General features: G+C 42.9%; 61 protein-coding genes and 9 pseudogenes (1 of these 70 running past the window's edge). 19 read left to right on the top strand and 51 right to left on the bottom strand.

Annotated elements, in window-relative coordinates; genetic code table 11:
• From DWY37_RS14880 to dinB, 17 genes and pseudogenes are all read right to left on the bottom strand, one after another.
• Positions 1-59, bottom strand: the beginning of a protein-coding gene (locus tag DWY37_RS14880) for a ClbS/DfsB family four-helix bundle protein (RefSeq protein WP_118542168.1). 460 nt of this gene lie to the left of the window's left edge; the window shows 59 of its 519 coding nt (coding positions 1-59); the start codon lies at positions 57-59; the stop codon falls past the left edge of the window.
• Between the two features lie 54 nt (positions 60-113).
• Positions 114-716: a Type 1 glutamine amidotransferase-like domain-containing protein gene (locus DWY37_RS14875; protein ID WP_117863840.1), complete on the bottom strand. Its 603-nt coding sequence runs from the start codon at positions 714-716 to the stop codon at positions 114-116.
• A 62-nt stretch (positions 717-778) separates the two neighbouring features.
• Positions 779-1,225 (bottom strand): hypothetical protein, encoded by a 447-nt coding sequence (locus tag DWY37_RS14870; RefSeq protein ID WP_118542166.1) that lies wholly within the window; start codon positions 1,223-1,225, stop codon positions 779-781.
• 212 nt (positions 1,226-1,437) lie between these two features.
• A pseudogene (locus DWY37_RS14865) lies at positions 1,438-1,917 on the bottom strand (lysine--tRNA ligase); the annotation flags it as partial.
• A gap of 267 nt (positions 1,918-2,184) precedes the next feature.
• The gene (locus DWY37_RS14860; protein WP_008395273.1) at positions 2,185-3,420 is read right to left on the bottom strand and encodes a tyrosine-type recombinase/integrase; all 1,236 of its coding nucleotides are present in this window, start codon (positions 3,418-3,420) and stop codon (positions 2,185-2,187) included.
• Positions 3,421-3,452: 32 nt separating this feature from the next.
• A complete protein-coding gene (locus DWY37_RS14855) occupies positions 3,453-3,629 on the bottom strand; it encodes a DUF6290 family protein (protein WP_004853384.1) in 177 nt (58 codons plus the stop codon).
• Positions 3,630-3,763: 134 nt separating this feature from the next.
• On the bottom strand, positions 3,764-3,976 hold the full coding sequence (locus DWY37_RS14850) for a DUF6462 family protein (protein ID WP_004611639.1): 213 nt from the start codon (positions 3,974-3,976) through the stop codon (positions 3,764-3,766).
• On the bottom strand, positions 3,960-4,397 hold the full coding sequence (locus DWY37_RS14845) for a type II toxin-antitoxin system PemK/MazF family toxin (RefSeq protein WP_008395276.1): 438 nt from the start codon (positions 4,395-4,397) through the stop codon (positions 3,960-3,962). The genes DWY37_RS14850 and DWY37_RS14845 overlap by 17 nt, the downstream gene beginning before the upstream one ends.
• 2 nt (positions 4,398-4,399) lie before the next feature.
• Positions 4,400-4,771 carry a recombinase family protein gene (locus DWY37_RS14840; protein WP_008395278.1) on the bottom strand — a complete coding sequence of 124 codons (372 nt, stop codon included), beginning with the start codon at positions 4,769-4,771 and terminating at the stop codon, positions 4,400-4,402.
• A 10-nt stretch (positions 4,772-4,781) separates the two neighbouring features.
• Positions 4,782-5,102, bottom strand: coding sequence for a helix-turn-helix domain-containing protein (locus DWY37_RS14835; protein ID WP_008395280.1), 321 nt, complete (start codon positions 5,100-5,102; stop codon positions 4,782-4,784).
• Positions 5,092-5,244: a hypothetical protein gene (locus DWY37_RS14830; RefSeq protein ID WP_199412695.1), complete on the bottom strand. Its 153-nt coding sequence runs from the start codon at positions 5,242-5,244 to the stop codon at positions 5,092-5,094. The genes DWY37_RS14835 and DWY37_RS14830 overlap by 11 nt, the downstream gene beginning before the upstream one ends.
• Before the next feature lie 62 nt (positions 5,245-5,306).
• Positions 5,307-5,714: a recombinase family protein gene (locus DWY37_RS14825; RefSeq protein ID WP_008395282.1), complete on the bottom strand. Its 408-nt coding sequence runs from the start codon at positions 5,712-5,714 to the stop codon at positions 5,307-5,309.
• A gap of 150 nt (positions 5,715-5,864) precedes the next feature.
• Entirely contained in the window at positions 5,865-6,212 is a 348-nt protein-coding gene (locus tag DWY37_RS14820) for a helix-turn-helix domain-containing protein (protein ID WP_008395283.1), read from the bottom strand.
• 168 nt (positions 6,213-6,380) lie between these two features.
• Positions 6,381-6,584 (bottom strand): hypothetical protein, encoded by a 204-nt coding sequence (locus tag DWY37_RS14815; RefSeq protein ID WP_226801081.1) that lies wholly within the window; start codon positions 6,582-6,584, stop codon positions 6,381-6,383.
• Between the two features lie 176 nt (positions 6,585-6,760).
• Positions 6,761-7,015 carry a hypothetical protein gene (locus DWY37_RS14810; protein WP_004611568.1) on the bottom strand — a complete coding sequence of 85 codons (255 nt, stop codon included), beginning with the start codon at positions 7,013-7,015 and terminating at the stop codon, positions 6,761-6,763.
• 5 nt (positions 7,016-7,020) lie between these two features.
• Positions 7,021-7,263: a LexA family protein gene (locus DWY37_RS14805; protein WP_008395286.1), complete on the bottom strand. Its 243-nt coding sequence runs from the start codon at positions 7,261-7,263 to the stop codon at positions 7,021-7,023.
• Positions 7,264-7,305: 42 nt separating this feature from the next.
• Positions 7,306-8,556: a DNA polymerase IV gene (gene dinB / locus DWY37_RS14800; protein ID WP_117477958.1), complete on the bottom strand. Its 1,251-nt coding sequence runs from the start codon at positions 8,554-8,556 to the stop codon at positions 7,306-7,308.
• Between the two features lie 235 nt (positions 8,557-8,791).
• On the opposite strand from dinB, the gene DWY37_RS14795 reads away from it, so the two are divergent.
• The 3 genes from DWY37_RS14795 (at position 8,792) to DWY37_RS14785 (ending at position 10,806) form a co-directional block, all read left to right on the top strand.
• On the top strand, positions 8,792-9,526 hold the full coding sequence (locus DWY37_RS14795) for a helix-turn-helix domain-containing protein (protein ID WP_118542164.1): 735 nt from the start codon (positions 8,792-8,794) through the stop codon (positions 9,524-9,526).
• Between the two features lie 84 nt (positions 9,527-9,610).
• Positions 9,611-9,811: a helix-turn-helix transcriptional regulator gene (locus DWY37_RS14790; protein ID WP_004611564.1), complete on the top strand. Its 201-nt coding sequence runs from the start codon at positions 9,611-9,613 to the stop codon at positions 9,809-9,811.
• Positions 9,812-9,960: 149 nt separating this feature from the next.
• Entirely contained in the window at positions 9,961-10,806 is an 846-nt protein-coding gene (locus DWY37_RS14785; RefSeq protein ID WP_015530080.1) for a MerR family transcriptional regulator, read from the top strand.
• Positions 10,807-11,057: 251 nt separating this feature from the next.
• Here the strand turns inward: DWY37_RS14785 and DWY37_RS14780 are convergent, their stop codons facing one another.
• From DWY37_RS14780 to DWY37_RS14770, 3 genes and pseudogenes are all read right to left on the bottom strand, one after another.
• Entirely contained in the window at positions 11,058-11,480 is a 423-nt protein-coding gene (locus DWY37_RS14780; RefSeq protein ID WP_055062793.1) for a methionyl-tRNA formyltransferase, read from the bottom strand.
• A gap of 245 nt (positions 11,481-11,725) precedes the next feature.
• A pseudogene (locus DWY37_RS14775) lies at positions 11,726-12,004 on the bottom strand (macro domain-containing protein); the annotation flags it as partial.
• Positions 11,996-13,686: pseudogene (locus tag DWY37_RS14770) on the bottom strand (recombinase family protein); the annotation flags it as partial. The pseudogenes DWY37_RS14770 and DWY37_RS14775, both read right to left, overlap by 9 nt.
• Before the next feature lie 164 nt (positions 13,687-13,850).
• Between DWY37_RS14770 and DWY37_RS14765 the strand changes: the two are divergent.
• The 10 genes and pseudogenes from DWY37_RS14765 to DWY37_RS14720 all read left to right on the top strand — a co-directional run.
• A complete protein-coding gene (locus DWY37_RS14765) occupies positions 13,851-14,069 on the top strand; it encodes a hypothetical protein (protein ID WP_002604486.1) in 219 nt (72 codons plus the stop codon).
• Positions 14,070-14,197: 128 nt separating this feature from the next.
• Complete coding sequence (locus DWY37_RS16205) at positions 14,198-15,142, top strand: DUF6017 domain-containing protein (protein WP_055143522.1); 945 nt, start codon at positions 14,198-14,200, stop codon at positions 15,140-15,142.
• A gap of 36 nt (positions 15,143-15,178) precedes the next feature.
• The gene (locus DWY37_RS14755; RefSeq protein ID WP_006775667.1) at positions 15,179-15,652 is read left to right on the top strand and encodes a PcfB family protein; all 474 of its coding nucleotides are present in this window, start codon (positions 15,179-15,181) and stop codon (positions 15,650-15,652) included.
• Between the two features lie 5 nt (positions 15,653-15,657).
• The gene (locus DWY37_RS14750) at positions 15,658-17,433 is read left to right on the top strand and encodes a VirD4-like conjugal transfer protein, CD1115 family (protein WP_425474083.1); all 1,776 of its coding nucleotides are present in this window, start codon (positions 15,658-15,660) and stop codon (positions 17,431-17,433) included.
• Positions 17,434-17,496: 63 nt separating this feature from the next.
• Positions 17,497-17,637 (top strand): Maff2 family mobile element protein, encoded by a 141-nt coding sequence (locus DWY37_RS14745; protein WP_079697803.1) that lies wholly within the window; start codon positions 17,497-17,499, stop codon positions 17,635-17,637.
• Positions 17,638-17,776: 139 nt separating this feature from the next.
• A complete protein-coding gene (locus tag DWY37_RS14740; RefSeq protein ID WP_002591345.1) occupies positions 17,777-18,151 on the top strand; it encodes a hypothetical protein in 375 nt (124 codons plus the stop codon).
• 686 nt (positions 18,152-18,837) lie between these two features.
• Positions 18,838-21,000: a HelD family protein gene (locus tag DWY37_RS14735; protein WP_118544572.1), complete on the top strand. Its 2,163-nt coding sequence runs from the start codon at positions 18,838-18,840 to the stop codon at positions 20,998-21,000.
• A gap of 206 nt (positions 21,001-21,206) precedes the next feature.
• Complete coding sequence (locus DWY37_RS14730; RefSeq protein ID WP_173821045.1) at positions 21,207-21,626, top strand: winged helix-turn-helix domain-containing protein; 420 nt, start codon at positions 21,207-21,209, stop codon at positions 21,624-21,626.
• Between the two features lie 340 nt (positions 21,627-21,966).
• Positions 21,967-22,362, top strand: coding sequence for a plasmid mobilization protein (locus DWY37_RS14725; RefSeq protein WP_117500819.1), 396 nt, complete (start codon positions 21,967-21,969; stop codon positions 22,360-22,362).
• A gap of 60 nt (positions 22,363-22,422) precedes the next feature.
• Positions 22,423-23,160: pseudogene (locus DWY37_RS14720) on the top strand (VirB4-like conjugal transfer ATPase, CD1110 family); the annotation flags it as partial.
• Here DWY37_RS14720 and DWY37_RS14715 read toward each other — a convergent pair.
• The 3 genes and pseudogenes from DWY37_RS14715 to DWY37_RS14705 form a co-directional block, all read right to left on the bottom strand.
• A pseudogene (locus tag DWY37_RS14715) lies at positions 23,159-24,351 on the bottom strand (relaxase/mobilization nuclease domain-containing protein); the annotation flags it as partial. The pseudogenes DWY37_RS14720 and DWY37_RS14715 overlap by 2 nt on opposite strands.
• The gene (locus DWY37_RS14710) at positions 24,312-24,641 is read right to left on the bottom strand and encodes a plasmid mobilization protein (RefSeq protein WP_002584958.1); all 330 of its coding nucleotides are present in this window, start codon (positions 24,639-24,641) and stop codon (positions 24,312-24,314) included. The gene DWY37_RS14710 and the pseudogene DWY37_RS14715, both read right to left, overlap by 40 nt.
• Positions 24,642-24,840: 199 nt before the next feature.
• Positions 24,841-25,197 carry a helix-turn-helix transcriptional regulator gene (locus DWY37_RS14705; RefSeq protein ID WP_044942672.1) on the bottom strand — a complete coding sequence of 119 codons (357 nt, stop codon included), beginning with the start codon at positions 25,195-25,197 and terminating at the stop codon, positions 24,841-24,843.
• A 398-nt stretch (positions 25,198-25,595) separates the two neighbouring features.
• Here DWY37_RS14705 and DWY37_RS14700 point away from each other — a divergent pair, with 398 nt between their 5' ends.
• The 6 genes from DWY37_RS14700 to DWY37_RS14670 all read left to right on the top strand — a co-directional run bounded on the left by DWY37_RS14700 (position 25,596) and on the right by DWY37_RS14670 (position 30,301).
• Positions 25,596-25,781, top strand: coding sequence for a cysteine-rich KTR domain-containing protein (locus tag DWY37_RS14700; RefSeq protein WP_003431289.1), 186 nt, complete (start codon positions 25,596-25,598; stop codon positions 25,779-25,781).
• 16 nt (positions 25,782-25,797) lie between these two features.
• Positions 25,798-26,784, top strand: coding sequence for a 23S rRNA (adenine(2503)-C(2))-methyltransferase RlmN (gene rlmN / locus DWY37_RS14695; RefSeq protein ID WP_006774449.1), 987 nt, complete (start codon positions 25,798-25,800; stop codon positions 26,782-26,784).
• Between the two features lie 469 nt (positions 26,785-27,253).
• Positions 27,254-27,691, top strand: a complete 438-nt coding sequence (locus tag DWY37_RS14690) for a sigma-70 family RNA polymerase sigma factor (RefSeq protein ID WP_002604474.1) — start codon at positions 27,254-27,256, stop codon at positions 27,689-27,691.
• Complete coding sequence (locus DWY37_RS14685) at positions 27,675-27,917, top strand: helix-turn-helix domain-containing protein (RefSeq protein WP_002604473.1); 243 nt, start codon at positions 27,675-27,677, stop codon at positions 27,915-27,917. Before DWY37_RS14690 ends, DWY37_RS14685 begins: the two co-directional genes overlap by 17 nt.
• Positions 27,918-28,376: 459 nt before the next feature.
• Complete coding sequence (locus tag DWY37_RS14675; RefSeq protein ID WP_002604472.1) at positions 28,377-28,550, top strand: transposon-encoded TnpW family protein; 174 nt, start codon at positions 28,377-28,379, stop codon at positions 28,548-28,550.
• A 77-nt stretch (positions 28,551-28,627) separates the two neighbouring features.
• Positions 28,628-30,301, top strand: a complete 1,674-nt coding sequence (locus DWY37_RS14670) for a recombinase family protein (RefSeq protein ID WP_002604471.1) — start codon at positions 28,628-28,630, stop codon at positions 30,299-30,301.
• Between the two features lie 7 nt (positions 30,302-30,308).
• Here DWY37_RS14670 and DWY37_RS14665 read toward each other — a convergent pair.
• From DWY37_RS14665 to DWY37_RS14520, 28 genes and pseudogenes are all read right to left on the bottom strand, one after another.
• A pseudogene (locus tag DWY37_RS14665) lies at positions 30,309-30,500 on the bottom strand (recombinase family protein); the annotation flags it as partial.
• Between the two features lie 54 nt (positions 30,501-30,554).
• A complete protein-coding gene (locus DWY37_RS14660) occupies positions 30,555-30,746 on the bottom strand; it encodes a hypothetical protein (RefSeq protein ID WP_001820669.1) in 192 nt (63 codons plus the stop codon).
• Between the two features lie 71 nt (positions 30,747-30,817).
• Complete coding sequence (locus DWY37_RS14655) at positions 30,818-31,048, bottom strand: YdbC family protein (RefSeq protein WP_001206986.1); 231 nt, start codon at positions 31,046-31,048, stop codon at positions 30,818-30,820.
• A gap of 45 nt (positions 31,049-31,093) precedes the next feature.
• Positions 31,094-31,948, bottom strand: coding sequence for a ParB/RepB/Spo0J family partition protein (locus DWY37_RS14650; RefSeq protein WP_000743700.1), 855 nt, complete (start codon positions 31,946-31,948; stop codon positions 31,094-31,096).
• An 8-nt stretch (positions 31,949-31,956) separates the two neighbouring features.
• Positions 31,957-32,922 (bottom strand): MobV family relaxase, encoded by a 966-nt coding sequence (gene mobV, locus DWY37_RS14645; RefSeq protein ID WP_001820668.1) that lies wholly within the window; start codon positions 32,920-32,922, stop codon positions 31,957-31,959.
• A 517-nt stretch (positions 32,923-33,439) separates the two neighbouring features.
• Positions 33,440-34,472 (bottom strand): annotated as a pseudogene (locus tag DWY37_RS14640) (AAA family ATPase).
• Positions 34,473-34,626: 154 nt separating this feature from the next.
• Positions 34,627-35,101 (bottom strand): annotated as a pseudogene (locus tag DWY37_RS14635) (RNA polymerase sigma factor).
• 83 nt (positions 35,102-35,184) lie between these two features.
• Positions 35,185-35,610 (bottom strand): sigma-70 family RNA polymerase sigma factor, encoded by a 426-nt coding sequence (locus DWY37_RS14630; RefSeq protein ID WP_000323895.1) that lies wholly within the window; start codon positions 35,608-35,610, stop codon positions 35,185-35,187.
• 94 nt (positions 35,611-35,704) lie between these two features.
• Positions 35,705-36,214, bottom strand: coding sequence for a sigma-70 family RNA polymerase sigma factor (locus DWY37_RS14625; RefSeq protein ID WP_105116765.1), 510 nt, complete (start codon positions 36,212-36,214; stop codon positions 35,705-35,707).
• A gap of 597 nt (positions 36,215-36,811) precedes the next feature.
• Positions 36,812-38,032: a tetracycline efflux MFS transporter Tet(40) gene (gene tet(40) / locus DWY37_RS14610; RefSeq protein ID WP_109215034.1), complete on the bottom strand. Its 1,221-nt coding sequence runs from the start codon at positions 38,030-38,032 to the stop codon at positions 36,812-36,814.
• A 50-nt stretch (positions 38,033-38,082) separates the two neighbouring features.
• Complete coding sequence (gene tet(O) / locus DWY37_RS14605; protein WP_117823345.1) at positions 38,083-40,002, bottom strand: tetracycline resistance ribosomal protection protein Tet(O); 1,920 nt, start codon at positions 40,000-40,002, stop codon at positions 38,083-38,085.
• Between the two features lie 366 nt (positions 40,003-40,368).
• Positions 40,369-40,743 (bottom strand): TnpV protein, encoded by a 375-nt coding sequence (locus DWY37_RS14600; protein WP_001129922.1) that lies wholly within the window; start codon positions 40,741-40,743, stop codon positions 40,369-40,371.
• A gap of 54 nt (positions 40,744-40,797) precedes the next feature.
• Positions 40,798-41,040, bottom strand: a pseudogene (locus DWY37_RS14595) (macro domain-containing protein); the annotation flags it as partial.
• The gene (locus DWY37_RS14590) at positions 41,041-41,382 is read right to left on the bottom strand and encodes an arsenate reductase family protein (RefSeq protein WP_117918755.1); all 342 of its coding nucleotides are present in this window, start codon (positions 41,380-41,382) and stop codon (positions 41,041-41,043) included.
• A 1-nt stretch (position 41,383) separates the two neighbouring features.
• A complete protein-coding gene (locus DWY37_RS14585) occupies positions 41,384-41,602 on the bottom strand; it encodes an aspartate dehydrogenase (RefSeq protein ID WP_117918756.1) in 219 nt (72 codons plus the stop codon).
• Entirely contained in the window at positions 41,589-42,062 is a 474-nt protein-coding gene (locus tag DWY37_RS14580) for a YaiI/YqxD family protein (RefSeq protein WP_117918759.1), read from the bottom strand. Before DWY37_RS14580 ends, DWY37_RS14585 begins: the two co-directional genes overlap by 14 nt.
• Positions 42,063-42,083: 21 nt before the next feature.
• The gene (locus DWY37_RS14575; protein ID WP_117918761.1) at positions 42,084-42,455 is read right to left on the bottom strand and encodes a VOC family protein; all 372 of its coding nucleotides are present in this window, start codon (positions 42,453-42,455) and stop codon (positions 42,084-42,086) included.
• Positions 42,452-42,832, bottom strand: coding sequence for a DUF4186 domain-containing protein (locus DWY37_RS14570; protein ID WP_117947812.1), 381 nt, complete (start codon positions 42,830-42,832; stop codon positions 42,452-42,454). Before DWY37_RS14570 ends, DWY37_RS14575 begins: the two co-directional genes overlap by 4 nt.
• A gap of 4 nt (positions 42,833-42,836) precedes the next feature.
• Positions 42,837-43,523, bottom strand: a complete 687-nt coding sequence (locus DWY37_RS14565; RefSeq protein WP_117918765.1) for a PAS domain-containing protein — start codon at positions 43,521-43,523, stop codon at positions 42,837-42,839.
• Positions 43,524-43,658: 135 nt separating this feature from the next.
• Entirely contained in the window at positions 43,659-44,585 is a 927-nt protein-coding gene (locus tag DWY37_RS14560; RefSeq protein ID WP_118392676.1) for a DUF6674 family protein, read from the bottom strand.
• 60 nt (positions 44,586-44,645) lie between these two features.
• Entirely contained in the window at positions 44,646-45,335 is a 690-nt protein-coding gene (locus tag DWY37_RS14555) for a SpoVG family protein (protein ID WP_118540713.1), read from the bottom strand.
• A gap of 3 nt (positions 45,336-45,338) precedes the next feature.
• Positions 45,339-45,737 carry a hypothetical protein gene (locus tag DWY37_RS14550; protein WP_118540715.1) on the bottom strand — a complete coding sequence of 133 codons (399 nt, stop codon included), beginning with the start codon at positions 45,735-45,737 and terminating at the stop codon, positions 45,339-45,341.
• Complete coding sequence (locus tag DWY37_RS14545) at positions 45,730-46,347, bottom strand: class D sortase (protein WP_118540717.1); 618 nt, start codon at positions 46,345-46,347, stop codon at positions 45,730-45,732. The genes DWY37_RS14550 and DWY37_RS14545 overlap by 8 nt, the downstream gene beginning before the upstream one ends.
• A 13-nt stretch (positions 46,348-46,360) precedes the next feature.
• The gene (locus DWY37_RS16505) at positions 46,361-54,013 is read right to left on the bottom strand and encodes a helicase-related protein (protein WP_118544571.1); all 7,653 of its coding nucleotides are present in this window, start codon (positions 54,011-54,013) and stop codon (positions 46,361-46,363) included.
• A gap of 14 nt (positions 54,014-54,027) precedes the next feature.
• Positions 54,028-54,396, bottom strand: coding sequence for a hypothetical protein (locus DWY37_RS14535; protein WP_118540719.1), 369 nt, complete (start codon positions 54,394-54,396; stop codon positions 54,028-54,030).
• Complete coding sequence (locus DWY37_RS14530; protein WP_004611546.1) at positions 54,393-54,611, bottom strand: DpnD/PcfM family protein; 219 nt, start codon at positions 54,609-54,611, stop codon at positions 54,393-54,395. Before DWY37_RS14530 ends, DWY37_RS14535 begins: the two co-directional genes overlap by 4 nt.
• A gap of 27 nt (positions 54,612-54,638) precedes the next feature.
• The gene (locus DWY37_RS14525) at positions 54,639-55,535 is read right to left on the bottom strand and encodes a hypothetical protein (protein ID WP_055062782.1); all 897 of its coding nucleotides are present in this window, start codon (positions 55,533-55,535) and stop codon (positions 54,639-54,641) included.
• A 50-nt stretch (positions 55,536-55,585) separates the two neighbouring features.
• The gene (locus DWY37_RS14520) at positions 55,586-57,481 is read right to left on the bottom strand and encodes a C40 family peptidase (protein WP_118332415.1); all 1,896 of its coding nucleotides are present in this window, start codon (positions 57,479-57,481) and stop codon (positions 55,586-55,588) included.
• Between the last annotated feature and the right edge of the window lie 190 nt (positions 57,482-57,671).

Here is a 57,671-nt window from a genome sequence, read left to right as displayed (position 1 = left end):
TTTGCAAAGCTTTTATTTATCTCGTTTTTAAGCTCGTCTTTATTCTCATATGTTCTCAATAGTCTATCTCCTCAGCTTCCGATTTTCCAGTTTCAAAAAAAGGATTTTTCAAATTAGTCTTTGCAAATAACCCTTGAACCTTCACCATCAATTACAATTCCCTGATGGTTGTTAATAGGGCATAGATTCAAATCCGAAAACTCAGTCATTATTTTCTCGGTAACTTTCTTAAATGGTGCTGTAAGATAATGCGGAAGAACATAGAAATCAATCAAATCAAGCCCTGCATCATCTTCTTGTGAGTAGTCCTCTGGCTTTTCATCCATTTGCTCGATATATTGGATGCTTGGAGCGCATATAATTGCGCCTGCCGACTCGCCGATCATCAATTTTCCATTTGCCAATTCCTTTTTCAGTAGCCCATCAGTTCCCGTTTTACGGAGCTGGTCCATAAGAAAGAAAGAATTTCCGCCGGTAAAATATATCACATCTGCTTCTTCAAAAACAGACTGTATCGTTGAATAAGCCTCCGTTGAAATATCAATTTCAGTTACGATTGCTCCCAACTTTTTGAATAATTTTCGAGCCGAGCCGACATAACCGGTGTAGCCTTCACGCAGCGAAGCTGTTGGAATAAATGCGACTTTTTTATTTTCAATTTCTTCCTTTATCAGACTTCCTACACTTGAAAAGTGCGAACATAAAAACAGTTTCATCAATATTCTCCTTTATATATAAATTCTAATTTTCCAATTTAACAAACTTGAATTTGTAAATATCATTTTACATTTTTATATGAAATCACAATATGACTTGGTGCAAATAATACTGATGCAATAATCAATAGCACTGACCTACTCATAATCCCACTAAATAAGAACAACATTGAAGGAATAGTAGAAAGTGCTAATGCTCTGAAAACGCTGTTTTTCTTAAAACATATAATCCAAATAGCACAATAAAGCATTACCAATATGGTATCTACAATCAGATATAGTGCAAATGCTTCGTCAGACCACCACCCGAACCAAGTTCCCGGAATATTGATTATCATGAATCCGAAACAACCCAATCTCCCTACTTGTTCTGTGACCTCAACATATTTATTGTTCCACTTATTATCAAATCCATCTTTACACTTAATCGCAAATACAACATTGGGTATCATAATGACTGCAATAAAAATCAGCCCAAAAACATTAAACCATTCCATATTATCTACCATCACAAACTCTGATTTGTATTTCTGTTTGTTTTAAAAATGGGCAACTCCGATTGGAATTGCCCACTCATTGCACTAATTATGCGATTTTTTCTTGCTTGCACTTAATTTTGCATCAATTGATGTAAGTTTGATGTAAATCGCTGTTTTTTTAGTTTTTTATCAAATGAAGTACGTCCCGTCTATTTGGTAAAACGGTACATCTTTACATCATCTTAATAGAGCTTTGCACCTGCCGGAATGTGGTCATCTACCATCAGAAGATGAAGCTTTTCTTCGCCTTCTTCTTCATGAATAGCACTGAGGAGCATACCGCAAGAGTCAATGCCCATCATCGCTCTCGGTGGAAGATTTGTGATAGCGATAAGAGTCTTTCCAACCAGTTCTTCAGGCTCATAATAAGCGTGAATACCGCTTAAAATGGTTCTGTCTGTGCCTGTTCCGTCATCAAGAGTAAACTGTAACAGTTTCTTTGACTTCGGTACTGCAACACACTCTTTAACCTTTACTGCACGGAAATCTGACTTACTGAATGTATCAAAATCAACAAATTCCTCAAATAAAGGCTCTACCTTTACCTTAGAAAAATCAATCTTTTCAGACTCAGTTTTTACATTTTTTTCAGGTGCTTCAGAAGCTGTATTATTTACATCATTTTTCTTATTTACACCATCTAAGGACTTCATTGTCGGGAATTTTTTTGATTGCTAAGCTAACTCTTGTATATCCTTGTAAACCCTTGGAAAATGGGCTTTCCCGGATTCTATATACTTGGATACTCTTGGACGTTTTTTTGACTTTTGTGCGTCCAAAAGATGTCATTCGCCTTAAAATACGTCTTTTTATTTTATGCATGTACTGCTGTGTCAAACACAACAATACTTAGCAAGTATAACATATTTGCCACAGTATGAATAGGTATATTTTTCAATCTTCAAAGAGTTCAATCGCAGGACTCTTTTCTAAAAAATATCCATATTTTTTGATAATTTCTCAATTACTGATTTGGTAACATCTGGGTTTGCTTCTGCATATATGTTCATGGTAGTTGATACATCAGCATGTCCCATTACCTCTTGAATTACTTTGATGTTGGTTTCATTCTCGCAAAATCTTGATGCAAACGTATGTCTAAAGATATGGCAGGAGAATCTTGGAATCATAACAGGTTCTCTCTTCTCCTTTTTAGCAGTTACCTCTTCTTCTGAATTATGTGTATCCACAATTCTCTTGATTGCCCGGTTTACTGCTGCTGGGTTATGTGGCATCCCAAATCGGTTTGTAAATACAAAATTGGTCATCCCATCCACATTCTCAACACAAAAGCCTTCCTGCTTCTGTCTCTCATATTCTTCCTGAAGCACATCATATACCTGCTGCATCATAGGTATTCTACGATTACCAGCTTCCGTCTTTGGCAAAGATACTCTAAACTCACATTTATATGAATCATCCGCTCTCTGGTAATAGGTTAAGCTATGATTGATATCAATGATTCGATTCTCCAAATCAATATCATCCCAGCGTACTCCGATTGCTTCTCCTATTCTGCATCCAGTTCCTAACAAAAATACAAAAAATGGATACCAGTGATAAAAGAACGGATTCTTTGCTACATACTCCATGAATTTTCTCTGCTGATCCACAGTCAACGCTCGCCTTGTTTTTCTGACACCACCATTACGCTTTTTTACTTCACAGTATGCTCCGTCTACCGGATTCTTCCTTATGATATCATCTCTGACAGCAAGCTGAAATGTAGGTCTTAATACTGTGTTAATTGTCTCAAGCGTATTAATCTGTAATCCCTGATTATTAATCAAGTCTGTATAAAAGAACAACACGTCTGAGTATTTCACATCTCTTACTTTCTTCTTGCCAAATGTATCACGAATAAAATGATTCCATGTATACAAATAATTACTGTAAGTAGTGCTGCGCAATTCTGTTTTAGTTGATATGTACCTGTCAAACAAAAAGTTTACATCAGCCTTTCCTGCGACATAGATATCAAGTCCATCCAACTGGTCTTTTTGTAACTGTTCTTCTCTTTCTCGAAGTTTTACCAAAGACTTTGCATAAATGGTTCTTTTCTTGCCTAATGGATCAATATATACATATGAGTATCTTCCGTCGCCTTTTCTGTAACCCTCACCCTTTCTTAATACTCTGCCTTTACCATCTTTTCTACAAGCCATTATTCTCTCCTTTCCGGAGAAAAGAGCCTGTTCTACTGATTAGCCTGCTGCTTCATTTGTAATTCAACACCCATTCTAATCAATTGCGAAATGGATAGATTATGAGTCTCAGCATACTCAACCATTATCTGGTATTCCTCTTCTTTGAATTTAACAGTCACCTTATGATCAAAAGGTTTCTCTGCTTTTGGTCTTCCAGTTCTAGCCATCTGTATGCCTCCTTCATATCTTAATCATATTATACTTTTGGTCTGACCGAAAGTCAATACATTTTTTCTCTTTTGGCTCATTTTTCTCCATACTTGTTTGTATTTCTTCTATACTAATGCGTCATTTCTCATAATTACTTATAAAACTCGTCATCTACAATGTGGAAAGTTTCAAGATATTCGTCAATAATATCCAGATTAACCAACACCAGCTGATTCACTTTATAACATGCCTTTGCATCCTTCGCTAACTGCATAAACTTTGACACACTCATTGAATACATCTCTGCTCCTTCTGAATATCTAACAAATCTTTTATTATTAGTCTTTTTAGTTCTGCTGTCCATTTGCTAACTCCTCCATTACCATTTTGCGAGCTACAGGTAACAGATCAAACTGTCGTATCAATGCTCTGTCTATTTCTTCTCTCACGCCTGAATCCTCAATGACAGTTCCACTTTTTGCTCTAATGCAGCCTTTTGAAATTGTCTGTGCATCTTCAGGCATAAAATCAGAGATCTTACTTAATCCAAATCCACTCACATCCTTCGGATTTAAAATCACATGTACCGGAATATCCTTTAACTTACTGCTCAAAGGGACTACTGACACCTGCGGTGCACCATCATGATTGCTTGCATCACATGAAATAATTATTCCTGGTCTGATTCCGCCCTGAATGCCATGTGGGTTTTTCCCAAAATCCGCATACACGACATCAAATTTATTATATTTACCATACTTTCTTTTTTCTGTTCGTCTGCTCATATCTATGCTCCCTTCTTGATGTGCATATCCAATCTGCCCTCATCTACAGTCACCACAATGCCGCCTGCTTCAATAACCAGTCCTACCTTAAAATAAGCATCTGCGACACTGCTGGATATAGCTGCCATATTCGCAACAACTACTCCACTGATTTGCTTTTTGCGGATCATATTCACAATCTGATTCCACTGGCGATCAACATCACTCTGCGAAAAGCCATTGCGTCTCATCTTTCCAACGATTGAATATTCTTTTCTCTTTACAAATTCATGTATATATTTGCTCTGCTTGTCTTCAAGCATATTTACTTTTTCTAGTGGAGCCTGCACTGAAAGATATTCTATGCAATCCATCTTTTTAATCTTTCTTCTCATTTTCTGCCTCCTATGCTGACTTCAAAGCCTGCTCTATCATAAAATCAAATGTCTTTTTCAAATAATCCTGCTTATCTGCAGGTAACTGCTTAAGTCTCGAATCTAATGAATCCGGTGTACATTCTATTGCAAGTAAGGTATTTGCATCTGTTTCATAAACTTCCATAAGCATATACAGGTTTTTCATGCTCAAGTTTCTTCCTCCTTGCTCCACCTGTCCAAGCGTCGAAACACTTATTCCGGTTTTAGCGGCAACCTCTTCAATGAGAAGTCCTTTGTCCTTACGGATATCACGAATCACCGGACCAATTTTATATCCTTCATATTTCATCGTCGTACCCTCCATTGTCCCGTGCCATTTCTCTAAGCATCTCTACCGCCGCATCTTCTGTTTCATACTGACCAAGCCACTTCCCACTTGAATCATGTACAACTGTTCCGAATGCAGTCTGTGTAAATCTGCAATCCTTCACAGCCGGGACTTGTTTGTCCCGACCGGAATGATTTTCTGTTGTCGATCTACCAAAGGACTCCGTTAGCATCCAAAGTCCTCTGCATGAGATACAGTAATTGGCACTGGACCGACTTCAAGAGAATAGAGCCATATGCCCATATCTGTGATGGTCTTCACAAATTCCTCCAGATCATAAATGTCATCGGTGATCTCATTCAGGCTTCTGACTACTACAACCTCAAAATCTTCCTCTTTAAGTGTTGCAAAGAAAGCATTCAGTGCTTCTCTGTCATAGTCCCTTGTCATTGAGCGATCACAATACGCATCATTTATTATTACTCCATTAGGTATTGCCTGATCACGCATACTTTCAACCATCTGGACTACATTGAGTTCCGCTCTGCGTGACTTTACAAATGCAATACCCTTTGCAAGCTCCTGATTATCTGTACCTTCGTTTCCTACTAAGTTAAAATCTCTTTTTTTCATTTTGTTATCTCCTTTACGATTTCGTATTGGAGAGTTTTGGCGCCTCCACTCTCGTGGTGTGCTGTATCTCAAGCACAAGTATATTGTAATCTGCCACACCTTAATTGCCGACCGTGTACAGGCGACAATTATGTCGTGTAAACACGACAATCACTTTTCAACTGACACGCTTTTCATTGCTTTCATCATTGCAAGACACTGTCTTATCTGCAATTCATCCATATCTGAAAGAACATCCATTGCCTCAGATAATAGTTCCGACTTTTCTTCATTCTTTCCATACATTATGAAATCAACAGATACACCAAGTACGATTGCTAGATTATCTAATGTCTGTGTCTTAAAATCTCCACCATTTTCAATCGCAGATAATGCTTGTCTGCCTATACCTACTCTATGAGCTAACTCATCCTGTGATAATCCTATCTCCTTTCTTCTATCAGCAATTCGTATTCCTCTCTCATAATCCTTTTCTCTTGTCTGTGCTTTACTGCTCATAAATCCTCCTTGCCGCCCTTGGAAACGAACAAGTCGGATTACCTTTACAGCACAAAAAGACGCACGAGGAAACCAGTATCATAAATACTGTTCGTTTCCCCTGCGTCTCTGGTGCTTCCATCTTTTGATGTGCCCTTATCAGGTGGGCTATAATTTAATTTTCAATCGTTATATTCTGAAAGTTCCATTCTCAGAATGTTCCTTCATCATTCCCTCGGAATACTTCTTGAGTATCATCACTCGCTTGCATCTGTCACACTTAATTCCAATATTCTGAAGTGCTACAGCGGAATCATCACCGCATACAAAATATTCCATCATTAACTTGTTGCATTTTTTACATCTAATTTCTATAACATTTTCTTTGTTCAATTCAGTTCGCTCCTTATTCATACAAAATCATCAATTTACAATTCTGTACTCGTAAAGGAAAGGGAAATCACCTTTGCAAGCCTTTTGCCGGGAGTTCCGATGAATGTCTGCACATTCCCCGGCTTTGCTGATCTAAAGCCAACTGACATATTGTGTGCTGTCAGCACACAATCACATCAGGCTCCGGCTCTTTCCATAAACCACATATTGTTATCTTCATAGAAAAGGAATATTTCCTTTCCATCTACCACACAGGTATAACGCTCTCCAACTCCACCAGCCCTTGTACTGGCTGCTCTGCGCTTGTCTTTTACTCGTGTAATCTCATACTTTCTGCCATCTTCCCATGTTATCTCTTTGGGAATGAGCAGTCCGTCCTTTGAAAACTCTGCAAGTACATCAACATATACCTTATTGCTCAATGTAATCACCTTCCTTACAAGATTGCTATTGCTCTGGAAGCATCCATCTTCCTTGCTATATAGCCTTTTTCTTCTAATATTTTCAGATGTGCATAAACACTTGAAGTCGATGCCACCCCTACCATCTTGCATATCTCCCTGATAGTAGGAGCATAGCCATTCACACGCTGATATTGCATAATGCTTTCATACACATTCTGCTGCTTCTCTGTCAATGGTGCCCTGTCTACCAGATCAATTCTTGCTGTTTCGCCCATGTTCCGCCTCCCTCTTTTTTACTCTATTGGCACTTCTCGTTGCTAACTTGAAAAGTACCCATGTGGATGTACTGTGTGTTCTTCTTTTGCATTGACTGCCGCCAGAATCCTGTCCCGGTACATGAGTCCCCTCTGGATACTGTAAAATCCAAATCTTCTGCGTATCTCATCCACCGCTGAATCCATCTTCATCTGCTTTTCACGCTTCTCCACACTTGAGAACAAATCTATCTGCTCCCAATAATTATCTGTTACCAGATCTGCACCTCTGACACCAACACTACGGATTGGTTTGCTCCAGTTATAGTTTTCCTTAAATATCTGATATGCGTATGCAGCTATTTCTCCGGTAATGTTTGTCGCATGGTCAATCTTTTTCTGACGGGTAAAAGAGAATAATTCATTATCCCTGACACTTATCTCAACCACTCTGCACCGGAATCCATTCTCACGAAGTCTTGCTGCAACACTCTCAGCCAGAATATAAAGAACAATCTTTACATCCTCATCGCATACTAAATCCTTTGGTGTCGTTGTGCTGTTTCCCACCGATTTGATTGGAGCGTGGGCGTTCTCCAGCTTGACAGGTGAATCATCATAGCCATTAGCAAACGACCATAAGATACTGCCAATCTTTCCAAGGTGACTGTTAAGCACATCTTCATCTGTTCTTGCAAGATCACCTATGGTTTTAATACCAAATAATGCAAGCTTTCTGTTCGTACTTTTGCCAACGTATAGAAGATCTGCCACCGGAAGCGACCAAGCCTTCTGCTTAAACTCACTCTTATACATAGTAGTGATAGCATCCGGCTTCTTGTAGTCAGAACCCAGCTTTGCAAATATCTTATTGAAAGAAACACCAACACTCACTGTGATGCCAAGCTCTGACTTCATTCTCCTGCTGATTTCCTGTGCGATAAGCAATCCATCCCCTTTAAGGGAACTGCTTCCTGTCACATCAAGCCAGCACTCATCAATCCCATATGGCTCCTGTCTGTCCGTATATTCTGCATATATCTCATGAGCCATCCTTGAGAACCGAAGATATAAGTCCATTCTTGGTGATACAAATGTTATGTCCGGACAGACCTGCTTTGCCTGCCAGAGTGCCATTCCTGTTTTCACACCGTACTTCTTGGCAATATAGTCAGCTGTTAAGACAATCCCATGTCTTGCCTCCGGGTCTCCGCCTACTGCCAATGGCTTTCCTGCAAGCTCCGGATGATGCAGATGTTCAATCGAAGCATAGCAACAGTTAATATCTGAATGAAGTATTACCCTGTCTCCCATCTGTTCCACCTCCAGTGTTCTGTTCTGACATCCATATCTGTCTGTCCAAGAATATGAGTAATGTTTCTTACAGGGCATAGTATAACCCCAAGAATAATCGACTGTCAACGGACACATGTGTCCTTTTTTCTCATTATATTGGATTTTTAGCTTGAATAATTGGTACTGTTGCTATATACTATGGAGTGAAAAGAGACATTAGAAATCAACAAAATGAAAGAAAAGAGGCGTATGTATGTACTCAATCGGAGAAATCATTTCATCATATAGAAAAAAGAAAGGCTTGCTCCAGCAGGATCTCGCTGATGAACTGGCAAAGGAAGGCATTACCATTTCCTATAAAGCCATATCCAACTGGGAGAGAAATCTTGCTGAACCAAGCGTTACCATATTTTACAAAGTGTGTAGAATCCTTGGTATTACTAACATGTATGAAGCATATTTTGGAGTAAATCCTGCTGATCCTTTCTCATCATTGACTGATGAAGGCAGAGAAAAAGCTATGGACTACATCAATCTGCTCCATGCATCCGGAATGTATGAGAAGAAAATGGCTAAGATTATCCCATTCCGCAGCATTGATATATTTGAAAATGCTGTATCAGCCGGAACCGGTAACTTCCTTGTAGACGGACCGAAAGAGACTGTATGTATAGATGAATCTATCTTACCGGAAGATACTACTTTCGGTGTCCGTATTAGTGGTGACAGTATGGAACCTGAATTCCACGATGGTCAGATTGCATGGGTATTACAGCAGGAATCTGTTGCTAATGGAGAAATCGGCATCTTCGCTCTAAACGGAGAAGCCTATATTAAAAAATTGCAAAACGATACAGACGGAATCTTCCTTATCTCGCTTAATGAAAAGTATTCACCTATCAAGGTTAGTGAAAATGACCGCTTAGACATATTTGGAAAAGTTCTTGGAAAATCTGATGCTTCTGCTATTACAGGACATTACCGATAAAATTGCAAGTCCTTTTTATCGGACACATTATTTTGCATAATTGATAATAAGAAAATATCTATAGAACTGAAAGAAGGGATTCTTATGGCGGTTACCAATAATATCAGAGAAATCCGGGAGCAGCGTGGCATTTACCAGGATGACCTTGCCGCTGCTATCGGATACAGCACAAAAACTGTCGGCAGGATAGAACGTGGGGACAGTACCCCATCTGCCGAATTTATGCTACGGATATCAAAGTACTTTAATATGCTGGTGGAAGATGTATTCCATGTGGAAGATTGAGTCGGAGCAGCAATCCGGCTCACCTTCTATTTTGGACAGCTTTTCATGTCCTTATCAACAACTATAGTTTTTTGATAAATGCTTGACTGTAAACCTTGTTTATAGCTTATTATTAAGTAAAATAGAGTTGCTCGAAAGGAGGGCATAATATGACTATAAAAGACGTAGAAGAGCGAACAGGTTTATCCCGTTCTAATATCCGTTTTTATGAAAAGGAAAAACTTATTGAGCCTTCGAGAAATGAAAGTAATGGTTATAGAGATTATTCTGAAAATGATGTGGAAAATATAAAGAAGATTGCATATCTACGTACATTGGGAATTTCTATTGAAGATATACGAAGTATTATATCCGAAAAAGTAACATTGCAGGAAATGCTTGAGAAGCAAAAGGAAGTATTAAAAAATCAGATTACTGATTTGAATAAGGCGAAACTCATGTGCGAAAAAATGCTGGATGAAGAAAGTATTAGTTATGAAAAATTACAGGTAGAACAGTATGTAACAGATTTGCATGACTATTGGAAAGATAATCGAACTGTTTTCAAACTGGATTCCGTCAGCTTTTTGTATATATGGGGAAGTATGCTTACCTGGACTATGATTACCGCACTATGCTTGATTATTGGGGCTTTGTCTTATTCTAAGTTGCCGACAGAAATTCCAGTACAATGGAGTAAAGGAGTGGCAACATCCCTAGTTAATAAAAACTGGATTTTTATTTGTCCTGTTATATGTATCATAATCCGTTATTTATTAAAACCTTTTATCTATGCGAAATTACAGATGAACAATTATTATGGAGAAATTATAACAGAGTATTTGACAAATTATATGTGTTTTATTGTGTTGTCAGTGGAAATCTTCTCCATACTTTTTACTTTCGGAGTGGTAAAAAGTGTTGTTGTACTGCTATTTGTGGACACGGCAATTTTTATTGGATTGTTAGTAGTTGGTTTGGTAAAAATGGATTTGAGAGGGAAAGAAGTTTTATGATTCAAATTTTATATTTCAGAAATAACAATAAGATACTATTTTTCCCACGCCTACTATGAGAACGGCGGCTATGAGATAGAAATTGCATATACTGGCGAATAAAAGAACCGCTGTTGCATGGTTTATTGGCTTCCATGTAGCAGCGATTGAGCTGGGCACATGATACCCAGCTCTTTTACTATCTACTTTCAACATAAATTTAAAAATCACATATAATTATCCACTAAGTTATATGTAAAACTGTGCAAATCCTAATACAATTTTGCACCTGCTGGGATTGCGTCATCTAACATTACCAGATTCAGTTTTTCTTCTCCATTTACATTGTGAATTGCAGAAAGAAGCATACCACATGAATCTATTCCCATCATAGAACGTGGTGGAAGATTTACGATTGCAAGTAAAGTTTTACCTACAAGTTCCTCCGGCTCGTAAAATGCATGTACTCCTGAAAGAATAGTTCTTTCATTCTCTGTACCATCATCAAGTGTAAATCTAAGAAGTTTCTTACTCTTAGGTACTGCCTCACAATTTTTTACCTTTACAACACGGAAGTCTGACTTTGAAAATGTGTCAAAATCAACATATTCCTCAAATAATGGCTCAATCTCAATCCCTGTATTATTTTCAACAACTGCTGCCACTTCTTCTGTTACTACTTCATTGTTATCCATTTGATTGTAACTCCTTTGCATTAATTTCTCATAATAATATGTAATGTCGGTTGAAACCGCATTACTATTAGCTAGTATACCATATACATACTATTTATGGACGAAATAGGACATTTTTTTCAAATTGGTTGAATTTGACCCTATTTAACCAATCATAACCCCTATTATATAGCAGTTTGGAGTACTAATTGGTTTAATAATCAGTTTAAACAAAGAGATCTAACCAATCTTAAACCGATTAATCTTTAATATATTTTATCAACCTCAGATTCATACACCGATTCAGTATGAGTATCAAATAGCACCCACTCCACCAGATCAAACCAATCCGGTTTATCCTGCAAAAACCTATTTACTGTATGTACTGCAATCTTTGCTGCCAACTCAACCGGAAAACTATATACTCCCGTTGATATAGAAGGAAATGCAATAGACCTGATTCCATTATCCATTGCCAGCTTCATGGAATTAAAATAGCAGTTAGCAAGAAGTTCCTCTTCTCTATTCCTTCCACCATTCCATATTAGTCGGTCATTTTTTGCGGACAGTTCATACATGCTATCCTTTTCTGTTCTCTGCTCCTGCGTTTGCTCTCGTTTGATTTCTCCCTCCGTATCTTCTTGGCACAAGCAGGACAATACCTTGATGCACCAGAGCCCGGGACATATTCAACGCCGCACACCGTACAATTTTTAGCGGGCATTGCTGCCCACCGTTTTGTAGGTATGATATGTAATTCATCGACAAAGCCGATGAATTTATAGTAAATCTTGATTTCCTGCTTCACTGTTCCGTCTGCCATCTTCTCACGCTCCGAAACAAGTATCTTGTCTATGAGTGCGTTTATAACTGTTGCATCCAGTTCTTTTAAGCCTTGATAATTTCGGATAAGGGCGAGGAAGTCACGGATTCCCCGTGATTTCTCGTAGCTTTCATTAAGAGTTTCCGTCACCTCTTTCAGCCTTGCTTCAATTTCAAGCTGCTCTTTCTGGTATTTCCCCGACATCATCTCAAAATTCCGCTCGGTAATACGCTCCATGACCTTATCCTCGTAGAGAGAGGAAAACAGCCTGTCCAGTTCCGCAAGGCGTTTGTTCAGCTTCTTACGTTCTTTCTCTAATGCTTTCGCCCTGCTCTGGTCTGTTTCCGTGAGCCGCTTTTCTATGGCCCTGACCGCCTTTTCATCATTCACTGCCATATCCGCAAAACAGTTGATGTCGGCAAGAACGGCATTGAATAAATCCCTTGCTTCTATATTGTGGGCACTACACTCGCTTCTTCCGTTTCTTGCATAATTATTACATGAATACTGTACACAGTCGATAATCTCTGGGCGTTTCCTCCTGTGTACGTTCATTGCCCGCAGAGCACATCCGCAGTCCACACACTTGATAACGCCTGCAAAAATATTTACAAATCCTCCCTTGTTCTGTGGAAGCCTACGACTTGTAATAAGCTGTTGGACAATATCAAATTCCTCCTGCGTGACTATTCCCTCATGGGTATTGGGTATCACTTCCCATTCTTCGGGCAGCTTAGAGGGGCGTTTCTTGCTTTTCATATTGGCGGCAATCCGTTTGTAGCCTACAAGATTTCCCGCATATATCGGGCTTCTTAAAATGCTCCTCACGCTGTTCCCACTCCAAATATAGCGTTTGTCCTCGTTCCCCTCAAAATGACGTTCAAAGCCTGTTTCGCCACGCTCCGCCGCATAAGCGGCAGGGCGTAGGATATGCTGTTTATTAAGATGTCTGCAAATTTTGGCAACTCCATTCCCTTTTAATGCAAGGTCGAATATCTCTTTTACAACATGTGCCACTTTATCATCTATCAGCAGATGGTTGTGGTCGGCAGGGTCTTTGATATAGCCATAAGGGGCGGTAGTTCCCATGAATTTCCCCTGTTGAAACCTCGCCCGATATGCCGATTTTATCTTAACAGATATGTCAGCGGCATACATTTCGTTTAAAATGTTGCGGAAAGGCGTGATGTCCATAGCAGATTTATTCAAGGTATCTACGCCGTCATTGACCGCTATATACCTCACGTTATGCTCTGGGAAGAAAACTTCCAGATATAACCCACAATCAAGATAGTTTCTCCCCAGACGGGATAAATCTTTCGTAATCACGCAGTTTATCAGACCGCTTTCAATGTCTTTTATCATATTCTGGAAACTTGGTCTTTGGAATAATGAGGTGTGATAGCGATAGCGGCAAAAAGCTAATAAAATCAATGGTTTTGCGGACAGCGGATAGACAGGGAATGTGTTAAAAACTGAATACGCACACAAACGGCGTTACCTTAACCCCTTTGGGGGAGAAAGTAACGCCGTTTTTTTATGCCCGCAGGAAAGGAGGTGCAGCCGGAATGTATTTCACAAAGGGCAAGCAGCGGGCGTTTGAATTGCTCATGCAGCAGAAGCCGGGATTTGACCGCTATCAATCCGGTTGTGCCGGAGATGATGAAGATTGCGGCACTTGCCGTTTCTACCGCCCCGGGTGGAAATATGAGTTTTGCGTTTTCAAAGAGTGTCCCTATTGCCCCGGCAAAAGGACGCGGAAAACGCACGCCAGCATGGACAAATAGACGGGCAAAAGCCCTTGTGCCATGCGGCTTTGCAGACGCGAAAACGGCAAAGGGCATATTGCAATACCAAAACAGCCGAAAACGGCTTTCTAATTGTCCACGCATACCAAGAGAGGAAGTGAGGAAATATGGCAGTTTTCAGAGTGGAGCGAAATACGGGATATACCGTTATGAGCAACCACCACTTGCGAAACAAGGAATTGTCCTTAAAGGCAAAGGGCTTGTTGTCGCAAATGCTTTCGCTGCCCGAAGATTGGGATTATACCCTTGCGGGCTTATCCCATATCAACCGGGAGAAGATCGACGCAATCCGCGAAGCGGTCAAAGAACTTGAAAAAGCCGGATATATCGTCCGCAGCCGGGAACGCGACGAGAAAGGACGTTTGCGCGGTGCGGATTATGTCATATACGAGCAGCCGCAGCCCAAAGAGCCGGAAGCAGCTACCAGCAGCGAACAGCCGCCTACATCGGATTTACCTACATTGGAAAATCCAACATTGGATAATCCAACGTTGGAAAAACCTACGTTGGAAAAACCTACGTTGGAAAATCCAACGCAATTAAATAAAGATATATCAAGTAAAGAACAATCAATTACTGATTTATCAAGTACCCATTCCATTCCTTTCCATTCCCTAAATCCCTTGCCTTATGAGCAGGACGAAGCGGCTACGCCGCCGGAAAGGAAAAGAACGGAAGCGAAAACAAACAGCGCAATAGAGATTTATCGGGAAATCATCAAAGACAACATCGACTATGACATTCTCATTCAAGACCCCAAAATGGATAAAGACCGTTTGGACGAGATTGTAGAAATCATGCTGGAAACCGTCTGCACAGCCCGAAAGACAATCCGTATCGCCGGGGACGACTACCCCGCCGAACTTGTCAAATCAAAGTTTATGAAGCTGAATAGCAGCCACGTTGAGTTTGTTTTGGACTGCATGAGGGAGAACACAACCAAAATCCGCAACATCAAGCAGTATCTAAAAGCGGTGCTGTTCAACGCACCGAGTACCATTGACAGCTACTATACCGCCCTTGTCAATCACGACTTTTACGGCAGCAAATGAGCATAGCCGCAGTTTACCGGGAAAGGAGTTGATACCTTGCAGGAGGAAGTAACCCAAAAAACGATTGCCCTATCCGTCAATGTGGGAAAAGGCGCGGCAAGGCTTACCGAACAGGCGTTGCAGAAAGCAATCAAGAAGTTTTTGGAGCAGAAAAGCAAAGCCCCGCATGGGAAACAGACCATGCGGCAGCTTATGAAGCAAAATGCGGGTGTTTCCAACATCGAGATCACCGACAGCAATATCAAAGCCTTTGAGAGTACCGCGAAGAAGTACAACATAGATTTTTCGCTGAAAAAGGTTAAGGGCGAACAGACCCGTTACCTTGTGTTTTTCAAAGGCAGGGACGCGGACGTTATGACCGCAGCGTTTCAAGAGTTTTCCGCAAAGAAGCTGAACAGGGATAAAAAGCCCTCTATCCGCAAAGCCCTTGCCGCAGCAAAGGACAAGGCGAAGCAGCTTAACGCCGCCCGCGACAAGGTAAAGAAAATAGACAGGGGGCGCGAGATATGAAGCAGATGAACTACAAAAAGTTGATAATCCCGAATATCCCCTATGTGTTCTTTGTCTATCTCTTTGATAAGGTGGGACAGGCGGTGCGGCTTGCCCCCGGCGCGGATATTTCCGAAAAGATACTCAATATCACACAGGGATTTTCCGAAGCGTTTTCAAATGCCTTGCCGAGCGTTCACCCGTTGGATTTGCTTATCGGCATTGTCGGCGCGGTGGTTATCCGTCTGATTGTCTATGTCAAAGGGAAAAACGCAAAGAAATACCGCAAGGGCGCAGAATACGGCAGCGCACGTTGGGGCAACGCCGAAGATATAAAGCCCTACATCGACCCGGATTTTCAGAACAACATCATTTTGACGCAGACCGAACGCCTTACCATGAACAGCCGCCCGAAGCAGCCGAAATATGCGAGAAATAAAAACGTCGTGGTGATCGGCGGCAGCGGCAGCGGCAAGACAAGGTTTTTCGTAAAGCCTAATTTAATGCAGCTTCATTCTTCCTACGTCTTGACCGACCCAAAAGGCACCGTCTTAATCGAGTGCGGAAAGCTCTTGCAGCGCGGCGGCTACAAGATAAAAGTGCTGAATACGATAAACTTCAAGAAATCCATGCGATATAACCCCTTTGTGTATATCCGCAGCGAAAAGGACGTGTTAAAGGTTGTCAATACCCTTATTGTCAATACCAAAGGCGAGGGAGAAAAAAGCGCGGAAGATTTTTGGGTGAAAGCCGAGAGATTATTATATTGCGCGTTGATCGGCTACATTTGGTATGAAGCCCCCGCCGAGGAAATGAACTTTACAACGCTGCTTGAACTTATCAATGCAAGCGAAGCACGCGAGGACGACGAGGAATACCAAAGCCCCGTTGATCTGCTCTTTGCCGATTTAGAAGAACGCAGCCCCGACCATTTCGCGGTGAAGCAATATAAAAAATACAAATTGGCGGCGGGCAAAACGGCAAAGTCAATCCTTATTTCTTGCGGTGCGCGTCTTGCCCCTTTTGATATAGAGGAACTCCGGGAACTCATGTCCTATGATGAATTGGAACTTGATACATTGGGCGACAGGAAAACCGCGCTTTTCCTCATAATGAGCGATACCGACGACACCTTTAATTTTGTTATCGCTATTCTGCAATCGCAGCTTTTCAATTTGCTTTGTGATAAAGCGGACGACGAATACAACGGCAAATTGCCTATTCATGTCCGGTTTTTGCTTGATGAATTTGCCAACATCGGGCAGATACCCCGCTTTGATAAGTTAATTGCGACCATTCGCAGCAGGGAAATGTCCGCTTCTATCATTCTGCAATCGCAGAGCCAACTAAAAGCCATTTACAAGGACGCGGCAGAAATCATACTTGATAATGCCGACAGCACCTTGTTTTTGGGAGGACGTGGGAAAAATGCAAAGGATATTTCGGATAACTTGGGACGGGAAACAATCGACAGTTTCAATACTTCCGAAAATCGCGGCACGCAGGTTTCTCATGGACTTACTTATCAAAAATTAGGAAAGGAGCTGATGACACAGGACGAAATAGCAGTTATGGACGGTGGGAAATGTATTTTGCAGCTACGCGGTGTGCGTCCCTTTTTAAGCGACAAATACGACATCACGAAACACCCGAACTACAAATACCTTTCCGACTTCGACAAAAGAAACGCTTTTGACGTGGAACGGTATATGTCTACCCGTCCGGCAATCGTAAAGCCCGATGAAGCCTTTGACATATACGAAATAGATTTGTCCGACGAGGACGCAGCCGCCGAGGAATAACGGCGGCATTTTCATTTTCAACAACTTTTTTTGAGCCGCACAGCGGCAGAAAGCGAGGTTTATATGGAGTTTTTCAACAGCGCAGTTGGTGTATTGCAGACTTTGGTTATCGCGCTTGGCGCAGGTCTTGGCATTTGGGGGGCTATCAACCTCATGGAGGGTTACGGCAACGACAATCCGGGCGCAAATGCTCATGTGCCATAAAGTAACACACTGATAAATGCAGACAGCCAACCTCTATTCCGTATAAAATGGCATATATGGCATTTCAAATATGTGGTTCAGAAGTAGAAGAAAACTGAAAACAGTATTCCACAATTTGAAAGGATAGAGGTAATTGAGCATGGAAAAAACAGTATATATCACAGAGGAAGAACGGGAAAAGTGTCGCAAAGTGATTGATGTGTTTGAGGAACTGTACGAAATAGAGGACGAAGATATTTTGTTGGTTGATGTTGGTAGGTATGGCTTTGTTAAACTGCAATGCTATACAGCGTCACATGGCTTTGAGGAGCTTGACACCTATACAGACAGTAACAGCTTATTTGAGGGGCTTTGGGAGGAATGGCTTAGTCTAAATGTATTTTTGCTTGCGAGAGAAATGCAGTTAGCTGATGTTCTTTATGATGATTTATTCAACAATCTTCCAAAGGAAAAACAGTCAGAGCTTACCGGGAGAAAAGACTACTTTGCAAAAAAGGCGGGTATCACTCTGTAAAATGAATTTTGCAGAAAGGAAACGCTCTATGTAGTGGATAAAAAAAGATTAGAATGGCTCTGTATATAATAACATACAGGGCTTTTCTTTTCCGAACCAACGACCAAAAGACAAACATTGTGGAAATGTGCATAACAGGCTATGGAATCATGGATAACTCTATTCACAGCACATGGAAAAGCTAAAGTGCAGCTTTCCCACGTCCTGCAAACAGAGTTACCCACAATTCCATGATACAGTCAGTTATACACATTACGCACAATGCCGACTACTACGGAATCCAACTCATTTTTTCACAGAACAAGATTTGCTTTTACAGAAAGAGATTATAGGTTGGAATGGAGATACGGGAGCCTGCATAGAGCACAGTGGAAAAGTTGAAGAAACTGATTGAGGAAGAATTTGTCGGGCTTGTGTTTCTGTCTGCTGAAGATATGGAGTAATAGCAAATTGGGACATAGCGGTATAACTGCTTTGTCCCAATTTGTTTATTGCTTAAATTACACGTCCGTATTAGAATTGATATGCTTGCAGAAATCAAATATCTAACATACTTCTTCCCACTATAATAATACCATACAAATTTTATAAATACAAGACTGTTTATATAAGCTGACACATGCTAAACTAGCCTAGCAATGTTTCAGTAAAACTTTCTTTCATTTTTCAAGGAGGTCATAATCATTATGGGGAATAATCAGACAGAAAAAGCGTTTGAAGAAAAAAGATTAGCACAAACAATCTCTTTAGCCGAGGAACAATTAAAGCAGGCAAAAGAAGCGGCAGACAAAAAGAAATCAGAAATTATCGAAGCCAAAAAAGATGTGCGTGAAAATACAGAACACGGCATTACATCACTGTACACATCAGACGGTTTCGAGGCACTTGTTGAATTAAGCCAATATATCAATCCTGTTACAGACAAAATTATAGATTATGAAGAAGAAGAACATAAAATACTTCTGTTAGAAAAGATGATAAAATCGCCCTATTTTGCCCGAATTGATTTTAAATTTGATGATGAGGACGAATTTGAAAAAATATACATTGGACGTTCTTCTCTACGAAAAAACAGCTATCAAGAGATGTATGTTTATGATTGGAGATCGCCGATTGCCAGTGTTTTCTATCGTTTTATGACAGGCGAAGCGTTTTATGACGCTCCATGTGGACGAGTAACAGGTGAACTCAATTTGAAACGCCAATATGAAATAAAAAACGGAATACTGGAATATTTTTTTGATTCAGATGTTCAGATTGTTGATGAATTTTTAAGGCAATTACTGTCACAAAACACTACTGCTAAAATGAAAGCTATTGTTGAAACAATTCAGCATGAACAGGACGTGGTTATTAGAGATATGGAAAATGACCTGCTAATGGTACAGGGTGTAGCGGGAAGTGGAAAAACCTCTATTGCTCTCCACCGGGCTGCTTATCTTATGTATCAAGGTTTACAAACAAAGCTGTCCGCAAATAACATTATGATTATTTCCCCAAATTCTATATTTGAGCAATATATTTCAAATGTATTGCCCGAATTGGGAGAAGATAATGTTATTTCTTCCGTGTTTGAAGATATACTTAGTGAGTTATTAAATGGCAGGAAAATTCAGTCAAGAAATGATTTTTTAGAAAACTTGATTGTCAATTCAAAATACAAGGAAATTTCAAGAAATAGTATAGAATTTAAAACGTCAAGTTTTTTTAGGGAAATTTTAGACCAATTTCCCATTGATATACCCCGCCAGTGGATAGAATTTGAAGATGTTTATTATGAGGGAAAATGCGTTGTAAGCGGGCAAATTCTAAAAGACAAGATATTAGGAAGACCAGAAACACCATTAGGCATAAAATTAGAACAATTAGAAGATTATATTTTAGAACAAATATTTGGAACAGGAAAAGGGCGGGGGCATAAAGAAGAAAAAAATCTAATCAAGCAGGAAATACAGAAATTTATAAAAATTGACATTGTTGAATTATATAAAATATTATTTAGCAATGAAGCCTATTTTTATAGCCTGCTGCAAAATAGCAATCCGTCACAAAACATAAAAAATATTTGGAAATATACTAAGGAAAATTTGGAAGCAGACAGCTTGTATTATGATGACGCAATAGCAATCGCTTATTTGTATTTAAAAATATACGGAACAAATAAATATAAAAATATTAAGCAGGTAGTCATTGATGAAGCACAGGACTACTACCCTCTCCAATATGAAATATTTAATTTGCTTTTTTCTAATGCCAAATTTACTATTTTAGGAGATATGAAACAGACTCTTGCCAAAAAAGAAGATATTTCTTTCTACGAACAAATTCAAAAAATATTGAACAAGAAAAAATCTTCTCTTATTATGTTGGATAAAAGTTTCCGTTGTACGAATGAAATTTTAAATTTTAGTTTAAAGTTCATTGAACAAAGTTCACAGATAAAAAGTTTTAATCGGAATGGCGATAGCCCAAAAGTATATATTGCTGATAATTCCGAAATCTTCATTGATGAAATTGTTAAGGAAATAAAATTATGCCAAGAGAAAGGGTTTCAGTCGATATGCTTAATTTGTAAAACCGAAAAAAATTCAACCTATCTATTTAATAAAATTAAACACAAACTTGATATTCAATTAATTAAAAATGGGAGCGTATCAGATTTACAAGGCGTGTTTATCTTACCAGTATATATGTCAAAGGGATTAGAATTTGATACTGTCTTAATTTGTGATGCAGATAGCCAAAACTACCATGATGAAGATGATAAAAACCTCTTATATGTTGCCTGCACAAGAGCGCTTCACAAACTTAGCTTATTTTGTGAAAATGAGGTTAGCCCGCTGATATAGATAAATTTACAATATATTGAATTGCCTAAATGCCAAACGCAGCGTAAGTGCATATGAACAAAATGATAATAATTAGACAGACCATCTTTCTCTTTTAATGGCATTAAATTGACATTACGCTCTCTATCATATATATTTGTTGCTTACTGTCAAAAACACGACAGAAAAATATAGTTTAAATTCAACGGATAAAAGAGGTAATGAACATGGGGAAATTACTACTGCTGACACTTAACGAACAAGAGGAAACAGCGATTGACAAAATCATATCGGCAATATCTGATTATATACAGATTGAACCCATGCAGATCACAACCGCTTCCGTGTTATCTTTTCCGGGACTGGAAATAAAGCAGAACCAACGCCGGGTATTTCAAGACGGGGAGGAAGTAAGCCTTACCCGCCTTGAATACAGTACCCTTGTATATCTTGCTTCCAACCCCGGCATTGTCCTCACACGGACACAAATATTTGAAGCCGTTTGGAACATGGAAAGTGAAAGCTGCCAGTCAAGCGTTGCAAATGTGATTTACAACCTGCGGAAAAAAATAGAGCCGGACAGCCGCAAGCCCATTTACATAAAAACCGTTTTAGGTATGGGCTACAAGTTTGCTTCCGGGGAATGACAACAGAATAACCGCCGCCCGTTACAGCGGCATACCATGACAGGAAATCAGAAAAGGTTTCCTGTTTTTTTGCGCCAAAAACCGCGCTGATTTTCCAGCTTTGTCGAAAAGTTTTATCAAAAAGTTTTTCAAAACTTTGCCATATTTGCATTTCTCTGCGTAGTAAGGAGTAAAGGGGGAGTTTCGCCGTTTTCTTAGAGCAAGATTCTACCACAGTACCAAATTTCGCCTACCGGCTCATTTTGTCCTATGGGAATCTTGTTGGGGTTGCCACCCCAAGCCCGCCTTTTGCGGCTTGCGCCGCTTGAAAAAATCCACCCACGAAAGGAGGTTCACAGCCATGAAAAGATACAACACGCCCCACCGAAGCCGGGTAATCAAGACACGCTTGACCGAGGAAGAATACGCCGAGTTTTCCGAGCGTGTCACCCTCTGCAAAATGAGCCAAGCCGAATTTATCCGACAAGCCCTCATTAAGTCAAGCATACGCCCGGTCATTACTGTTTCCCCGGTCAATGATGAGTTACTCTCTGCCGTTGGGAAACTCACAGCCGAATACGGGAAAATCGGCGGCAACTTAAACCAGATTGCCCGCTGTCTGAACGAGTACGGCGCACCCTATAACGCCCTCTCCCAAGAGGTACGAGCCGCCACAGCGGAGCTTGCCGCCTTGAAGTTTGAAGTCTTGCAGAAAGTAGGTGAAGCCGTTGGCAACATTCAAACATATCAGCTCTAAAAATGCCGACTATGGAGCTGCCGAGCAGTACCTAACCTTTGAACATGACGAGTTTACCATGAAGCCCACACCCTCAACCATTTTAAGGTGATCGGCGCGGCGGCGCGGGTATTGGACGGGAAACAGCGTCTTGAAGTGCTGCATGGGATTTTCCACCCGGACGGGGAACGCTTTAACTTTGCGTGGGAATGGCTACCCGCAAGCGGTCTTTCTGTCAAAGACTTTATCGCGCCGTCCTCTTTCCGATTTGGCGACGGGCGAATGTTTCAAATGGGCGGCAAGTTTGGCGCAGTTTCCTTTTTGCAGATCGTCGCGCCGGAACTCTCCGACCGTATGCTTGCCGACTTCATGGACGCGGAAAACGGGATTATCGTCAATCTGCACATTCAGAGTATCGACCACAACGAAGCAATCAAGACGATTAAGCGCAAGATTACCGACCTTGACCGTATGAAAATCGAGGAACAGAAAAAAGCAATCCGCAGCGGCTACGACATGGATATTATTCCGTCCGACCTTGCCACCTACGGCGGGGAAGCAAAAAACCTACTCCGCGATTTGCAGAGCCGCAACGAAAGAATGTTTCTGCTTACGCTGCTTGTCTTAAACCTTGCAGATACCAAGCAGAAATTGGATAACGAAGTATTTGGAGCGGCGGCAATCGCGCAGAAATACAACTGCATTTTGACCCGCCTTGACTACCGGCAGGAACAGGGGCTTATGTCCTCTATCCCGTTGGGGGAAAACCTTATCCATATCCAGCGCGGCTTGACGACCAGCAGCACCGCCGTTTTCGTTCTTGCATTTGCTTTTTCGCTTGGCGGTAATCCTCATACAATTTGCTTTTTCTGTCGTTTAAGCTGCTATACTCCTTGCGCAGCGCGGCGAGATCGGGCAGCTTCTTTATCTGCATTTCCTTTAATGCCCTTGCCGCAGCTTCAAACAGGATAATTTCGCTTTCATGCCCCCGCAGATACTTTTCCTTGTCCCGCGACTTCTTGTATTCCTCGTAAATCGGTTTTAATTGTCGGTATGTGGTCGTGTGCTTGATAAGCAGCGACAAATCAGACATACGCTGCTCTACGTCCTTAACCGCCCTTGCCGCCGCGTCATGGGCGGTCATAATATCGGCTATCTTGCTTTCAAGTTCGCTATAATACTCAATCTTGTTTTCGGTTAGGAAGTTCATGCTTTTAGCAGCCTGTTTCAGATTATGGATTTTTGCCCACCGTTCATAGCCCGCCGACTGTTGGGCTTTGATACTGTTTTCAAGATCGACGACAAGCCGGATTTTCTTATCTTCCCGCAGCGTTTTTGTTTTGGCAACATACACGCCCTTGATACGCTCCTTTATCGCTTCTTCCGTATAGGCCGCGCCGAGCGTCTTTGTGCGGGTAAACCGTTCCTGTCCGGCAGCGCGAAAGGAAATGTATTTGCCCTGTTTGATTTCATACCCCATTTCCTGCAAGCGGCGCAGCAGTTCGTCAAAATCTTTCACTTGGGGAATGAGAGTATCTATCGCCGTTTTCAGCTTTGCTTTGTAGCTTGTCCCTTGCTTTTCGGCGGTGTATTCTGCATAGCTTTTTCCCTTGTCCTGTCCCGGTACGACGACGGATAGCCCATGCTCTTTACATATCCTGTCGCTGGTGCGCCGGATAAAGTGATAGCTTTGCTTGTTGGAATGGTACTTTTTGTAGTCAACGAAGCTAACCGCGTTGAAAATCAAGTGATTATGCAGATGGTCTTTATCGACGTGAGTTGTCAAAACAAACTCATACTTGCCGCCTAATACCGCCCCGGCAAGTTCCATGCCGATTTTGTGCGCTTCTTCCGGTGTGGTTTCTCCCACCGCAAAGGATTGTATCAAGTGCCGCCCTAAATGTGTGCCGCGATCTCCGGCAGCTTCCCGTCTGTCTTTTCGGGATTTAAGATATAGTCTATCGCAGCCTTTAAGGTTGATTTAATAGGGTGCGTCTTTGTAACCGCCATATCTCGTCCACCGCCTTTTTAATGTCCTCTATATCCTGCCTGTAAACCGTCCCCGTCGCATTGGCGCGTTTTGCAATCTGGTTGATGTTCCGGCTCACCGCTTGCAGTTCCCGGATATATGCTTTTGTGTCGCTTCGGTCAACGACAAGAATATACCCGTCTATCGCCATTTTACGGAAGTATGCCCCATACTGCTTTATGGGAAGCTGCTTCATCTTCTCGTCGATCAGCCGCTTTTCTTCTTCCGTAACGTAAAACTTCATCTGTATATTTCTCTTTCGGTTTTCCATTTCCGCACCGCCTTTCGGTATAAGGGTTTGGGATTATCCCAACAAGCACTTTTCGCAAACGGGTACTCGTTTGCTGTGCTTGCTATCTACTCCTTATCCCGTTTCAAAGGCAGCGTTTGTTGCACTCTCTTTCTAATTTGGCGCAAAAAAAGATTGCAGCCCCTATGCGCTGCAATCTCCTGCTTCCCATATTGTGAGGTTAGTCCTCTGCTTGTTCGACTTCTGTTATCTCCCTTGCCGTTGCGGTTACAATCCGTATGCCTTTATCGCTCATACCGTCCAGCAGCGCGTCAAGCTGCCGCCGCCCGGTGGATTTCTCCGCATTGCTGTTCGGGAAGAAAAATTGATCTACCGAAATATGATACCGGGTTACAAGGTCATAGAATACCTGTAAACTCGGCTGTTGTCCCTTGTTCTCGATATTCGCAAGGTAGCGCGGGGAAATATATAACTCGTCGCTTACCTTTTTGCGGCTCTCGCCGTATTCATTTCTCGCGGCTTTTATAGCTGCCCCGAAAGCCTTAAAGTCGTACAATGGTACGGGTCTTTTTGCCATTTTCATTCACCCTGTTACATTTTACAGTTCACCTTTCTTTTTGGATATGTCCACACAATTCATATCATTAGGTTAAATACTTCCTGTTGTGTATTGACAGTAGACTGATTTTCTGATAAAATAAAATTTATGTAAAAGGAGGCGGCGTTTATGTTGCATAGCATGCGTATTAGATAAGCATTGAAAAAAAGGATTTTCCCATTTTCAACATGGGCTTTTTTGTCATGCTTATTTTGCGGATGCTATACAAAAAACTAACGACGTATAGATATAGTATTGACATAGTGCAAGCTATGCCTTAGTTTTGTTGTACTGCTCTGTGCATTATAAATGCAGGTCAATGCTCATGTTGAGGATTGACCTGCATTTTTTTGTGTAAAAAGGACGAGTGAAATATAATGCTTAAAAAATATTGGATAAAATGTCCGATTTGTAACGGAAAGACGAGAGTTCAAGTATTTCATAATACTGTATTAAAAGATTTTCCTCTTTTCTGCCCTAAATGCAAATTGACGCATATCATTGATGTAGAAAAATTAGAGATTGTAATCAAAAATACAGAAAAACAAACTTTTATTATTTAGAAGAAAGGATATAAAAATGAAACGTTTACCTAAATATACGCCTGCGGAAGTACGGAATGATCCATACGGATTTACTTACAAAGAAATGTCGGAAGTTATTGGCGAGAATGAAGCAAAAGCCTTATATGAAGAATTATATAAGCAATTACCACGCAAAAAAAATCTATCAATGTTGGTAAAAAATATTTGCAAAAGCAGTGATACTGAAAAGTATGTTTACGAACTGAAAGACAACAAATACATTGAAACGGTTTTTATCAAGCGGCGAGATGGTGGAACTGTTTGCGTGAGCACACAAGTCGGTTGTCCTGTTGGTTGTATTTTTTGTGAGTCCGGGCGAAATGGCTTTGTTCGTAATCTAACATCGTCAGAAATCGTACAACAGATTATATTGTTGCGTCGAAAAGTAAACCGTATCGTTTTTATGGGTATGGGAGAGCCTTTATTCAATTATGACAACTTGATAAAAGCAATCCATATTCTCCGAGATAGATATGGGCTCAACTTTCCAACCGACGGCATTACCATATCAACAGTTGGTCCGGTCGATCAATTAAAAAAATTGCGCGAGGAACATCTTAAAATTCAGTTGACAATATCTTTACACGCAGCAACACAATCTGCAAGAAATCGTATTATTCCTCACATGCGCATATATGCTATTGAAGATGTTGTTAAGCAAGCCTTATCCTATTCTGAAAGGCATAATCGCAAAATTGTCTTTGCGTATTTGCTTTTACCGGGTATAAATGACCGGCCCTCAGATGTAAGACAACTTGCAAAATGGTTTCGGGGCAAAAAAGTTATGATTAACGTGTTACAATACAACCCAACAAGCAATTCAAGAATTAAAGCACCACAGAAACGGGAAATAGTTGCATTCAAACATCAATTAGAGCAAGCAGGACTTGAAGTTACTATGAGAGTTTCTCATGGCAGAGAGATTAACGCGGCTTGTGGACAGTTAGCTAACACATATAATAAATTCAAAAAAAATGATTAAAAGTGCCAGACGCATAGACGCAGAGCCGATAACGCATTAGGTCAAAAAACCTATGTGTTATCGGCTTTTTTATTTAATATTGCGCAAAAGCCGCTGTTCCCTATTATAGAATGGATTGCGGGTAGTGTATTAAAGTCGCCCTTTTTTAAGGATACGGCGGTATCGGGGAGGTATCGCCGTGTCCATTTTTATTTACTGTAACCCGCCTAATGCTTTGCGGTCAAAAAAAGCTATGCTCCGCAAGCGGGATATTCCGGCTATGAATGTGAACTGTCAATACATTTAGCTACTGCTTACATTTCCTTTGCGCCCGTCCGCGTCTTGCGGACGGGCGCATTTTGCTTTTTTCAACTTTTTTCTGAAAAGCGCACTCAAGAGCCATCTCCCGAACGGGTACGGAGCGAAAGGGGCAGAGAGGACAAGCCCTTAACTCCCGTCCTCTACTCCACGCGGGAAGGAGGTGAACTCTATGGAGCTATCTTCTTCCGACAAGGAAAGAATACAACATCAGTACGACGCATTAGCAAAGAAAACTTTGGTCGGCGAAGCGAAAAGCCACCGCCGCACTCTTGCGAAACGCGCAGCACGCGAAGTTACTTTTTCGGATTTGAGCGAAAGCGAACTCGCGCAGCTTTTCACAACGGACGAATACGAAAGCGATTATTTCCGTTTTCAAGTGTCCGGCTTTGATGTACTCGTCAAAAATGAACTGCTTGCCGAAGCCCTTAACGCTTTGCCCGAAAGGAAACGCGACATTATCCTTTTGTCCTACTTCTTGGATATGAGCGACGCGGAAATTGGCGAACTGCTGAATGTTGTACGCACGACGGTTTTCCGGCACAGGAAATCCGCGCTTGCGAAAATCAAACAGTATTTGGAGGGAAAAGCAGATGATGAATACCGTTAGGAAGTCTGAAAATCTGTTGCCGTTCCCTGTCATTTCCGCAGCGGCAAACGGCGACACAACCGCCATGTGCGCGATCTTGAAGCACTACGAGGGTTACATAGCGAAACTTTGTACCCGCACGCTGAAAGACGACGCGGGCAATACCTATTCCTATGTGGACGAGGAAATGCGTAACAGGCTGCAAGTGCGCCTTATTACCCGCACCCTTGCTTTTCATGTAGGATAATCTTTTAGCCCATGCGGGGAGCGTGTCCCCTTTCCACGCTTCCCGTTATGGGCTATTTGTCGTTCCGCAAAAGCATATCCGCTGTTGATGTGCTTTTGCAGGCCGACAAAGCCTTATTGTTCTTTGACAAAGAAAGCGGCCTTTGGTGCGCAGCATAACAGGCAAACGGGTACATTCCGTCTGTACCGAGCCAGTCGGCGGGTACGCCATGACAGCTTTTCCCCATAGGGGAAAAGCCGAGCGAGAACTACCGCGCCGTAAAACAGGTTTAGCAGCTTGTGGGCGACGACATACAAGGCGGCACAATGATACTCCCGCGTTGAACACCCTCAAAGTATTGCGCGGCGCACCCATAAGCATGGGCCGGGGTGAAACTCCCGTGAGGTTGCAGCTAACAACCGCCCGTTTTTGCCTTTTGACGAATATAGTTTATCCATACAGGAAAAGGAGGTTTTTCTAATGGATAAAAAACAGACAATTACAACCGAACGCAAAATAGGGAAAATCACCTATCTTGTTCAAGCGTTGCCGAGTGAAAAGGCAACCGATACAATCCATAAAAAGATTGAGAAACTCATTGTAAAGGATTTGCAGAAAAAGCCCGGAAATCCGGGATTTTTAGCGTCCGAGTAGTGCATTAGGCGGCGGGATATGGTATAATGATAGCAACACATTATACCTGTTTATTCGGCTGTCGGAAAGGAGGACTAATGTTACAGTCGAATAAAATCACCGCCCTTTACTGCCGTTTAAGTCAAGAGGATATGCAAGCCGGAGAAAGCGGAAGCATACAGCACCAAAAAATGATACTTCAACGCTATGCGGACGAACACCATTTTTTGAACACAAAGTTTTTTGTGGACGACGGATTTTCCGGCGTGAGTTTTGAGCGCGAGGGGCTGCAAGCGATGTTGCAGGAAGTGGAAGCCGGACGAGTGGCGACGGTCATTACCAAAGACCTTTCCCGTCTTGGCAGAAACTATCTGAAAACGGGCGAACTCATAGAGATTGTATTTCCCGAAAACGGAGTACGCTATATCGCGATCAACGACGGAGTTGACACAGCGCGGGAGGATAACGAGTTTACCCCCTTGCGGAACTGGTTTAACGAGTTTTACGCCCGCGACACAAGCAAGAAAATCCGCGCAGTTAAACAGGCACAGGCGCAAAAAGGCGAGCGCGTCAACGGGGAATATCCATACGGCTATATCCCAGACCCGAACAACCGCCACCACCTTATACCCGACCCGGAAACCGCGCCGATTGTCAAACAGGTTTTCGCTATGTTTGTTAGCGGCGTGCGTATGTGCGAAATCCAAAAATGGCTTGCGGAAAACAAAGTCTTGACGATTGGAGCGTTGCGCTATCAGCGTACAGGACAGGCGCGGTATCAGCGGGCAATGATCGCCCCCTATACTTGGCCGGACAAAACGCTCTATGACATATTAGCAAGGCAGGAATATTTAGGGCATACCATAACCGCGAAAACTCACAAGGTATCCTACAAGTCGAAAAAGACCCGGAAGAACGAAGAAGAACAACGCTATTTCTTCCCAAACACCCATGAGCCGCTTGTTGACGAGGAAACCTTTGAACTTGCGCAAAAGCGGATTGCTACCCGCCACCGCCCGACAAAAGCAGCGGAGATTGATATTTTTTCCGGCTTGCTGTTTTGCGCTGGTTGCAGACATAAGATGTATTACCAACAGGGCGTAAATATCGAGCCGCGCAAGTTTTCCTATTCTTGCGGCGCATGGCGCAACAGGGCAAGGACAGGCAGCGAGTGTACCTCTCATTATATCCGCAAAAACGTACTTCTTGATTTAGTGCTGGAAGATATGCGGCGGGTTTTGCGGTATGTTAAGGAACACGAACAGGACTTTATCTGTAAAGCTACCGAGTACGGCGACATGGAAGCGAGAAAGGCATTAGCGCAGCAGCAAAAGGAACTTTTCAAAGCACAGGCGCGTATGACCGAACTTGACACGCTTTTCCGCAAGCTGTATGAGGACAACGCATTAGGCAGACTGACAGATGAACGGTTTGTGTTTCTAACTTCCGGCTATGAGGACGAAAAGAAATCCCTTGCCGCAAGGATAGACGAGTTACAACAGCAGATCGCAACCGTTACCGAGCGAAAAAGGGATATATCAAGGTTTATTCAGATTGTCGGGAAATACAGCGACATACAGGAATTGACCTATGAAAACGTCCATGAGTTTATCGACCGTATTTTGATACATGAATTAGACCGGGAAACCAACACCCGGAAAATCGAAATCCATTATAGCTTTGTCGGACAGGTTGATACCGAGCAGGAGCCGACGCAAGTTGTCAACCATGACCGCCGCAACATGGTAGATGTAAAAAGTATCGCTATCTAACCCCAGCAAAATTTGTACCAGAATAACCATCGTCCACATACGTTTTTGCTATGTGCCATCCCTGCTTTTTCACATAATCCGTGAGGATGGATTTCTGTGTCGCAATGCTCGCACTCTCGTTATCCGTACCATCGTCTTTAGATAAGCGGCAATAAATGCCGACTAAATAGATTTTCTTTTCTTCTTTGATTCCTGCCATACTGTAAAACCTCCGTATCTGTCCTATCTGTTTTCATGTCCCATTGCGTACATTCTAAGCGGACAGCCCCTCATTGTCGAAGGTGTCGCCCTCGGCAATCTTCTTCCGAATATCCTCGGAGATAATCGGGACAAACGCTTCTGTAACGGTCTGTGTGCCGACATATTCACGGCTGATTATCATCTGCACTGGTGCTTTTGGCACGATACGCTTTCTCTTTTTATCTGCTTTCTTATCCTCGCCCATACTTAAATCTTCCTTTCCAGACAGGGCAGGGAAGAGTTTGGAAATGTCCCCGCCCTGCCAATCAGATACCATTAATCCTCGCTGTTTAATTCTTTCTGTAATGCTTTAAGGAGTGCCGCCGCTTCATCAGCGTTCAGCGTGATTCCCTTGCCGCACTTTTCACGGTTCGGGGAAAAGCTGCGGATGTCATACTTCGGCTCTTTCCCATTCCATGAAATGAGATTGATTTCCTTTGTGTAGCCACTGTCGCCCGTAGACAATACTGCGATTTCCTTTACGATTTCATACTGGATTTCTCTCATTCTCCATACCTCAACTCTCTGTATTTACTTCCCGAAAAAAGAAGATTAGCGGCTGTCACGGTTGCGTTTCCTCTGCAACTCACGCTCCAAAAGTTTGATGATGGTTTCCTCCATCTGCTTCGGCGTTGTGTTCTTCGGAAAGTATTTTTTCAGCTTGCTTGTGTTGATTTTCAAGGTTTCTTTCTGGTTGCCCTTTTCCTCCGTCATAATCGCAAATATCGTATCCATGTCAAGCCGCCCGCTCTGGCTTAACTGTTTCATCCGCTGTGCCTGTGAGAGTGAGGGCGTTGCTTCTTCGCTCTCCATCGTGGCAAAGAGGTTTTCCTGCTCGTCTTTCTTCAAGAAGGACAGTTCCACCGCAGGCGTGAGGGCGATTTTCCCCTCGTCCACCATCTGCAAAATCGGCGGTATCAGTTCCGTCAGGCGGATAAAACGCTGCACGGTCATCCTGCCCACGCCGAAGCCCTGTGCCACCTTGTCGTCCGTCCGCAACTTCGTCACAACTTGTGACGAGGTTAAGTCTGTGCGGAAACCCTGCCGCTTCATGGCTTCGGATTTCATCTTGTAAGCAAACGCCCGCTCCGATGGCAGGATATTCTCACGCTGCAAATTGCTGTCTACAAGGGTGATGATGGCTCGGTCACGGTCTAAGGGCAGGACAAACGCAGGCACGGTATTTATCCCTGCAAGTTCAGAAGCACGGACACGCCGCTGTCCTGCAATCACTTCATAACCGTCCCCGTCCTCTTTCGGGCGTGTGATTATCGGCGTGACAATGCCAAATTCCTTGATGCTTTCCGCTAACTCTGACAGTGTTTCATCTTCTGCCACATGAAACGGATTGTCGGGGAACGGGTACAAGTCTTTGGTCTTTAACACCTTAAAATCCTGTTTCTTCATTCACATATCTACCTTTCTTTCGCTCTGCTTCTATGATTTTTCTGCAATTCTTCCAACACTTCGGGCGGTATTTTTGACAGCAGCCGCCCCATCTGCTCGTTGGTTCTCTGCAATTCAAATATCTTCTGATTCGCTTTCTGCACCTTTAGTTCCTGCTCGTACTTTTCATCACGCATACGCCCCGCATAGTCTGATTCCTGCCCAATTCTCTCTTTCAAACTGTCGATATACGCCTGCTGTTTCCCGATTTCCTTAGAGAATTTCTCCACGTCTGGCAGCCATGCAGAGAGTAAATCTAACGCTTTATCCCTTTTCTTCCCTGCGTTAAAGGCGTTGATGTCGGATAGGGCAGACACGATTTCTTCATACTGTTTATCAAGCCTGCCGCCTAATTTATAGAGCCATGTGGGGACGTGTTTCCGCTTGGTTTCCATTGAGGACTGCCCCCGTTCAAGCTGATTCCACCGTGAGGACATCCGCTCATGGTAGGCGGTCTGCCACTCGGATAATGATTTCTGGTTGCCTAAGATAGCTTTCGCTGACAGCTTATTGTCTGGCGTAATCGGCACAAAGCAGAGGTGCATATGGGGCGTTCTCTCGTCCATATGGACGACAGCGGAGAGGATATTCTGCTTTCCAACACGCTCCGAAATGAAGTCAAGAGCCGTCTGGAAATACGCTTTTTGTTCTTCGGGCGGTAACTGGTTCATAAATTCTGGTGAAGCTGTGATGAGCGTTTCCACCATCATCACGCTGTCTTTCCTTGTCCTGCACCCCGCTTCGGCTACCATGCGGTTAATCTCTTTCTTGTAGGTGTACTTTGGTGGTGCTATGAGATGGTAATTGTTTTTAGAGCGTTCCATATCTATATCTGGGTTGCTTTTGTAGGCTTCTTTCTTCCGCTCGTTGTGGCGTTCACAAGCCGCAACGCCGCCCGCTTTTCGTTTCTGGAAACGCAGGATTGCATAAGGCATAGGCGGATTCCTCCTTTCTTTCGGCGGGTGACCGTCCTTTGGGGTGACAGCGGTGACGGTGGTGACAGCAGTTTTGGGATACCCCCTGCCGACTGCCGCAACTGTCACCCTCACCCCCTGCATGACGGTCATGTCGATGATGACGGTGTTTTTGGGATACCCCCCTCGCAAGAGCCGTCACCGTCATGCCGCCATTCTTTTATCCGAAGCCGTAAGGCGTAGGATAGCAGGGCACAGCCCTGCCTTAAGGGAGTCCAGAGGGAACGTCTGGCACACGACTTTGCAGGGCAAAGTGTAGTGTGTTACACCCTGTAAACGCAGTCGGAAAAATCGGAATGATTTTTCTGACCGCAGGGGTGGTTTTACACGACCGAAAAGGGCGAGTAAATCTCACGCCTGCATTTTGCGTTTACGGGGTGTTCTCCCGTAGGGATGACAGCGGCAGGGTATCCTAAAATCACTGTCACCACCGTCACTGCTGTCACCCGCAGGGCAGAGCCGCCAGCTTTACATGGCTTTAAGCGTCAATGACAGTAACAGGGGGGTATCCTAATATCGCTGTCACCACCATCACCGCTGTCACCCGCCCTCCTTGCAAGGGCAATCCGCCTGCCGTCTTTCCTGCGGCTGTACTGGTAGCAGATACGGTTCTCGCTTAAAAATGTGGTGCGGTATTCATTCAGCCATTTCGTAATCACCGTGGGTATGGTTTCCGTTTCCCCCATAGCGGCTAACAGTTCCGTTGCCGTGCCTATCCATTCTTCCTTATCCCTCATAAAATCCACCAACCGAAAAAGGACATCTGGTATCGTTTCTTTCGCAAGCTGCTCCTGCGTTTTCCGCTCCACAAGCTCCCAACGGCAATCACGGAAACGCAGCGTGTATTCCTGATAAGGCGTGTCCCTGCCCGTCACATACAGCTTGGCGGTGTCAGACGCACGTTTCTCCTTTTCCAGAACAAAGGTAGCGTCCGCACTCCCCGTTAATCCTGTCGTCCCAGACACCTTGTTGAACACGTCGCTGTCATTCTGCTTTCGGATGTGGTGTACGACAATGACCGCCAGAGAGTGCCTGTCGGCAAAGTCTTTGATGAGGGAGATGTCCCCATAGTCGCTTGCATAGGCATTGTCTTTTGAAGCTGTACGGACTTTCTGCAAGGTATCAATGACAATGAGCCTGCTGTCTGGGTAATCTTTCAGATAATCTTCAAGCTGCACGATAAGACCGTCTGACAGCTTGCAGCTTGCCACGGCAAAGTGGAGCCGCCCGCTTGCTTCGTCCGTCAAACGAAATAACCTGTCCTGTATGCGGCAGAACGTGTCCTCAAGGCAGAGGTAAAGCACATCGCCCTCCATTGTCGGCATATCCCATAAAGGGATTCCCTGCGACACGCATAAGCATAGCTTCAGCATGAGCCAGCTTTTGCCTATCTTCTGTGAGCCGCAGAACAGCGATAAGCCTGTCGGGATAAGGCTGTCCACCACAAAGGATGGTTTCTCAAGCGGTTCATAAAGGAGCGTTTCGGCGTTGACTGTCTGTAACTTCTGCATGGCTTTCCTCCTTTCGGGCGGTGTCTTTGTTTTCGTTGCACATAGGCGTTGACCTCCTTAAAAATAGATTTACTCCCACGGAAAAAAGTGAGAGTATGTAATGCCGCCAATCCCACACAAATAAAAAACAGATTTCTTTTTCGGGCGGTGTCGGTCACGGTTGGAGATATTTCTTCAATTTCCGCCTTTACTTTCTCCTTTGCAATCGCAACAGATTTCTGTATTGCCGAAGCGGTGCAATGCTCCATAGCGGCGATTTGGTAAAAATTGAACTCATACTCGTAGTAGAGCAGGAAACGCCGCCTTTGTATCTCTGGAAGGCTCCCAACCGCCTTATAGAGCGTTTCATTCCGTTCTTCCTCAACCATGCGTTCATCAAGGCTCTTAGGCACACGCAACGCCCGTCTGTAAAGGGTTTCGTCCCATACCTCGTTAAACTCCCTGTGCCGCTCGTCCCATTAGAAAAGATTCCTGTTCCTGCGCTCCATCTGCCGAAACTCCATAAAGAACTGTTCCGACACTTCCAACTCGTGGGATTTGCCCTGCCCGTCCTTAAAGCTGATAAAATACCTTGTGCCGCTTTCCGTGGATTCCTCCCGAAGCGTGTATGCCTTAACCCTGTATGCCATCCTGTTGTCCTCCTGCAAAAAATGAGTGAGGGGATTTCCATCCCTCACCCAGTAGCCCGCAGGATGGCAGGCTGTTTTAGAAGCTATAAAATTTTCCGCAGCTTCTTCCGCAGATGGTCTAACCTCGCATAGATGGCACCAGTCGTCAAATGCACAAGCGGGGCAATCTCCTTTGTGGAATACCCCTGCATTTTCAGCAGGACGATTTTCAAGGTACGCCCGTCCACCGTGACTAATACTTGATAGAGATTTTCGCTCTCAATCTCTTCCAGTAACTCCGCAACCGTACCCACTTCCGCCTGCCGCTCCCTGCCTGCCATGTCCTCAAGATATTCCGCAACGTCATTCGTCCATCGGTAAAACCGCCTGTTGGAATTGAAGTCTGCCCTGTCCGCCATGCGTATCTGCTCAATGGTCGCTTCATCAACGCCGCACTCACGCAGCAGCTTTTCCTCCGCTTCTTTCCAGATACGCCATTTCCTGTCCTCCCGTCCGTGGTTGTATGCCATTCTTACTTCCTCCAATCAGAATTGATTGAGAGGGCAGAGAAAAGCCCCCTCATCTTCCCAAAGGAAAAAACAAGGGGGCTGAACGCCTTAAATTTTAATTTTCTATTATCTTTCTTAGTTTTATTAGGATTCTGGCTTTGCGTTTGTTTACAACGCTCTGGGTTATGCCCAACCTCGCCCCGACTTCACGCTCGGAAAGTCCGTCAAAAAAGATTGCCTGTATCAGCTCCTGTTCACTATCCGACAGCAAAGGCAGGGCGGCTTTCAGCCTGTCCACCATGACCGCATTGACAACGGTTTCTGCAATGTCCACCGCTTCATCAGTGATAAAGTCCAGAGGATTCCCCTCGCTGTCCGTAAATCCGTCGAGAGATAGCAGTCTATTCTTTGTATCTAATTTTTGCAGATAACGCCACCGTTCCTTGTCACGGTAGAAGTCTGTGTATTGCTCCCTCACGACTTCAAGCAGACAGCCTTGAATGGGGATAAACAGCTTGTCCATATAGGTCTGGTCGGATTCCCTGCAACGGCAGAACTCCGTGTAGGATAATTCCACATAGCCGCCACTTTCTCTGATATATACCTTTCTTGGTGCATATTTCACCATAAATACCTCCCATCTGAATTTTTGAAATGTAAAAAATCCAGATGGAGAGGCGGAGAACGACACCGCATATCAGAAACAGCCCTACGGCACTTTCCAACAAAAATCGACAAAAGAAAAACCGCAAAGGCTCTGTGACCTTTACGGTTATAGGAAATAGTAATTCTATTGTATGGAGATTGTACTTCTACTTTCAAGGTGAGAAGTACCGTTGCACTGGCAGAAATTTTTTAACTGGTTTCCTGCCGTTCTCTGATATGCTATGTATTGATAAATTTTGCTTCGTATGAGCAGATAGATAACTGCCCGAAAAAAGGACATAAAAAAATCCCTCCAAATTTAAAAACAAATTCAGAGGGTAATTTAGGGTATAACAAAATAACCCACCCGAATATCGTTTTTTTATTTGGTGAGTTTGTTCTTTCAAATACGAAACAAATGCTCATGTACGGTAAAGTATCACAAGAAAATTATGTCGAATTGACAGCCGCCTCCGCTATACCGAATAAGGAAATAAAGAGTCCTCAAATTTTGCGCTACTAAATGAAGACGAGCGGAAGTAATCTCCCGCTCGTCAGTAAACTTAACTATGCCATATCAATCCCGCTTCTTTCCCGCCACCGGCACTAAGAACAGCGCGGGCAACAGCAGGAAAGCGGTACAGACCAGCCCCCAGGGTATGGACACCTGCTGGGCTACCAGCCCCACAATAGGCCCGCCGATGATCTGCCCGAAAGAGTCCAGCTGTCCGCTGGTGGAAAAGACTGTGGCGCGCATTTTCTCATCCACTTGGTCGTTCATCCAGGCGGCCAGCACAGGCTCCTTGATGGTGCGCATAAGCCCCGCCAGCAGGAACACCAACAACATGAACCAAAAGCTCCGCCCCACCGCGAAGAGAACCAGGAACAGGATATACCCGGCGCTGGTGGACATGACCACACTGGTTCGGCTGACAGTCCCTTTTTTCTCCATGCGGGCGATGAGCAACTGAGAAGCCAGAATACCTAAGCCGTTGCCGATAAGACTGATAACACCGAACCAAGTGACGCTGTTCAGCGGCCCGATAACGGGTATTACCGTGTCATCCAGAAAATGAGCGGTGGAGAGCCGGTCAAAGCCTTCACTGGCAAGTCCCCCGCATAGTGTGATTGCTAAGAGCGCCAGCAACACAGGTGCGCCTTTCACAAAGCCCAGGTTGAGCTTGAACAGGCAGACAAAGTCTTTAAGCAAGCCCTGCCGTTCCTCAATAGCAGGGGAGAAGTTGGTTTCTGGCATGATGCGAACCATCACCAGCCCCAACAACAAGCACAAACTGCCCCCCAAGATGAGAGGCATTTGCAGGTTTATGTTTCCCAGCAGTGTGCCCAGCACCACGCCCAGAACGCCGCCGATTTGCCCCATTTGACTGCCCCGCAGGAACACCTTGTCTATGGGTTTGTCCTCTTCCTCCGAGGCAATCCACGCCTCCAGAGCGCCGGTGATGAAGGTATCACCGCAACCCCAGACAACCTGGGCCAGCAGAACCGGCGCGAACCACGGTAGCGCACCCTCCATCAGAAAGCCCAGGCCGTAGAGGAACATTCCAATCAGCACCGAGCGCCGACGGCTATACAAATCCGCCACCACACCGGTGGGCATCTCGAACAGAAAGCAGGAGGTCTCCTGAACCGTCCCTACCAGGACAAGCTGGAAAGCATCCAGCTGCACCACCTCCAGGTGGTACACGATGGAAAGCACTGTGGACATAGAAACCGCCAGGGAACAGACAAATCGGAACAGCAGGTAGACAGAATATGCCTTTGAATTTTTAGCAAACATGAAGTTACATTCTCCTTTCAAATCTCATTTTATATGACTTTTGCAAGCTGTTAAGCTAACTTGTGGAACATATGCCGAACCTTATCTATACGGCTATTCGGGCGGCGGGGTTGGCAAATAAATTTACCAATAGCTGGCTGGTATCCTTTTAACTCTGTCAAGCAGACTCCCTGCCCATTTGTGAAATAAGTTAAATCGTTCCTGTATTCTTGAATACATCTAGCAGGGATTTCTCCTTTCAGAATGACCTCGTCATTCTTTATCTGAGTACTTACAATATCTGCACAATACCTTGGAGCATCATGATACGCCCGTGAGAGATATTCCTGCGGTGCATAAATTTCAAAGTGGAGATATGGCTCTAATAGTTCTGTCCCTGCTTTTTTTAAAGCCTGCTCCAATACGATAGGGGAAAGCAGCCGAAAGTCTGCGGGGGTACTTACAGGACTATAATACAATCCATATTCAAAACAGATTTTACAGTCTGTCACTTTCCATCCATACAGCCCCTGCTCGCAGCCATAAAGAACCCCCTCCATAACCGCATTTTGGAACGATTGATTTAAATATCCAAGTGAAACTCTGCTTTCATACTGCACTCCGCTTCCAATAGGGAGCGGCTCTATGGACAACCCGACAGAAGCCCAGAAAGGATTTGGCGGGACTTCTATGTGGATGGTATATTCTGCTTTTCTAAGCGGTCTTTCCATATATATAACAGTAGGCTCTTTTATTTCTGCCTCCACATGATATTTTTCCTCAAGGATGGCACAAATGACTTCCATCTGCACATTCCCCAAAAAAGATAACATAATCTCATGGGTAACAGTATCAATGTCAAAATGCAAAAGAGGGTCTGTATCAGCAATCTCTGCGAGGGCATTTAACAGGGCTTCCCTTTGCTCCGGCTTTTGCGGCTCTACCGTTGTCCGAAGTAATGGCATGGGATTATCAATCCGTGTTTTGTGAGGCAGGAGTTTTTCATTTCCCAGGATATCGTTCAGTTTCAAAGTATCATCAGCTAAAATAACAATTTCTCCCGGACAGGCATGGTCAGCCGGGACGATTTCACCATTTGACGGAATACACATCTCTGTGATTTTTATTTTCTCTTTTTCAGATATTCTAATAACATCCCTCAAATGCAATGTTCCGCTATATATACGCACATAAACAAAACGCCGCCTTTTCTCTGAATATTCAATCTTAAAAACCTGCCCGCATAGTTCAGATTGACCTTCAGGCGTTGATGAATAAAATTTACTGGCAATTACTTCTATAAGCTGCCGAATCCCCAGATTGTTTTTAGCGCTTCCGTGATAAACGGGAAATAACGTTCCGTTTTGGAATCTCCTGTTTTCTTCCTGTTCCAGTTCTGACATTTTAAACGGTTTCCCTGACATATATTTCTCTAATAGTTCATCGTTTCCCATAATTACCGCATCCCACTGTTCCATATCGTCATTGTCCGTTACATTTATATGGGGATGCTGCCCAACCTTTTGCTTCACTATAATTTCCGAAGAAAGCTTTGCTTTCATTTCCCGATATACCATTGGCAAATCAATCCCCTCTTGGTCAATTTTATTGATGAAAAAAATTGTCGGAATCTTCATTATCTGTAGTGCATGAAACAGTATACGGGTCTGTGCCTGTATGCCATCCTTTGCAGAAACTAATAATACTGCTCCGTCTAATACGGATAAAGAACGGTATACTTCCGCCAAAAAATCCATATGGCCTGGCGTATCTATAATGTTGACTTTTACATCCTCCCACTGAAAAGATGTCACTGCTGTCTGGATAGTGATTCCCCTTTGACGCTCCAAATTCATTGTATCTGTCCTTGTTGTGCCTTCATCTACGCTCCCTAGTTCTGCAATTGCACCACTGGTATACAATAAACTTTCCGTTAATGTTGTCTTTCCTGCGTCAACGTGAGCCAGAATGCCTAAGTTAATTATTTTCATGTGATTTTCCTCCTATCAACACCCAAAAAAGGGCATAAAAATACCCAGTGATAAATACTCCTATCACTGGGTAAATAACTCCAATAGCCCCAAAACACTTATATGTTTTCGGGCATATAAAATTACATGATAAAAGTATTCTTAAACTGGGTACAAAAAACTAAGCCCCATATTAAAAGTGAAACGGGACTGCTACTTTTTGTTCCCACTATCAAATTGACAGTTTATTTAAGAATACCTTGCCGCATATTTATTAACTCCTTGTATAATACTGAATCTAATTATATTCCTTAACCCTTTATTTGTCAAGCTGACAAACTAAAGCAGAAAAAGCGGCAGGATTTCCCCCTGCCACTAATCATCTGTTTATGCAAAAATAATTTCCTTTTCCACAATCTCCCTCGCACAAGCCCTTATGTTATTGAGGCATCCTGTCCATTCTAAGGCGTTTTCTGCCTTTAGCTGTTCCGTTATGCCCTGTGCCTGTTTCATACCCTCTATGAGCCTTTCAAAGCGTTCCTGTGCCTGTCTGTTGATGTCGGCAAGGTAGGCGTTTAGCCTGCCGCTTGTAAGAAGATTGGTGTATGTAACTTTACGGTACTGTTTTAGATAATCTAAATGCCGTTGCCCCCAGATGCCTATTGCCTGTTCTTCTTCGGCGGGTACAGTTAAGCACGGTATCAAATAATCCCCTTGCCTTTCGTATTTGCCGCCCAGTTCCTCAAATAATGATTTTGCCATTGTCTGTTACCTCCACATTCTTTTTTATTTTGAATGTCCGCAAAATCCGTCCTACATCGGTCCTACAGTATGTATCACATAATCACATGACAGATTATATCCTTTTGTTATCTTTGCTTCTCCAGTCTCACATCCGTGTAGTGTCCTGCACTCCGCCAGAAGCTCCGGTCCTGCTGCTCTATGAATTGCACCATCTACACCGCCTCCGCCAAGAAGAGAGTTATTTGCTGCATTCACAATTGCCTGCACATCTGTTACTTTTGTTATATCTCCCATTAAAGTCTTAATTAAGTACATTTAGTTCCATCCTTTCCAGATATCCGGCTGATAACCAAATGTTGATTGCTTTCCGTTTCTTACTACTGGTGTTTTAATTACTTGTGGATTCTCAAGCACTTTTTCAAGCTTATCTTCATCTGCGATATACTTAATAAGAGCAAGTAAATCTTTGTCCTTACCATCCCAGTTAACCATATTTTCTAATCCACCATTTGCCTGAGCTACTGAATTAAATTCTCCTTTGCTCATACCTTTTTCTTTCATATCTATGAACTGATACTTTATGCCCCGCTCCTTGAAAAAACGCTCCGCCTTCTTAGTATCATTGCATTTCTTTGTTCCAAATATCTGTATATTCATATCAGTATTCCTTTTCTATCTCTCCATCTATTCCATACATTTTCTTGAATGCATCAAGGTCTGCCTGGTTCTTAATCAGCATAACCTCTTCTATTTTACCTGTATGAATATCCTTAAAACCTGCAACTTGTTCACCATTACATATGCTGGCCTTAATTACCGGTTTCTTATTTTCCTTATCATATGTCTTTGTAACTGTCTTTTTCCTAAATAGTCCCACTTTGAGCACCTTCTTTTGACTTTGCCATCAGTATAAGTTTTTCAAAGGACTGTGCAAAGCGTACATCATCTTCTTCCGTATGCTTTCTCGGTCCTTTCATATGATTCTTATGAGAGCTGCGTCTTGCCTTCTTGTTAAGATGTCGCTCCATAAGCATCTGATCTATGTTCTCATTCGTGTACCACTTGCCTGATTGGTGAATAACATATGCACCTTTCCCAAGTGCCATTGCAGCGACACCATAATCCTGCGATACTACTACATCCCCTTTATGACATATGCTAATTAGTTTATAATCTACTGCATCTGCTCCTGCGCCTACCACAATCACCTCACTGTAATCAGAATACAAAATATGATTCGTATCACACAGCAATGTGATGGAAATATTGTATTTCTCTGCTATTGTCTCAACAATGTCCACTGCCGGACACGCATCCGCATCTACAAATATCTGCATTTTTTCTCAAATCCGCTTTCTTCAGTTGTGGCTAACTGGTGTTCGTACTTCTATAAGATTTCCTGATGGATCATAAAATCTTACAAGCTTCTGTCCACATTCAAGTTCCATTAAATCCGTAACATAACTTACAACATACTTGCCAGACTCCAGTTTTTCAATAATACCTTCTATATCATTATCTTCAAAATAAAGTTCTGTCATATTGTTATGTGGAGTTGTATGTATTTTTGTACTATCATACCATACATCTACATCCTGCAATACAAGCCCCTCTGACATTATCACATTACCTTCCTGCCTTGTAATCACACGCAGTCCAAACAGTTCTTCATAAAAATCAATTGATTCGTCAATGTTATCAACAATAATCAATACATTTTTCAAACTCATATTTTATGTTCCTGCCTCTCCATTTCTTTTTGAATCCATGTCATAATTACATCTACAAGATAATCCTGCTGCACCTGACTTAGTTCCTTGCCAGGCTGCATTTTATGCCACTTTCGGATGCACTCCCTGCAGCATGTTGCTGTAGCGTGCTGAGCAATAAATACTGGATGTCCACGCATTGGTGTCTGTTTGCCATCATTTGCTATATATGCCGGAGCTTCTCTCTTTGCAATAAAATCCTTTGCATGTTGTCTTATTGTATCAAGACCTTTTTCATTTATGTAATCAATATCTTTCTGCTTCAGATGGAAACTGCTTCTGAACTTGGAATTATCCAGTCTCTCAAATAACTGCTTGTACCATTCATCCTTAGTCATATCATCACCACAAATCGTATGGTTTCATGGTTTCTGAATTTCGATATTCATGTTTCTCATAATATCCTATCAGATTACCCTCATCTCTGAGTGCCACCATGTAAACATCTTTATTCTGTTTCTCATTATGAAAAGTATAAACGATATTATGTCTTTCATCTGCTGCAAACCAGTCCACTACCTGCTGTATTCTATCTCTTGATTCCGGATTATGGCAGTCTAACAGGCTTCTTCCGATAAGTTTGTCGCCTCCTCGCTTCGCATAGCTGGTAACAGCTGCCGGATTCATGTAGATAATCTCATGTTTGAGATTGCATATAACAACGGATGCCCTGTCCTGATCAACAATGCTCTTATAAAAGCTGACATATGATTTAAACTCAATCAACTTTTCACTATCAAGCCTCTTCTGAAGTTGTGGTTTCTTTCTTCGATAATAATCGTATATCTCTCCATCTGGTATCCAGATTTGTGCCTCATTTATCTTATCAAGTACAGCTTCAACAATCTGTTCATCAGCTAATGAATCCGGGGCTTTTTCATGTTCTGCTACATATTTTTTATATTCTTCATACACCCAGCCTGTAATCTTATCCTTCTGTTTCATCTTGAGATTACTAAACTTCTTGTTCATCTGTAAAAGCTGACCATCTATCTTTTTATGTGTTTTTGTCTTTTTACTTTTTGCCAAATTTCTCCCACCTTTATATAATTAATAACTTTTGCTAGTATAGCGCATGTTTCGCATTTATCTTTTCACATTATAACATCTATCAAATTGATCCGCACTAAAAAAGGACGCAGAATCTCTCCCACGTCCTCAAAACTATCTGGCTTTATCTTCTCTTACCTTTGATACTTCCTTATGTGCCGCTTCCTGCTTCACCTCATCCACACCTCTAGCATCAAATGCATCTGCATTATACTGATACTCCTGTGGTTCAGCAACCATCGGTGAATATACAACCTCTGCTTCCACTCGCTCAGCTTCTGCCCTCTCCGGCTCTGTCTGTTCCTGTTCCTTTGTTTTCACATTCTCCATATACTTTTCCTTATCAAGCTGCACATTCATAGCCAGATTATCCAGCTTATCTATAGATGCATCCAAATGCAGCTCCATTGATACAAACAACTTTCTCACTGCTTTCATAGGTGCAAGCACCGCCTTTGTAATGGGATGTTTCTGCTCTTTCTGTGAATAATCCACCTCTGGCTTGTCAGCAAAAGTACGGAATGCATTAGCTGCTGTCTGACCAGCTTCACGAAATCCTTTTGTAAGAAGCGCTGTCTTTGCTATATCCTTATCCGTGGTCTTGATTGCACCTCTTACATTCTCTCGGATATCAAGAAGCCTTTTCTTAATTGCTAAGAACTCCGACACCCTGTATAATGCAGTTCTTCCCTTTGCCTTTGCTTCATCAACTATGCTCTTTGCTGTAGATTTGACCTGTTCTTTCACTTCTAATACCTGTGACTTTATCTGCTCACATCTGGTATTAAGTCGCTCCTGTGCTTCCGACAATGCCTTTTTAGCATTATTGACAAGTGTATCTTCCTGCATTTCTTTGATCTGATTCTGCATATTGGTGAGTTCTTCCGTCATGGAATCAATCTTTTTCTCCAGTCCATCCACATAGCTGCATATCTCAAATACATCGTTTGCCTGCTCTTTCATGGCATTTTTCTTTAATAAGTCGAGAAGTTCTCTTATGACCTCCTCATTGGTAAGTGTTTTTCCTGCTTCCATATCCATTCTGTTTCCTCCATTCTGTATATGGGGCAGCCTTGGCCGCCCCTGTACTCTGATTACTGATTATCGAAAGGGTGTTGCCTCTTTGTCTTTTTCTTTATCGGGATTGCCATGATGTTTCTCGGCACTCTCCCTCGCCTTTTCGTTGCTCTTATCCTTTGCCTTCTCATATTCCGAGATAATCTCCTTATAGAGTCTTTCCCTGAAATCCTTTGTAACCGGATAGCAGACATCCTGATAGATTGGCTTGCCCTGCTCGTCCACCTGCTTTGTCTTATAAGAAGGCATTGATACAAAGATTTTCTCTTTGCCCTGCACGATATTGATGTTATTTACGATGAAACTGTTTTCAAAATAAATGCGTGCAAGTCCCTTGATGTTACTACCTTCCCTCTCATAAGGTGTCACAGTTACGGAAAACTCCGGCATTTCCTGTGTACGCTCCTGCTTCTGTGTCTCCTCTTTCTCCGGTTCCTTAATTCTTGCATAGGCATCAAGGATATTGGTATAGAGTTCCTCTCGAAACTCTGCTGTGATAGGATTGCACACATCCTTATAGATCACACCGTTGCTTTCATCACGCTCATTGGAGCGGTATCTTGGCATTGATACGAAAAGCTCTCCCTTATCCTTATTCTCAAGGATTGCAATATTGGTAATCTTAAATGAATCACCGAATACCACTGTTGCAAATCCTTTGATATTGCTGCCCTCTTTTGCTCTTACTTCGTTTACCTTAATTGAATACTTCATATGCTATTCCTCGCTTTCTTTTTGTTCTTTGTTTTGCTCCGGTATGATAAGCTCACACCAAAGCTGTTCTATCTGTTCACAAGACAATCTGCCATTAAGCCAGTTGCCAAGTGTAACGACCATTCCGTCCTGCTCGTAATAGAGCCACTCCTGTGTTTCAATGTTCCCCTCATACACGATAGTCACATCAAAATCAGGCATAAATAATCCTTCCTCTGCATCCCATACACAGGCTATTCCCTGTCTGAGTGTCAGATTCAGGCTTTCCACATACACAGACCAGCCGCTTACGACTATCTGCAAGTCATCATCAATCTCTGCAATATCATCCTCGATGTCAATTAGCTCTTCCATTTCCGATACTGCCTCTTCTATCTCACCTAACCGGTATCTCTTATTCATCCATCTCCGCCTCCTTATAAATGCACCTGACCACAAAACGCATGGTTCCTTTCTGGGAACAGGTAAAAAGAGTTAGTTCTTTTTCATCTCCCTGTGTCTTGATGCTGTTATCATACGGATTTACTACCTCTGTCTCTGTTATCTCGTAGATATGCTTAAGTCCCTTTTTGTCGGTTATCATTACTTCATCACCTATGGATATCTGACTTAGTGGTGTAAAAAATGTGCCATATCTGCTGCCATTGTGACCGCACAATACACAGTTGCCACTCTCACCTATTCCTGCAGTTTCTTCTATATGACCGATCCCGGCATTAAGCACTTTACTTGTGGTTCCTTCCATTACCGGATACCTGATATCTAAGCCCGGTATCTCAATGATGCCGATAACACCGCCTTCTTTAAGAATGGCTTCATCCTCTTTACTAATGGAGGTTTGCTCTTCCTCCACGTCTGTTTCTTCATCGTAATCATCCTCCAATGTCTGCTCAAATTCACTTATGAGCTGTTCTGTCTGTTTTTCTCCGGTTGCCCGCCAGAAAAAAGGGACTGCCATAATGGCAATCCCTGCTGTAATCAGTAGTCCTGCGACCACTTTTCTTATGTTCATATTATTCACTCTCCTATCGTGTTCTGCCCTCTCTGTCGGCTGGATAAGCACCTTTATCCTCTGCCACAATTGCTGCAGCTTCCATTCTGTCATCAGCTTCTCTTTCTTCCTCCGGTCCGCTCAGGTCTGCATCCACAGCCTTTGCGTTCTCAAGGTCAAGCTGGGCATTCAGTTCACACTGCCTTGCCAGCTTTTCTTCCAGTTCCTTGCTGTACGCAAATGGCTTGTCATACTCAGTCTTTGATGCTTCTAGGTCATTCTGGTACTGTTCTATCTTCTTTTCTAAGAAATCAATGTTCTCATGGAGTCCATTGAACAGGTTTTCCAGCTTTACCATGCTGCCGACAGGACTGGTGGAAAGCTCTGCCTTGTACTCTGTTTTTCCACGAAGCACCATATAATTGATGCCAAGGAAGTTCTTTTCTACAAGCAGCTCAAATCCATGGAATTTACCGATTGCAGTTGTCTCTCCGGCCTTACATTTGCTGATTGCTTCAAGCATCATCGTTCCGCCATCCACACGCTCAGTATAGGTTGCTTTGCCTATGGTAATGGCAAATTCCGTATTATCAATCAGCTCTTTATCCCTTGCCTTTACATCCTCACGGACATTGGCAAGCTTTTCAGTTGCTGTCTTAATCAGCTTTGGGTACTTAATCATAAAGTTATCCTGCAAGCCATATCTCTGATTGTCATAGGATGCTTTCAAAAGCTTTAATCTCTGGACATCATTGTCAATCTCCATCTTTTCCTTGATTAAAGGATTCCCTGTAGCAACCGCCTTGATCTCTGCATATGAAAGTGTTGCCTCGTCGATATCCTCGCAGCTTCGGCTTACTGCCTTGCTTGTCATGACCTGACTGATGAAACGCTGCTTATTCTCAACGAGCGACCAGTTGTATGCATCAAAGGTTCCTTTGGTGACATATCTGTAGATTGCCACCTCTTTATTTTCATTGCCCTGTCGTATGCCTCGTCCTTCCCTCTGTTCAATGGAGCTTGGCTTCCAAGGACAGTCCACATGGTGCATTGCAACAAGGTGTGTCTGCACATTGACACCTGTTCCACACTTATCTGTTGAACCGATAAGAACTTTCTTTTTACCTGTCCTCATCTCCTTAAAAAGTGCATCCCTCTGTGCATCTGTCTTGGCATCATGGATAAAAGCTATCTCATCTGCCGGAATACCATACTGGATAAGTGTTTCCTTCAGATAATCATAGATGGTAAAGTCTTTATCCGGTCCCGGTGTGCCGATGTCCGAAAAAATAAGCTGGCAGCCTATATGACCATCAGCATTTCCTTTCTCATATTCTTTCCAGACATTTTCTGCTACCTTATTGAGCTTTCCATCTGGATTATTTGGTGCGTCCTTATCAATCAGCCTTGCATCTGTTCCGAGTAATCTTGCCTCATGGGTAATCTTTAGGAAGTTGTCCACACTTGGATCAACTCCACCACCTCTGATACGCTCTGCCCTCACAACAAAGTCTTCCATGACCTGCTTCACATACCAGTCAGGCTCCGACTCCACAATAATAGGCTTGCCGCCACGAAGAGCAGGCACATCAAGGTCAAGCATGTCTGCTGTCTGCACATCTGCTACCTCACGGAAGATATTCATAAGCTCCGGCAGATTCGTAAACTTATTGAATCTGCTCTTAAAACGAAATCCGCTTCCCTCTACAGTAAGCTCCAGTGCTGTTGTTACTTCACCAAAGTTTGCTGCCCATGAATCAAAGTGATAAATCCCCATCTCTTCAAGTGCCGCTTTCTGTAAGTAAAGCTGCATGACATACATCTCACACATGGTATTGGATATCGGTGTACCAGTTGCAAACACAATGCCCCTGCCATCATTTATCTCTGATAGATATTGGCATTTAAGCTGCATATCTGTTGACTTTTTCGCTCCACTACTGCTGATACCTGACACATTATTCATCTTGGAAAAAATCGCAAGGTTCTTGAAATTATGTGCCTCGTCCACCATGATAGAGTCCACACCCAGCTCCTCAAAGGTTATAAGGTCATCCTTTCTGCTCTCATCAGATAGAGATTTCAGCTGTTCCTCCAGCTTTTTCTTCTGGCTTTCCATCTGTTTTACAGTCCATCTCTCTCCGTTACGCTCCTTCATCTCATCAATCGCATAGCTGATCTCATCAATCTGCTCATTGAGCATTCTTTCCTTTCTCTCTGCTGAGATTGGAATTTTCTCAAACTGCGAGTGCGACATGATGATACAGTCATAGTCACCTGTTGCAATCCTTGATACGAACTGCTTTCTGCGGCTTTTTTCAAAATCACGCTCTGTGGCAACCAGGATATTTGCTGACGGATAAAGCCTTAAAAACTCTGATGCAGTCTGCCCGATAAGTGGCTTTGGAACAACCATGATTGTCTTATTGGCAAGTCCGAGTCTCTTCTGCTCCATGCAGGCAGCCATCATCTCAAAGGACTTTCCGGCACCAACGCAGTGTGCCAGCAGGGTGTTTCCTCCAAGAAGGATTCTTGCCACCGCATTTTTCTGGTGTGGCTTTAGCTCAATCGCCGGATTCATTCCCGGAAACTGTAAGTGGCTTCCATCATACTCACGCAGACGGATGTTATTGAATGTCTCATTGTAATATTCCACATACTTCTGTCTTCGCTCCGGCTCGGCAAACAGCCACTCCTTGAACTTCTCCTTGATCATGTTCTGCTTTTCCCTTGCAAGCATTGTCTCATTCTTATTGACTTCGTAATGATATTTGCCATCACCGTCATCAATCCTGTCCCTTACTGTTACAGTTTTAAGATTCAGCGTATCCTCAAAAATAGAATAAGCATCCATGCGGCTTGTACCATAGGTCTTAGTAGCTGCCACTGAATGCTTATCCATGCTCTTATTCTCGATGAACCATTCCATGCTCATCTTATTTAAGTGTACCTGAATGCCTGTATTGTAAAACTGGCTTCTGACTGCTCTTGCACGTCTTGGTGTATTGAGAAGTTCATAGATAAACTGCTCATAATCAAGCGGCTCAATCCATGTCGTGCCAATCTTTACATCAATATCCGAGGCTTCAATCCATTCCGGCTGCACCTTTTCAAGTGCTGCCACATTGCCTGCGAATCTTTCTGCCTGCGGATTGTCTGTATCAGCTGCCATAGCCTTTGCCACACGAAGCTTGTCTCTCACATTTCCGGAAAGATACTCGTCTGCTGTCTCCCAGCCAATGTCGGGATTGTCCTCGTTGTAGCGGTCGGGATTTAGGAAAATCAATCCATCCAGCTCTTCCACAAGAACTGCCCTTCTAAGCTCTGCCAAAGCATCATCACTAAATGTTATCTCATCAGCTGTCTGCCCGGACTTTTCTGCAAGTTCTTCCTTTGCATTAGTAATATCCGGCTCATAGATAGAGAGCATATAGGCAAGATTTACATATCCAAATTCATTGACGGATACATTTAATGCTTCCACAGCAGTCTCAACCCTGTCTATGACAGTCTTTGCCTTAATCGTCTGCTTATAAAACATATCCGCTTTTTTCACCTCCCCGTCTTCATTTACTTCCTCAAGACTGCAAAGAAGTGGGTAATCGCTGTCATCCCTGAAAGCTATTCTGTTTGCTTTTGAAGTAATGGCGCCATACTGCTTTACAAATGCATCATATTTTACATTAAGAAGTCTCTGCTTATCAGAAAGCTCCTCCTCGCTGCAGCCATCCATCTGGATATCAATCAGCTCTCTTGTTATCTGTCTGATTTCATCAAGGCTTCGGATTCGCTCCTCGGCAGTCTGTGATACTTCTTTTTTTACCATCTCGGAATTTTCCCTGTAATAGAGTTTTCCTTCAAAAAATGTGTAAGTGTAGTTTCTCACATCCGGATCAGCCGGAATAACTTCCTCCGTCTGCTCCGCCTCATCTGCCACTCTCTCAAAATCTGTCATCTGTGCTTTGATATTACCGATAGCTTTGTTTAATGCTTCATAAATATTGAAGTTCTCATCATCATTCACGCAGACTGTGTATCTGCTGTCCTGTCCGTAAATCCTTGTATCATATTTCATAGAACCAAGCATCATTTCCGGATGCTCTGCAAAATAAGAGTTGACTGCAATGCCATTCTCAGTTACACCAAGGTGTACCCAGTCCGGCTCAATATCAATCTTTCTCTCCCTTTTCTGCAAAAACAGGATATCTGCTGTCACTTCGGTTCCTGCATTATCTTTAAATGCAGTATTCGGAAGTCTTATCGCTCCCACAAGCTCTGCTCTTTCAGCCAGATACTTTCGGATAGTAGGATTTGCCTTATCAAGTGTTCCCTTTGTGGTAATCACCGCAACCATGCCTCCCGGTCTTACCTGATCAAGTGCTTTTGCCAGAAAATAATCGTGGATACGGAAGTTATACTTGTTGTACTTCGGATCAAAAACCTTATAATCACCAAATGGCACATTTCCGACAACTACATCAAAGAAGTTATCCGGATATGTGGTATTCTCAAATCCTGTGATACTGATATTGGCATTCTGATAAAGCTGCTTTGCAATTCTTCCCGAAATGCTGTCAAGCTCCACCCCATACAGCTTACTTCTCTGCATAGGTGCCGGCATACTCCCAAAGAAGTTACCGATACCCATAGATGGTTCTAATACATTGCCGCCTCTGAAACCAAACTGGACAAGTGCCGAGTTCATGCACATGGCAATCTCCGGTGAAGTATAAAAGGCATTGTTTACTGTTGCCCTAGCTGCAGCATACTCTTCATCCGATAACATCTCTTTGAGTTCTTTGTACTCTTTGCTCCAGCCTGCGTTTTCCTCGTCAAATGCCTGTGACAGTCCGCCCCATCCGACAAACTTCGACAAGGTTTTCTGTTCCTCCGGTGTTGCAAGCCTGTTTTCTGATTCAATCTGCTTTAAAGTACGGATTGCATCCATATTCCACTGGTATCTGGTCTTGGCACCGCCTTTTTCCATTTCCCAGAGATTGTAATGGAAGTTGTGCTTCGTCTGCCCGGCAACATTCTTCTCATTTTCAAGACTTTCTACTTGCTGTACTGGTTCCTGCTTTGGTGTAAAATCTACAGTTTCCTGTGATTCTGTATCAGCCTGAATATCATCCACAGATACTGATACCACATCATCTGAAACTACATGTCCATTCTCATCAATCTTGGTTTCCCATCCATTCGCTATTGCTCTTTCCCTGGTTTCAAGACGATTAGCTTTTACACTATCCTCGATGTCAAAGAATCTCTTATAGACCGGATTCATCTTATCCCTGTCAGCCTTCTGCTTTATCTCTTGATAATACTTTTTCTGGTCTTCTCCGCAGTAAAATGGCTGTTTTACCATATAGGATAAAATCTCATATAACTCACGCCAGTCGAGAGCACCTTCCTTACGCACACCATTCCTGTTCTTATAGCTGATCTTCACATATCCACTTCTGATTGAGTACTCCACAAGACCATACTTATTGTTGGAATATGCCTTTCTTTCTGCATTATCTGTCCCTAATGCAATATCCCTGATAAGGTCAAGTTTATTGGGCATAAATGCAAAATCAGACTGCACCACATCCATAAGGAATGCCCTAAACGGAGTGTAGCAGCTGCAATCTGTTACAAGAATCTCCGCCGCATCACGCAGGTCTTCATCAAGCTCTGCAATACGCTTGGCATAATCAATCGGTGTAATATACTGAAGCTCTGATGGATCTTTTTCAGTTGTTTCAGCTTCTATCTCTGCACCATATTCTGCCTGTGTTACCATGCGGTCTTCATCGGCAGTTTCCTGTGGTGTCATGCCTTTTGCACTTACATAATCTCTGTTAAAAGCATAGCTCTCCGGCTCATCCGGTATTGCATAATCATCAATCTCTGATTCTGCCTCCTCCGGTTCCACTTCCCGGTATTCGGCATCAATGACCTCATCATCCTCACGGAGTCCGTCCATCGCAAGCTCATCAATACGAGGTGTCTCAGGCTGGTATTCCCCTGTAAGAATAAGGACACCAAGCTCTTTTTCGATATCTTTCCACGAAACATATCCTTCAACCTCTCCATCCTCATCTCGCCACTGAAAACGCAGTCCATTCCCATGAAATGTGTCATATCCGTGCAGTCCCAGTCCGTCAACCGGCCAGCCTGCACCTCCCTGACCATATTCTGCTTTGATACGCTTTGCCCTGGTTCCTGCATCAATCTCAGTTTCAAAAATCTTGCATACCCTGCCCTTGCCACCGATAAAACCTGTACCTCTCATAAGCACCTGTTTGATATACTCACTTGGTACTGTTGCAGACTTTTTGGGATTCAGGTAATTGTATTTACCTGCTAATGCAGCTTTTCTGTCCTGCTCGAACTGACGCATAAACTGATTATTGTTTTCGTCCTCAGTATGAATAGTGCCAATGCTTGCCTGCCCATTCTGGTCGAAAAAAAAGGAAGCCTGTGTATATTCGGCTTCCTTACTAACACCCAATGAATTGATTTCATCAAGTTCCCTATTCAGTTCTGTATCATCTGATTCTAGTGGAATCGCATCACTATCTGATGGAGTACCACTTCCTCTGCCTGCATCTTCGCCTGCTCTCTTATCTTCCACATCTCCATTGTCGATGACGGATTCTGTGGCTTGTGCTTCGCCAGATACTGCATCTCTAACTGGTCGTACAGCTGGTTCGCTTCCTCCTCTACCGCTGACATCTTCTCGTACATCTTCCCGAATCTCATCAGCGTCTTGTATCTTGCCGGCTCGTTCTCCTTTAGATAGTTCATCGCCATCCTTCCGTATTTGCCCAGCTTCGTGAGATCCTCCGTCTCGTCCGGCATCTCTATCTGCGGATAAAGCAGTCCGTCCACTTCCTTGTAAGTCATTTCTTCTAACATATCCAATTCTCCTTTCGCTCTCGATTGCCTTTAAGTTACGACTAAATTCTCTAAGAACACTACAGGAGACATCGCATACAATGGAACCAAGACGGTAAATGATCTCTTCGTCTTTGATATTTACGATCTGACTAAAATCCTGTTCTTGCACAGATAAGTCAAATCCGCATCTCGTCCCTACAGCATACATGACACTTGCATATACAAGCTGCTCCATGTCCATTTCCTGCTGTAAGCCATTGCGTTTCTTACTTTCTTCCTTTATCACACTACCTGATAGCTGCATAAGTTCGGTCATTCGGTCTCCGAACTCTTCTTTTATTATAAGCCAAACATCTGTTCCTGTAAACTGTTTTAATATATTTTTTAGAGACTCCCTGTCGCTGTTATCGTACTGCTCAATCTGACCTTCTGACACAAGAAAATCCACATAATCCTTAAGATTTTCTCCCTCAAGGTCCCATGTCAGCTTAACATTCTTCCCTCCGGTATCACTGATATCAAAGATATACCTCATGCGTGGATTCAGTGCCCTTGACGGGAAGATAGCGCAGCCTTTCGCACCACGCTTTACATATCTTCCCACCTTTTTCCAGGTATCATAATCTGCCATGAGTGTGCTTTTTTCCGGAGGTCTTTGCGCTGTTACCATAACGATATTGTCAAATTCATAGCGGTATAACTGACCTGCGACCTTTAACACATCCTTCCAGTTCTTTTCTGATCTGGTGATGTTACCAATCTCAGAATCGTATATCGCTTTGACCTTCATATCAACGCCCATACCTTTGTCCTCCTCTACTTAAACATCTCTGCAAACAATCCCTTCAATACCTTTAACTCATCCTTATCCAGCTCGATTGCAAATTCATTGTCGATTGCCTGTTTTTCGCATTTATCCTTTTTCTTTGCAATCTTACGCACCACACGAAGAAGCACATAGCACTCCTTGGACTTTGCAATGCTCTGTTTAAAGGTCAGCTCATCCTCATCGACTGACTTCTGTGTCTGATAGATAATCTCTTTTATCTTATCATTGATACCATCTACTTCCTCAATGGAAATAATAACGGATGCCTTAGAAGCACCCGATCTGTCCCACTCCTTATGAAGTTCCTTTACTAAAAACTCCATGTTCTTAATTACTGTTGTTGAATCACTTTTCATCTTGCTTTTCCTCCGTTTTCTTTTAATGAAGAAGGGAGCTGACCTTCGCTGATAGGCGCAAAATCTACTCCCTTCATGTCCTCTGCTCCAAGGACTATCTGCTCTGCATAATACATATCCATTGCCTTATTGATGGCATCGTCAAGCGACTCTGCCTTTACTTTCTGTACTCGTGAAAGCACTTCTTTTATCTCAACATCAAATTCCTGTTCCATATGATATCGCCTCCTGTAAAAATCTCATCACCGGCTCTTTTCTTCCTTTACCTGTCTTTCCTTAAAGCCTTCATCGTACTTTCCATCTTCCAGCCTGTCGTAAAAACAGTCCTCTTCAATCGTTCCAAAATCCTCATACATCTGGTGAAGGAAGTCATTCTGCAGCTTCTTCGGTACATCATCATCCTTTGACATATCCTGATAAAAATAGAACTTCTGCTTTAGCTTTGCCCTGTAATCATAGATATCCTCTATCTTTTCCGGTGTGCCATACTCCCTCTTGTATGCCTTGAAATTTGTAGTTGAAAGTGTGGAACCTAGATAAATGCCATGCTCCCACGATACCCCGATTGTGGTATTGTCCTTTGTAGGCTTCTCATCCTTCGGATAACGCTTATACTCTGTCGCACCAAGGGCGATTGTAAGGGAACCTGACTTCATATCCATCACCACAAGATTCCTTGGTGATAATGCTTCAAGCACCATGTAATCATGGTCATTGAAGTTATGAAATGTCTGTCCCCTTTCAAATGAGCGGTTCTCCATTTCATAATGCAGGTTAAAATCATCCACCCAGCCCTTATCGGTCATTCCAATCTCCTTAAGCTTTGCAACACATTCATAAGAACTGGCTTCTTTATCAAACCGAAATTCTTTGGAATCGTTATAAAATCCCTGAAGAAAATGTCCCAGCTGAATATCATCCAGACAGAATCTCGCAGATACAGTTACATTTGCTGCCCTGTAATACTCTGTGAAGTTATCTGCTTCACCAAGTGTCCTTCCAAGCTGCAACAAATTGTCTGCAAGCTCTGACATGTCATCAACTGCTATAAAACTCTTATAATCATCCAGAGTCATCAGCATATTTGTCTCTGTTCCCCTGTCGTTTTCTGTTACCAGTATCATATCTTTTAAATCCATTCTTACCTCCAGTCTCAGAGAGGGACTATGCCCTCTCTGCAAATTTCCTGTTATGGTCTTCCTATCACAACAATCTTTCCTGTGCTTGCCACATCCCTGTAGACCACACCAAGACTTTCATTAAGTGCCTCTACCACCTTGCCATTTCCGACATATACTGCCACATGGCTGATGTTCTTATATCTTCCGTTGCTTGTAAAACTGTAGAAGATAAGGTCTCCCGGCTGTAACTCATCAAAGGAGACAGTCTTTCCGGCTTCATCCAGTCCCTGTGCCTCCGCTGCCGCTGTGGTTGCACCGCCATAACTAATATCCACGCCTGCATCTTTCCATGAGTAATATGCAAGAGAACTGCAATCATAATAATTGCCGGAATCTCTCATATCCTGACTGTATGGAAAACCAACTCTGTGAAGTGCGTATGAGCAGACTTTTTTCTGCCTGCTGTCAGTGATTCCACTAAGAATAGCATTGATTTCATCCTCTGTCATGGAACTTACTCCCGGACTGCCGCCTCCACCACCGCTTCCGCTGCCAGCGTACCCAAGCTGTCCCATAAAGTCAGCACTCATAATCTGCTCAAGCATTTCCACCTGGTTAGCGTCAAATCCATACACCGAAATCATATCCCGATAAGATTTGAGTGTGACATTCACATACAGAACCGACTTCGTGACAGTAGTTACATTACCGTCTGCATCTGTTTCTTCCACATCCTTTGTTCCGGTGCTTGTGGTGTATGAACACATATCATTTACAACTGCCTGCAGCCAGCCTTTAGAAGTATCATTCATGACTGTTGCAGTATCTCCGACACCATGCTTGACCATATAGACTGCCATGATGTCATAGTAATTGCTTGGATTTTCTTCCATACCTTCATAATCCACATAGACAAGCTCTCCAAGGTCATATCCGGTATGCTCATTCACTTTCGTGTTCACATCCCGGTTAAACTCCTGCACATAGGCACTCGTTACTGTCTGCACGGTATCTCCTGATTCAAGTGGTGGCAGGAATAAAGCAAATGGAGAATTGTAAAGGATTGCTATCACCGCTATAACCGGAACCGCAATCATGGCAACTACAAGAACAAGTAATAAAAGCACCAATCCGATAATCGGTGCAGCTGCCTTTACCCAGGTAATCGCTTTTCGCACAATCAGATCCTTTACCAGCTTTGCCACACTATCCGTCTGATTCTCCTGTGCTTTCATCTTATCCAGAAAGAACTTTATCTTCCTGCTCCGGTTTGTCATCTTTTCATCCTTGACCTCTATGGACACACCTGCCGCATATCCGGCTGCCATGCCGATTGCCGTGCCTACTCCCGGTGCAACCGCTGTTCCTGCCGCCGTAGCAGCTGCCTTTGTAGCAGTTTTCGTTGCAACCTTGGCAGTAGTCTTTGCTGTTTCTTTTGCCGTCTCTTTAGCTACCGTCTTGGCTGTATCTTTGGCAGCTTTCTTTGCTGTCTTTTTTGCCAGCTTCTTTCCTGCCTCTACCTTCTTGATACGCTTCTTTGCCTCGGCTGCCGCCTTTTTCCTGAAAAGTGCAGCCCCCTTAGAAGCAGTTCCGGTAACAGGGCGGCTTGCTTCATATGCAAGATATGCTGCCTGCGATACCTCCTGACCGCCTTCCACCTGATCTGTTACTGCCCCGGCTACAAGTGCTCCAGTTCTTCCTGCAATGTGAAGATTCGTGTTCTTGGTCTTGATGGAAGTGTTTGATTCCTTAAGGTTTTGCTTGAATCTTGATAATCCCTTATTCTTCGGCTCCGACTGATGAATGGTACTCTTGCGATAGGACTTCTTTCTATCCGTATCAGTTACCTTTGCACCAGCTGTCTTAGGACCTCTCTCTACTGTATAGATGTTACTCCCCTTAATCTTGGCTCCCTTCGGTTCGTGGGCATGAATCTTGGCTTTCTCCTTGGTGTGAATGACCATCGGTTTGTCATCAACCTTTCTAATTTTCAATTTTCTCACCTCCTACTTTGAAAAATAAAATAAGCCGCTAGGGAGCAAAAATTACTCCTTAACGGCTATGTAAAATCATTCAATATTCAATTATTAAAAGCAACATGAAACTGGAAGTTTCCATTTATTTCTTTTTGCGGTATTTGGGTTCAATACCTAC

This window comes from Roseburia sp. AF25-13LB, from assembly GCF_003478915.1.
Classification (GTDB): domain Bacteria; phylum Bacillota; class Clostridia; order Lachnospirales; family Lachnospiraceae; genus Roseburia_C; species Roseburia_C amylophila.
Note: the sequence above shows the minus strand (reverse complement) of the source record. Positions and strands in the feature narration are given on the sequence as shown.

Coding starts and splice junctions, on each gene's coding strand:
- DWY37_RS14685 (WP_002604473.1), top strand. CDS start 27,675: ATGATGAATACCGTTAGGAAGTCTGAAAATCTGTTGCCGTTCCCTGTC.
- DWY37_RS14710 (WP_002584958.1), bottom strand. CDS start 24,641: ATGGAAAACCGAAAGAGAAATATACAGATGAAGTTTTACGTTACGGAA.
- DWY37_RS16205 (WP_055143522.1), top strand. CDS start 14,198: ATGGCAGTTTTCAGAGTGGAGCGAAATACGGGATATACCGTTATGAGC.
- DWY37_RS14795 (WP_118542164.1), top strand. CDS start 8,792: ATGTACTCAATCGGAGAAATCATTTCATCATATAGAAAAAAGAAAGGC.
- DWY37_RS14675 (WP_002604472.1), top strand. CDS start 28,377: ATGGATAAAAAACAGACAATTACAACCGAACGCAAAATAGGGAAAATC.
- DWY37_RS14820 (WP_008395283.1), bottom strand. CDS start 6,212: ATGAGCAGTAAAGCACAGACAAGAGAAAAGGATTATGAGAGAGGAATA.
- DWY37_RS14745 (WP_079697803.1), top strand. CDS start 17,497: ATGGAGTTTTTCAACAGCGCAGTTGGTGTATTGCAGACTTTGGTTATC.
- DWY37_RS14740 (WP_002591345.1), top strand. CDS start 17,777: ATGGAAAAAACAGTATATATCACAGAGGAAGAACGGGAAAAGTGTCGC.
- DWY37_RS14855 (WP_004853384.1), bottom strand. CDS start 3,629: ATGGCTAGAACTGGAAGACCAAAAGCAGAGAAACCTTTTGATCATAAG.
- DWY37_RS14555 (WP_118540713.1), bottom strand. CDS start 45,335: ATGAAGTATTCAATTAAGGTAAACGAAGTAAGAGCAAAAGAGGGCAGC.
- DWY37_RS14860 (WP_008395273.1), bottom strand. CDS start 3,420: ATGGCTTGTAGAAAAGATGGTAAAGGCAGAGTATTAAGAAAGGGTGAG.
- DWY37_RS14700 (WP_003431289.1), top strand. CDS start 25,596: ATGCTTAAAAAATATTGGATAAAATGTCCGATTTGTAACGGAAAGACG.
- DWY37_RS14690 (WP_002604474.1), top strand. CDS start 27,254: ATGGAGCTATCTTCTTCCGACAAGGAAAGAATACAACATCAGTACGAC.
- mobV (WP_001820668.1), bottom strand. CDS start 32,922: ATGCCTTATGCAATCCTGCGTTTCCAGAAACGAAAAGCGGGCGGCGTT.
- DWY37_RS14600 (WP_001129922.1), bottom strand. CDS start 40,743: ATGGCAAAATCATTATTTGAGGAACTGGGCGGCAAATACGAAAGGCAA.
- DWY37_RS14805 (WP_008395286.1), bottom strand. CDS start 7,263: ATGGGCGAAACAGCAAGAATTGATCTGGTAGACAGGGCACCATTGACA.
- DWY37_RS14790 (WP_004611564.1), top strand. CDS start 9,611: ATGGCGGTTACCAATAATATCAGAGAAATCCGGGAGCAGCGTGGCATT.
- DWY37_RS14580 (WP_117918759.1), bottom strand. CDS start 42,062: ATGCAGATATTTGTAGATGCGGATGCGTGTCCGGCAGTGGACATTGTT.
- DWY37_RS14670 (WP_002604471.1), top strand. CDS start 28,628: ATGTTACAGTCGAATAAAATCACCGCCCTTTACTGCCGTTTAAGTCAA.
- DWY37_RS14840 (WP_008395278.1), bottom strand. CDS start 4,771: ATGAGAAGAAAGATTAAAAAGATGGATTGCATAGAATATCTTTCAGTG.
- DWY37_RS14525 (WP_055062782.1), bottom strand. CDS start 55,535: ATGGATTTAAAAGATATGATACTGGTAACAGAAAACGACAGGGGAACA.
- DWY37_RS14660 (WP_001820669.1), bottom strand. CDS start 30,746: ATGGGCGAGGATAAGAAAGCAGATAAAAAGAGAAAGCGTATCGTGCCA.
- rlmN (WP_006774449.1), top strand. CDS start 25,798: ATGAAACGTTTACCTAAATATACGCCTGCGGAAGTACGGAATGATCCA.
- DWY37_RS14705 (WP_044942672.1), bottom strand. CDS start 25,197: ATGGCAAAAAGACCCGTACCATTGTACGACTTTAAGGCTTTCGGGGCA.
- DWY37_RS14655 (WP_001206986.1), bottom strand. CDS start 31,048: ATGAGAGAAATCCAGTATGAAATCGTAAAGGAAATCGCAGTATTGTCT.
- DWY37_RS14530 (WP_004611546.1), bottom strand. CDS start 54,611: ATGGAACAGGAATTTGATGTTGAGATAAAAGAAGTGCTTTCACGAGTA.
- DWY37_RS14835 (WP_008395280.1), bottom strand. CDS start 5,102: ATGAAATATGAAGGATATAAAATTGGTCCGGTGATTCGTGATATCCGT.
- DWY37_RS14785 (WP_015530080.1), top strand. CDS start 9,961: ATGACTATAAAAGACGTAGAAGAGCGAACAGGTTTATCCCGTTCTAAT.
- DWY37_RS14825 (WP_008395282.1), bottom strand. CDS start 5,714: ATGAAAAAAAGAGATTTTAACTTAGTAGGAAACGAAGGTACAGATAAT.
- dinB (WP_117477958.1), bottom strand. CDS start 8,556: ATGGGAGACAGGGTAATACTTCATTCAGATATTAACTGTTGCTATGCT.
- DWY37_RS14570 (WP_117947812.1), bottom strand. CDS start 42,832: ATGACTAAGGATGAATGGTACAAGCAGTTATTTGAGAGACTGGATAAT.
- DWY37_RS14850 (WP_004611639.1), bottom strand. CDS start 3,976: ATGGACAGCAGAACTAAAAAGACTAATAATAAAAGATTTGTTAGATAT.
- DWY37_RS14750 (WP_425474083.1), top strand. CDS start 15,658: ATGAACTACAAAAAGTTGATAATCCCGAATATCCCCTATGTGTTCTTT.
- DWY37_RS14575 (WP_117918761.1), bottom strand. CDS start 42,455: ATGAGTTTGAAAAATGTATTGATTATTGTTGATAACATTGACGAATCA.
- DWY37_RS14550 (WP_118540715.1), bottom strand. CDS start 45,737: ATGAATAAGAGATACCGGTTAGGTGAGATAGAAGAGGCAGTATCGGAA.
- DWY37_RS16505 (WP_118544571.1), bottom strand. CDS start 54,013: ATGGGCGTTGATATGAAGGTCAAAGCGATATACGATTCTGAGATTGGT.
- DWY37_RS14875 (WP_117863840.1), bottom strand. CDS start 716: ATGAAACTGTTTTTATGTTCGCACTTTTCAAGTGTAGGAAGTCTGATA.
- DWY37_RS14730 (WP_173821045.1), top strand. CDS start 21,207: ATGGGGAAATTACTACTGCTGACACTTAACGAACAAGAGGAAACAGCG.
- DWY37_RS14725 (WP_117500819.1), top strand. CDS start 21,967: ATGAAAAGATACAACACGCCCCACCGAAGCCGGGTAATCAAGACACGC.
- DWY37_RS14590 (WP_117918755.1), bottom strand. CDS start 41,382: ATGAATATACAGATATTTGGAACAAAGAAATGCAATGATACTAAGAAG.
- DWY37_RS14535 (WP_118540719.1), bottom strand. CDS start 54,396: ATGAAAAGTGATTCAACAACAGTAATTAAGAACATGGAGTTTTTAGTA.
- DWY37_RS14520 (WP_118332415.1), bottom strand. CDS start 57,481: ATGGTCATTCACACCAAGGAGAAAGCCAAGATTCATGCCCACGAACCG.
- DWY37_RS14765 (WP_002604486.1), top strand. CDS start 13,851: ATGTATTTCACAAAGGGCAAGCAGCGGGCGTTTGAATTGCTCATGCAG.
- DWY37_RS14630 (WP_000323895.1), bottom strand. CDS start 35,610: ATGGCATACAACCACGGACGGGAGGACAGGAAATGGCGTATCTGGAAA.
- DWY37_RS14845 (WP_008395276.1), bottom strand. CDS start 4,397: ATGAGCAGACGAACAGAAAAAAGAAAGTATGGTAAATATAATAAATTT.
- DWY37_RS14650 (WP_000743700.1), bottom strand. CDS start 31,948: ATGAAGAAACAGGATTTTAAGGTGTTAAAGACCAAAGACTTGTACCCG.
- DWY37_RS14545 (WP_118540717.1), bottom strand. CDS start 46,347: ATGAACATAAGAAAAGTGGTCGCAGGACTACTGATTACAGCAGGGATT.
- DWY37_RS14870 (WP_118542166.1), bottom strand. CDS start 1,225: ATGGTAGATAATATGGAATGGTTTAATGTTTTTGGGCTGATTTTTATT.
- DWY37_RS14735 (WP_118544572.1), top strand. CDS start 18,838: ATGGGGAATAATCAGACAGAAAAAGCGTTTGAAGAAAAAAGATTAGCA.
- DWY37_RS14780 (WP_055062793.1), bottom strand. CDS start 11,480: ATGGATAACAATGAAGTAGTAACAGAAGAAGTGGCAGCAGTTGTTGAA.
- DWY37_RS14560 (WP_118392676.1), bottom strand. CDS start 44,585: ATGGATATGGAAGCAGGAAAAACACTTACCAATGAGGAGGTCATAAGA.